Origin of the sequence: Alteribacillus persepolensis (genome assembly GCF_900099605.1) — a bacterium.
GTDB classification, from domain to species: domain Bacteria; phylum Bacillota; class Bacilli; order Bacillales; family Marinococcaceae; genus Alteribacillus; species Alteribacillus persepolensis.
Genome location: NZ_FNDK01000001.1, coordinates 1 through 57,671 on the forward strand (window position 1 = coordinate 1; position 57,671 = coordinate 57,671).

Annotated in this window: 55 protein-coding genes; 38 read left to right on the forward strand and 17 right to left on the reverse strand. The window is 40.8% G+C overall.

Going from position 1 to position 57,671, the window contains the following annotated elements:
* Positions 1 to 476: 476 nt before the first annotated feature.
* The 7 genes from BLT18_RS00005 (at position 477) to BLT18_RS00035 (ending at position 9,130) form a co-directional block, all read left to right on the forward strand.
* Positions 477 to 1,547 (forward strand): maleylacetate reductase, encoded by a 1,071-nt coding sequence (locus BLT18_RS00005; protein ID WP_091270131.1) that lies wholly within the window; start codon positions 477 to 479, stop codon positions 1,545 to 1,547.
* Positions 1,548 to 1,641: 94 nt separating this feature from the next.
* Positions 1,642 to 3,300: a PucR family transcriptional regulator gene (locus BLT18_RS00010; protein ID WP_091270132.1), complete on the forward strand. Its 1,659-nt coding sequence runs from the start codon at positions 1,642 to 1,644 to the stop codon at positions 3,298 to 3,300.
* A 128-nt stretch (positions 3,301 to 3,428) separates the two neighbouring features.
* Complete coding sequence (locus BLT18_RS00015; RefSeq protein ID WP_281242326.1) at positions 3,429 to 4,181, forward strand: MBL fold metallo-hydrolase; 753 nt, start codon at positions 3,429 to 3,431, stop codon at positions 4,179 to 4,181.
* Between the two features lie 145 nt (positions 4,182 to 4,326).
* Positions 4,327 to 5,148: a dioxygenase family protein gene (locus tag BLT18_RS00020; protein WP_091270134.1), complete on the forward strand. Its 822-nt coding sequence runs from the start codon at positions 4,327 to 4,329 to the stop codon at positions 5,146 to 5,148.
* A gap of 23 nt (positions 5,149 to 5,171) precedes the next feature.
* On the forward strand, positions 5,172 to 6,035 hold the full coding sequence (locus BLT18_RS00025; protein WP_175487312.1) for an MBL fold metallo-hydrolase: 864 nt from the start codon (positions 5,172 to 5,174) through the stop codon (positions 6,033 to 6,035).
* Between the two features lie 116 nt (positions 6,036 to 6,151).
* Positions 6,152 to 7,156 (forward strand): TAXI family TRAP transporter solute-binding subunit, encoded by a 1,005-nt coding sequence (locus BLT18_RS00030; protein WP_091270136.1) that lies wholly within the window; start codon positions 6,152 to 6,154, stop codon positions 7,154 to 7,156.
* 48 nt (positions 7,157 to 7,204) lie between these two features.
* Positions 7,205 to 9,130: a TRAP transporter permease gene (locus BLT18_RS00035; RefSeq protein ID WP_091270137.1), complete on the forward strand. Its 1,926-nt coding sequence runs from the start codon at positions 7,205 to 7,207 to the stop codon at positions 9,128 to 9,130.
* Between the two features lie 77 nt (positions 9,131 to 9,207).
* Here the strand turns inward: BLT18_RS00035 and BLT18_RS00040 are convergent, their stop codons facing one another.
* Positions 9,208 to 10,404 carry a chromate transporter gene (locus BLT18_RS00040; protein ID WP_091270138.1) on the reverse strand — a complete coding sequence of 399 codons (1,197 nt, stop codon included), beginning with the start codon at positions 10,402 to 10,404 and terminating at the stop codon, positions 9,208 to 9,210.
* 21 nt (positions 10,405 to 10,425) lie between these two features.
* Entirely contained in the window at positions 10,426 to 10,734 is a 309-nt protein-coding gene (locus BLT18_RS00045; RefSeq protein WP_091270139.1) for a PadR family transcriptional regulator, read from the reverse strand.
* 307 nt (positions 10,735 to 11,041) lie between these two features.
* Here BLT18_RS00045 and BLT18_RS00050 point away from each other — a divergent pair, with 307 nt between their 5' ends.
* Positions 11,042 to 12,565 carry a flotillin family protein gene (locus tag BLT18_RS00050; protein ID WP_091270140.1) on the forward strand — a complete coding sequence of 508 codons (1,524 nt, stop codon included), beginning with the start codon at positions 11,042 to 11,044 and terminating at the stop codon, positions 12,563 to 12,565.
* A gap of 66 nt (positions 12,566 to 12,631) precedes the next feature.
* Here BLT18_RS00050 and BLT18_RS00055 read toward each other — a convergent pair whose 3' ends face one another.
* The gene (locus BLT18_RS00055) at positions 12,632 to 13,123 is read right to left on the reverse strand and encodes a hypothetical protein (protein ID WP_091270141.1); all 492 of its coding nucleotides are present in this window, start codon (positions 13,121 to 13,123) and stop codon (positions 12,632 to 12,634) included.
* A gap of 346 nt (positions 13,124 to 13,469) precedes the next feature.
* Between BLT18_RS00055 and BLT18_RS00060 the strand changes: the two genes are divergently transcribed.
* From BLT18_RS00060 to BLT18_RS00075, 4 genes are all read left to right on the forward strand, one after another.
* Positions 13,470 to 14,864: a VWA domain-containing protein gene (locus tag BLT18_RS00060; protein ID WP_091270142.1), complete on the forward strand. Its 1,395-nt coding sequence runs from the start codon at positions 13,470 to 13,472 to the stop codon at positions 14,862 to 14,864.
* Positions 14,865 to 15,148: 284 nt separating this feature from the next.
* The gene (locus BLT18_RS00065) at positions 15,149 to 15,676 is read left to right on the forward strand and encodes an RNA polymerase sigma factor (RefSeq protein WP_245705137.1); all 528 of its coding nucleotides are present in this window, start codon (positions 15,149 to 15,151) and stop codon (positions 15,674 to 15,676) included.
* Entirely contained in the window at positions 15,673 to 16,905 is a 1,233-nt protein-coding gene (locus BLT18_RS00070) for a hypothetical protein (protein WP_091270143.1), read from the forward strand. Before BLT18_RS00065 ends, BLT18_RS00070 begins: the two co-directional genes overlap by 4 nt.
* Positions 16,906 to 17,152: 247 nt before the next feature.
* Positions 17,153 to 17,908, forward strand: coding sequence for a YheC/YheD family protein (locus BLT18_RS00075; RefSeq protein ID WP_091270144.1), 756 nt, complete (start codon positions 17,153 to 17,155; stop codon positions 17,906 to 17,908).
* 147 nt (positions 17,909 to 18,055) lie between these two features.
* On the opposite strand, the gene BLT18_RS00080 is transcribed toward BLT18_RS00075, so the two are convergent.
* Positions 18,056 to 19,063 (reverse strand): DUF3231 family protein, encoded by a 1,008-nt coding sequence (locus BLT18_RS00080; protein WP_091270145.1) that lies wholly within the window; start codon positions 19,061 to 19,063, stop codon positions 18,056 to 18,058.
* 392 nt (positions 19,064 to 19,455) lie between these two features.
* Here BLT18_RS00080 and BLT18_RS00085 point away from each other — a divergent pair, with 392 nt between their 5' ends.
* On the forward strand, positions 19,456 to 20,676 hold the full coding sequence (locus BLT18_RS00085) for a dicarboxylate/amino acid:cation symporter (RefSeq protein ID WP_091270146.1): 1,221 nt from the start codon (positions 19,456 to 19,458) through the stop codon (positions 20,674 to 20,676).
* A 55-nt stretch (positions 20,677 to 20,731) separates the two neighbouring features.
* Entirely contained in the window at positions 20,732 to 21,037 is a 306-nt protein-coding gene (locus BLT18_RS00090; RefSeq protein WP_091270147.1) for a monooxygenase, read from the forward strand.
* 102 nt (positions 21,038 to 21,139) lie between these two features.
* Here BLT18_RS00090 and splB read toward each other — a convergent pair whose 3' ends face one another.
* Both splB and BLT18_RS00100 read right to left on the reverse strand, forming a co-directional pair.
* On the reverse strand, positions 21,140 to 22,168 hold the full coding sequence (gene splB, locus BLT18_RS00095) for a spore photoproduct lyase (protein WP_091270148.1): 1,029 nt from the start codon (positions 22,166 to 22,168) through the stop codon (positions 21,140 to 21,142).
* A complete protein-coding gene (locus BLT18_RS00100; protein WP_091270149.1) occupies positions 22,161 to 22,418 on the reverse strand; it encodes a transcriptional regulator SplA domain-containing protein in 258 nt (85 codons plus the stop codon). The genes splB and BLT18_RS00100 overlap by 8 nt, the downstream gene beginning before the upstream one ends.
* A 179-nt stretch (positions 22,419 to 22,597) precedes the next feature.
* Between BLT18_RS00100 and BLT18_RS00105 the strand changes: the two genes are divergently transcribed.
* Both BLT18_RS00105 and BLT18_RS00110 read left to right on the forward strand, forming a co-directional pair.
* Positions 22,598 to 23,755 (forward strand): mechanosensitive ion channel family protein, encoded by a 1,158-nt coding sequence (locus tag BLT18_RS00105; protein WP_091270150.1) that lies wholly within the window; start codon positions 22,598 to 22,600, stop codon positions 23,753 to 23,755.
* A 104-nt stretch (positions 23,756 to 23,859) separates the two neighbouring features.
* Positions 23,860 to 24,252, forward strand: coding sequence for an HPr family phosphocarrier protein (locus BLT18_RS00110; RefSeq protein WP_091270151.1), 393 nt, complete (start codon positions 23,860 to 23,862; stop codon positions 24,250 to 24,252).
* 128 nt (positions 24,253 to 24,380) lie between these two features.
* On the opposite strand, the gene BLT18_RS00115 is transcribed toward BLT18_RS00110, so the two are convergent.
* Positions 24,381 to 25,271, reverse strand: coding sequence for a LysR family transcriptional regulator (locus BLT18_RS00115; protein ID WP_091270152.1), 891 nt, complete (start codon positions 25,269 to 25,271; stop codon positions 24,381 to 24,383).
* 120 nt (positions 25,272 to 25,391) lie between these two features.
* Between BLT18_RS00115 and BLT18_RS00120 the strand changes: the two genes are divergently transcribed.
* The 3 genes from BLT18_RS00120 to aceA all read left to right on the forward strand — a co-directional run bounded on the left by BLT18_RS00120 (position 25,392) and on the right by aceA (position 29,032).
* On the forward strand, positions 25,392 to 26,606 hold the full coding sequence (locus BLT18_RS00120) for an MFS transporter (protein ID WP_091270153.1): 1,215 nt from the start codon (positions 25,392 to 25,394) through the stop codon (positions 26,604 to 26,606).
* Positions 26,607 to 26,694: 88 nt separating this feature from the next.
* Positions 26,695 to 27,267, forward strand: a complete 573-nt coding sequence (locus BLT18_RS00125; protein WP_091270154.1) for a DUF4309 domain-containing protein — start codon at positions 26,695 to 26,697, stop codon at positions 27,265 to 27,267.
* A gap of 481 nt (positions 27,268 to 27,748) precedes the next feature.
* Positions 27,749 to 29,032 carry an isocitrate lyase gene (aceA, locus tag BLT18_RS00130; RefSeq protein ID WP_091270155.1) on the forward strand — a complete coding sequence of 428 codons (1,284 nt, stop codon included), beginning with the start codon at positions 27,749 to 27,751 and terminating at the stop codon, positions 29,030 to 29,032.
* 101 nt (positions 29,033 to 29,133) lie between these two features.
* On the opposite strand, the gene BLT18_RS00135 is transcribed toward aceA, so the two are convergent.
* The 3 genes from BLT18_RS00135 to rraA all read right to left on the reverse strand — a co-directional run bounded on the left by BLT18_RS00135 (position 29,134) and on the right by rraA (position 31,757).
* Entirely contained in the window at positions 29,134 to 30,360 is a 1,227-nt protein-coding gene (locus BLT18_RS00135) for an MFS transporter (protein ID WP_091270156.1), read from the reverse strand.
* Positions 30,361 to 30,365: 5 nt separating this feature from the next.
* Positions 30,366 to 30,782, reverse strand: coding sequence for a MarR family winged helix-turn-helix transcriptional regulator (locus BLT18_RS00140; protein WP_091270157.1), 417 nt, complete (start codon positions 30,780 to 30,782; stop codon positions 30,366 to 30,368).
* Between the two features lie 495 nt (positions 30,783 to 31,277).
* A complete protein-coding gene (rraA, locus tag BLT18_RS00145) occupies positions 31,278 to 31,757 on the reverse strand; it encodes a ribonuclease E activity regulator RraA (RefSeq protein ID WP_091270158.1) in 480 nt (159 codons plus the stop codon).
* 148 nt (positions 31,758 to 31,905) lie between these two features.
* Between rraA and dapD the strand changes: the two genes are divergently transcribed.
* The 4 genes from dapD (at position 31,906) to BLT18_RS00165 (ending at position 35,838) form a co-directional block, all read left to right on the forward strand.
* Positions 31,906 to 32,628, forward strand: coding sequence for a 2,3,4,5-tetrahydropyridine-2,6-dicarboxylate N-acetyltransferase (gene dapD / locus BLT18_RS00150; protein ID WP_091270159.1), 723 nt, complete (start codon positions 31,906 to 31,908; stop codon positions 32,626 to 32,628).
* A 600-nt stretch (positions 32,629 to 33,228) separates the two neighbouring features.
* A complete protein-coding gene (locus tag BLT18_RS00155; protein ID WP_091270160.1) occupies positions 33,229 to 34,425 on the forward strand; it encodes an aspartate aminotransferase family protein in 1,197 nt (398 codons plus the stop codon).
* A 7-nt stretch (positions 34,426 to 34,432) separates the two neighbouring features.
* Positions 34,433 to 35,554, forward strand: coding sequence for an N-acetyldiaminopimelate deacetylase (locus BLT18_RS00160; RefSeq protein ID WP_091270161.1), 1,122 nt, complete (start codon positions 34,433 to 34,435; stop codon positions 35,552 to 35,554).
* Between the two features lie 101 nt (positions 35,555 to 35,655).
* Positions 35,656 to 35,838, forward strand: coding sequence for a cold-shock protein (locus BLT18_RS00165; protein ID WP_091270162.1), 183 nt, complete (start codon positions 35,656 to 35,658; stop codon positions 35,836 to 35,838).
* 54 nt (positions 35,839 to 35,892) lie between these two features.
* Here BLT18_RS00165 and BLT18_RS00170 read toward each other — a convergent pair whose 3' ends face one another.
* Complete coding sequence (locus tag BLT18_RS00170; protein ID WP_091270163.1) at positions 35,893 to 36,735, reverse strand: mechanosensitive ion channel family protein; 843 nt, start codon at positions 36,733 to 36,735, stop codon at positions 35,893 to 35,895.
* A 379-nt stretch (positions 36,736 to 37,114) separates the two neighbouring features.
* Here BLT18_RS00170 and BLT18_RS00175 point away from each other — a divergent pair, with 379 nt between their 5' ends.
* The 3 genes from BLT18_RS00175 (at position 37,115) to BLT18_RS00185 (ending at position 39,252) form a co-directional block, all read left to right on the forward strand.
* Positions 37,115 to 37,666 (forward strand): peroxiredoxin, encoded by a 552-nt coding sequence (locus BLT18_RS00175; RefSeq protein ID WP_091270164.1) that lies wholly within the window; start codon positions 37,115 to 37,117, stop codon positions 37,664 to 37,666.
* A 129-nt stretch (positions 37,667 to 37,795) separates the two neighbouring features.
* A complete protein-coding gene (locus BLT18_RS00180; protein WP_281242315.1) occupies positions 37,796 to 38,254 on the forward strand; it encodes a TlpA disulfide reductase family protein in 459 nt (152 codons plus the stop codon).
* Between the two features lie 332 nt (positions 38,255 to 38,586).
* Positions 38,587 to 39,252, forward strand: a complete 666-nt coding sequence (locus tag BLT18_RS00185) for a potassium channel family protein (protein ID WP_091271092.1) — start codon at positions 38,587 to 38,589, stop codon at positions 39,250 to 39,252.
* 83 nt (positions 39,253 to 39,335) lie between these two features.
* Here the strand turns inward: BLT18_RS00185 and rnjA are convergent, their stop codons facing one another.
* A complete protein-coding gene (gene rnjA / locus BLT18_RS00190; RefSeq protein WP_091270165.1) occupies positions 39,336 to 41,003 on the reverse strand; it encodes a ribonuclease J1 in 1,668 nt (555 codons plus the stop codon).
* A gap of 3 nt (positions 41,004 to 41,006) precedes the next feature.
* Complete coding sequence (locus BLT18_RS00195) at positions 41,007 to 41,216, reverse strand: DNA-dependent RNA polymerase subunit epsilon (protein WP_091270166.1); 210 nt, start codon at positions 41,214 to 41,216, stop codon at positions 41,007 to 41,009.
* Positions 41,217 to 41,718: 502 nt separating this feature from the next.
* Between BLT18_RS00195 and BLT18_RS00200 the strand changes: the two genes are divergently transcribed.
* A complete protein-coding gene (locus BLT18_RS00200) occupies positions 41,719 to 42,495 on the forward strand; it encodes a Cof-type HAD-IIB family hydrolase (protein WP_091270167.1) in 777 nt (258 codons plus the stop codon).
* Between the two features lie 42 nt (positions 42,496 to 42,537).
* On the opposite strand, the gene def is transcribed toward BLT18_RS00200, so the two are convergent.
* Together def and BLT18_RS00210 are read right to left on the reverse strand one after the other, a co-directional pair.
* A complete protein-coding gene (gene def, locus BLT18_RS00205; RefSeq protein WP_091270168.1) occupies positions 42,538 to 43,083 on the reverse strand; it encodes a peptide deformylase in 546 nt (181 codons plus the stop codon).
* A 144-nt stretch (positions 43,084 to 43,227) separates the two neighbouring features.
* A complete protein-coding gene (locus BLT18_RS00210; RefSeq protein ID WP_139184698.1) occupies positions 43,228 to 43,395 on the reverse strand; it encodes a YjcZ family sporulation protein in 168 nt (55 codons plus the stop codon).
* Between the two features lie 355 nt (positions 43,396 to 43,750).
* Between BLT18_RS00210 and BLT18_RS00215 the strand changes: the two genes are divergently transcribed.
* From BLT18_RS00215 to lpdA, 5 genes are all read left to right on the forward strand, one after another.
* Complete coding sequence (locus tag BLT18_RS00215) at positions 43,751 to 44,425, forward strand: YkyA family protein (RefSeq protein ID WP_091270169.1); 675 nt, start codon at positions 43,751 to 43,753, stop codon at positions 44,423 to 44,425.
* A 594-nt stretch (positions 44,426 to 45,019) separates the two neighbouring features.
* The gene (pdhA, locus tag BLT18_RS00220; protein ID WP_091271096.1) at positions 45,020 to 46,063 is read left to right on the forward strand and encodes a pyruvate dehydrogenase (acetyl-transferring) E1 component subunit alpha; all 1,044 of its coding nucleotides are present in this window, start codon (positions 45,020 to 45,022) and stop codon (positions 46,061 to 46,063) included.
* A 3-nt stretch (positions 46,064 to 46,066) separates the two neighbouring features.
* The gene (locus tag BLT18_RS00225) at positions 46,067 to 47,044 is read left to right on the forward strand and encodes an alpha-ketoacid dehydrogenase subunit beta (RefSeq protein ID WP_091270170.1); all 978 of its coding nucleotides are present in this window, start codon (positions 46,067 to 46,069) and stop codon (positions 47,042 to 47,044) included.
* An 85-nt stretch (positions 47,045 to 47,129) separates the two neighbouring features.
* Positions 47,130 to 48,434 carry a dihydrolipoamide acetyltransferase family protein gene (locus BLT18_RS00230; RefSeq protein ID WP_091270171.1) on the forward strand — a complete coding sequence of 435 codons (1,305 nt, stop codon included), beginning with the start codon at positions 47,130 to 47,132 and terminating at the stop codon, positions 48,432 to 48,434.
* Positions 48,435 to 48,437: 3 nt separating this feature from the next.
* On the forward strand, positions 48,438 to 49,853 hold the full coding sequence (gene lpdA / locus BLT18_RS00235; RefSeq protein ID WP_091270172.1) for a dihydrolipoyl dehydrogenase: 1,416 nt from the start codon (positions 48,438 to 48,440) through the stop codon (positions 49,851 to 49,853).
* Positions 49,854 to 50,793: 940 nt separating this feature from the next.
* On the opposite strand, the gene BLT18_RS00240 is transcribed toward lpdA, so the two are convergent.
* Entirely contained in the window at positions 50,794 to 52,401 is a 1,608-nt protein-coding gene (locus BLT18_RS00240; RefSeq protein ID WP_091270173.1) for a glycine betaine uptake BCCT transporter, read from the reverse strand.
* A 369-nt stretch (positions 52,402 to 52,770) separates the two neighbouring features.
* Here BLT18_RS00240 and BLT18_RS00245 point away from each other — a divergent pair, with 369 nt between their 5' ends.
* From BLT18_RS00245 to BLT18_RS00265, 5 genes are all read left to right on the forward strand, one after another.
* Positions 52,771 to 53,619 (forward strand): polysaccharide deacetylase family protein, encoded by an 849-nt coding sequence (locus tag BLT18_RS00245; protein ID WP_091270174.1) that lies wholly within the window; start codon positions 52,771 to 52,773, stop codon positions 53,617 to 53,619.
* 18 nt (positions 53,620 to 53,637) lie between these two features.
* On the forward strand, positions 53,638 to 54,066 hold the full coding sequence (locus BLT18_RS00250; protein ID WP_091270175.1) for a hypothetical protein: 429 nt from the start codon (positions 53,638 to 53,640) through the stop codon (positions 54,064 to 54,066).
* 485 nt (positions 54,067 to 54,551) lie between these two features.
* Positions 54,552 to 54,671 carry a GapA-binding peptide SR1P gene (locus BLT18_RS00255; RefSeq protein ID WP_091270176.1) on the forward strand — a complete coding sequence of 40 codons (120 nt, stop codon included), beginning with the start codon at positions 54,552 to 54,554 and terminating at the stop codon, positions 54,669 to 54,671.
* Positions 54,672 to 55,104: 433 nt separating this feature from the next.
* Positions 55,105 to 56,061 (forward strand): NAD(P)H-dependent flavin oxidoreductase, encoded by a 957-nt coding sequence (locus tag BLT18_RS00260; protein ID WP_091270177.1) that lies wholly within the window; start codon positions 55,105 to 55,107, stop codon positions 56,059 to 56,061.
* 12 nt (positions 56,062 to 56,073) lie between these two features.
* Positions 56,074 to 56,349 (forward strand): UPF0223 family protein, encoded by a 276-nt coding sequence (locus tag BLT18_RS00265; protein WP_091270178.1) that lies wholly within the window; start codon positions 56,074 to 56,076, stop codon positions 56,347 to 56,349.
* Positions 56,350 to 56,577: 228 nt separating this feature from the next.
* Here BLT18_RS00265 and BLT18_RS00270 read toward each other — a convergent pair whose 3' ends face one another.
* The gene (locus BLT18_RS00270; RefSeq protein WP_091270179.1) at positions 56,578 to 57,207 is read right to left on the reverse strand and encodes a YktB family protein; all 630 of its coding nucleotides are present in this window, start codon (positions 57,205 to 57,207) and stop codon (positions 56,578 to 56,580) included.
* Positions 57,208 to 57,468: 261 nt separating this feature from the next.
* Between BLT18_RS00270 and BLT18_RS00275 the strand changes: the two genes are divergently transcribed.
* Positions 57,469 to 57,657 (forward strand): hypothetical protein, encoded by a 189-nt coding sequence (locus tag BLT18_RS00275; RefSeq protein WP_091271097.1) that lies wholly within the window; start codon positions 57,469 to 57,471, stop codon positions 57,655 to 57,657.
* Positions 57,658 to 57,671 lie beyond the last annotated feature (14 nt).

The window sequence follows — 57,671 nt, forward strand, 5'->3', positions numbered from 1 at the left end:
GAATCTGGAGAAGCAAGAGCATATGAAGAGTTTGCCGAACAGTGCATGGCAGACTATGACTTAGATGGCTGGGTAAATGACACGTGGATTAATCCCAATGATGTTAACTATTTTATTAATTCGTAAGCAGAATATGTTGTCATGGCTAACTTAAATGAATTGTATACAGTAAGAGTTGCATCAGAATTTTTGCGAGAACTCTCTTATCTGAAATATTGATAAGTTCTAACTTTACGTTTAGAAAAGGAAAAACAGGCAGTGGAAATATGTTTGCTCGTTATTTTTCTGTACGTATACATCTGTTCTTCCGGTATGATAAAGGTACGGCTGTTTTATCGAGCCGCATAAGGTGCTTAATGAAATGCGGCGACCAGTAATAGGTTTTCTCTTTTCGAGAATGTTCAAAAACTATCCAGCTAATTTTTCGAAAACTTCATCTATATAACTTTAGGCTTTTACAAGCAGGGGGATAAAGAATGGAAAATTTTATTTATGAACAGCAAGCAGCAAAAATTGTATTTGGCAGAGGAAAAAGAAAATCTGTAAAAGAAGAAGTAAAACGTTTGGGGGCAAACCGTGCGCTTGTTATTTCGACACAAGGAAGAAAAAAGGAAGCAGAGGAAATAGCAGCTTGTTTAGAAGAGGTTAGTGCAGGTCTGCATGATAAAGCAAGACAGCACGTGCCGAAAGAAAACGTAACGGATGTTGTGCAAGAAATGAAGGACGTGCAAGCTGATACGCTTGTAGCGGTTGGGGGCGGTTCGGCGATTGGATTAGCAAAAGCTGCTGTTTTGCAGCTTAACATGCCGATTGTAGCGGTACCGACCACTTACTCGGGTTCTGAAATGACGGCTGTATGGGGAATCACATCGCATGGAAAAAAACAAACAGGAAAAGATACAGCATGCCAGCCAAAAACAGTTATTTATGATCCAGAATTAACAGTGACAATGCCGCCTTCATTATCTCTTACCAGCGGAGTGAATGCGATGGCCCATTGTGTTGAAGCACTATATGCAAGCAATGAAAATCCAATTACATCACTCATGGCAGAAGAAGGTATACGTGCGCTGCATGAGAGTCTAGGAAACATTGTACGTAATCCACATGATATGGAGGCTCGTTCTTTAGCACTGTATGGAAGCTGGCTGTCAGGTTCTGCTTTAGCTTCTGTGGGCATGGCACTTCACCATAAATTATGCCACGTGTTAGGAGGGACATGCCAGCTGCCGCACGCAGAGACGCACACCGTTGTTTTGCCGCATGCATTAGAATATAACCGGCCTGACGTTCCTAAAGCAATACAGGCGGTAGCAAGAGCGCTGCAAACAGGAGAGCAGCATGTTCCTTCAAAGCTTTTTACGTTTATTAAAGACAATGGAGGTCCGACGTCCTTGGAGGAAATTGGTATGAAAAAGGGTGATATCGACAAAGCGGCTGAACTAGCAACCGAAAAGGCATATGATAATCCGCGGGAAGTCACGAAGGAAGGAATGAAAAAACTTTTGACTCAAGCATTTGCGGGCAAGCAGCCCCTATGTTCATAAGCTGTATACCTGTTGCTCAACTACTGCACTCTTTGTGGTGTTATTGAACAGATGAACTGTCTATTAAGAATCGCTGGGCTAGGAGGTGATACAATTGAATAGTTCCTATGCAGTAAACCAATACACCGGGATGGGAAAAGACGCATTGGAAGCGTTAATAGAGGAAACTATACATGAAATAGGGAGAGAAAGATGTAAGGGGTTTTTAAACCAATACGGTAAAAAATATGGGGGGAAAGTAGGAGCGTCTGTGTCCAGTCAACAGCACTTTACCTCTGTAGAAGAGGCAATTTATTCGTTACCATCCATATGTCAAAGTTTTGCTGCAAGCGAAATTCATACCATTGAAAAAAGCGGATCTACTATTTATTTTACCGGCCAATGGAAATGTGATTGGTTAAACAAGCAAGAAGAACTGTTCGCTTTTCTGTCGGGGTATACCAGTGCATATGTAACAGCGTTGTTAGAAAGACCCATGGAAATCTATTGGAAACCTTTTGCAGAAAAAAGTTATTGTTATTTTAGAGCCGAAACAAAAATAGAAGAAAAACAGCGCCACACACCTGTTATTACGGAATTAAAGAACGCTTACGAAGAACTCACTAATCTTTACTATCATTTGGATGAATCTGAAACGATCGAGAAAAAATTAATCAGTCTATTCTTCGAAGATAAAGACCTTCTAGAAACCCTCACTTTTATGGCCCATACGTTAAAAAAGAGTATCATTATTGATTACCGCAACAAAATCATTGAAAGTGCGTTTATTAAAGAGAAAGATGAACACATCTATTACAACTGGGCAGAACACTTCAGCTATACAGAAGAAAAGCAAAATGATATTGATACGTTTCCAATACGGGCAAACAACATCAACTTAGGAAGACTCGTGGTTATCGGTAATCAAAAGCTTATTTCCAATGAAAAAATCGTTATAACAAGGGCGTTAAATGTTTTAACAATTCAACTATTTCATGAATGGAAAATTACCCATTCTATATGGAAAAACAAACAAGACTTTTTTGAAGAGTTGTTAAATAATCCAGATCATGATACATGCGTAAAGCGGTCTCATCTCTTTCATTTTTCTCCTTATTTAACGAACCGTATTGCAGCAATCAAAATGGATAATCGTCAATATCTTCAGAAGATTATGAAGTACCTAAGCAATCATTATCAAGATATAGATGTATTCTTAATGGAAAACCATATCATTGTTATTTTGTCCGGTGATTACGCAAAGGAAAAAGAAGAAATGATGAAATCAATGCAGCAGTTTCTTTTGGAGCAAATAAAAGTAAAAAATATTTATATAGGTGTTGGACGAGAAGCGAACGATTTAAAAAAATTAGTGAAAAGTTATCAAGATGCTTGTCGTATCAGTGACTTTATACAGTTAACAGATCATTCGAATATGTCTTATTATGAAGATTTAGAAGCAATTATGATGTTTTTGAAAGGAACAGATAATGAAGAACTGATTGAATTTTATAAAAATACAATTGGAGAACTTGTTGAATATGACAGGTTGAACAACTCCAATTTTTTACTTACCTTGAAGGCATATTTGGATAATAACGGAAATTTGCAGCAAACAGCAGATGATTTGCATTTGTCCATCACTGGACTGCGATACCGATTAGACCGTATAGAAAAGCTATGTCAGGCCGGTTTAAAAACGGGAGCGAGTCGCTTTAAGTATCAGCTGGCTATGAGAATACATTATGCGATAAAAATTAATACAGATTCTTAAATAAAATAAAGATAAAGGGGGCGTAACTTATCATAGATTGGAAAGTTATACTGTTAGGAACTGGGTGTCCAAGACCTAGTCTAGAACGCTCATCACCCGCACAAGTCATTGACTGCGGAAGCACTCTGATACTTATTGATTGTGGTGAAGGGACAACAGCTCAGCTGCAGCGCGTGAATATACCGCCGGAGTCAATTACAGATTTATTTATAACACATTTACATTCGGATCATATATTAGGTTATGGCCAGTTTTTATTGGGTGGCTGGGCTTTGGGGCGAAGGAAATTGAGAGTAGTAGGACCAAAAGGAATTAAGCATTATCATAATACAATGGTTGATTTATTTAAAGAAGATATCAATTATCGAATTTCTTTGGGACGTTCTCCTCGTGGAATACTAGAAAACGTAGAATTAATAGAAATCGAAGATGAAAGCGAAATAATGAGAAGACATAAGGAATGGCCAGTCACTGTCACAGCAAAAAAAGTTGTTCACAATGTTCCAACCTACGCATTTCGGTTTGAAGATAGACAATATACAGTCGTCCATTCTGGTGATACGGCACCGACAAATGGAGTTGTAGATTTAGCACAAGAAGCAGATCTTTTGATACAAGATGCTTGTTTAGCGGTCAATGCCGTATATAAAAATACGCCAAATTCTGAGCTGCAGAGAATTTGGGAGGCATTACAAAAAGAACATTGTAGTCCAGCACAAGCAGCTGATATCGCACAGCGTGCCAACGTGAAAACATTAGTATTAACACATTTTCTTCCTAAAATTGATGAAGAGAGAGCAAGACAAGAAGCATCTGCAAGGTTTGGCGGGGAAATTATCATCGGTCAAGATTTGCAAACCATTTCTATCAATCAGGACTAAGAGCTCTCTAGACAGTAGTAAGCAAAGAAAGGCTAATAATATATTGTTACAAACAATACACAATATTTCTGTTTGTTTTTGCTCTAGGTTAATATACAAACTATTGTTATGATTTAAAAAGTAATAGAGAAAGGAGTTACAAAACATGGATGCGAGATTATCAGCGATTGTTTCAAAGCTAGTTTATCAGGTGCAGGAAACCATCGATGAATTTAACATCACCGAAGAAGAATGGATGGAAGCGATTCATTTTATGACAAATGTAGGTAAAAATGACGAGTATCATCTACTGTCAGATGTGTTAGGTTTTTCTGTTAAAGTCAATGAAAAAACACATGCAAATAGTAAGAACAACGTTGCTACCGATCATAGTGTAGAAGGGCCGCTGTATCGTGACAACGCTCCCGTTCACCATTGTGAAGCAAGTATGTTTGAAGGAGAAGAAGAGCCAGGAGACGTGTTGTTTTTAAGCGGCCAAGTAACATACTCTGATGGAACACCAGTGCCTAAAGCTATTGTTGACGTGTGGCAGTCAAACGCAGAAGGAGACTATGAAAATGAAGATCCTAAGCAAGCTGACTACAATTACCGAAGAAAAATTGAAACCGATAATAATGGACATTACAAGTTAAAAACGATGGTACCGGGACCTTACCGCATCAGTAAAAGCGGCTATGTTGGTCAATTACTGCAAAAAATGGGTCGGCATGATTGGAGACCTGCACATATTCATTTTAAAATCAGTGACGATTTTCAAGAACCATTAACAACGATGTTATTTATAGAGAATGATCCATGGATTGATTCAGATGCGATTGGTGCTGTAAAAGATTCACTTATCTTACGAACAAAAAAGATTGATGACCCAAATGAAATGAATCAGTACGAAATGGACAAGCCATTTTATGTGGCAGAGTATAACTTTGTCATTGAAAAAGCCGAGGAGAGGACGAATCAAATAAATTAAAAACGTTTAATGAGGTGATGTATATGACAGAAATAAAAGTAACAATGTTAGGAACAGGCTCACCGCGTCCTGAAATTCACCGGTGCGGGCCTGCTCAGTTGTTAACGGTTGATGATACATCAATTCTTATCGATTGTGGAGAAGGAACAACTCAACAATTAATGAAAGCAGGTGTAAATCCAGAAGACATTCAATATTTGTTTTTTACACATTTGCATACTGACCATACGATGGGATATCAACAGTTTTTGTTTGGCGGATGGGAGCTGGGCCGTCGCAAGTTGACAGTGATAGGTCCTAAGGGGATCAAGAAATATCATGAAACATTACTTAGTATATCAGAAGAAGATATCGACTACCGATTGTCTCTTGGCAGACCGAAAAATGGTTTGTTGGATGTTACTATTATCGAAATTGATGAACCGGGAGAAGTTATGTGTAATCTCCCTATGAATATTGCTGCAAGTGAGATGGAACACAGCATTCTCACATATGCGTATCGATTTGACATCGAAAATCGCTCGGTCGTATTTTCAGGCGACACGGCTCCAAATAATTCAATAATAAAAATTTCAGAAAATGCTGACTTATTAATACAAGATTGTTGTCTTGCGCCCAACAAACGCTACACTAACCAAAAAATTACCGGAGAAAAAAAGGCATTATGGGATAGAATTAATCAAACACACTGCAGTCCTAAGCAAGCCGGAGAAATAGCTGCAAAAGCAAATGTCAAAACGATTGTCTTAACACATTTCTTACCAGAAATGGATGTGAAGAGAACATACGAAGAAACAAAAGCAGAGTTTTCCGGACATGTTATCGTCCCTAACGACTTACGAGAAATTGTTGTAAAAACAACAAAAGCAGCTGACAGTTTGGCGTAAGGAAAAAGAATTGCTGTTATTTACGGTAAGAGGGAGTAGCTAGCTGGTAATGATAAGTACAATGCTTTCATCTGCCAGTAAGCTTCCTTGCTTCAATACAAATAAGAGGTGAAATCATGCGTATCATTTTGAAAACGCTTACTGGAGTGGTGTTTGTTTTTCTTTTAGCTGGATGTGGAGGAGGAGAATCAACCTCCAGTACATCAAAGGCTGATATTGTCCCCATATATACACCGCCTTCCGGTGGTATTAATTACGTCATTAGTGCTGGAGTGGCCGATGTTATAAATCAAGGTAATTCTGATAAAACAAGCAATCAAATTTCTGTAGAAGCGATGCAAGGTGCGACAGATGGTGTGACAAGAATGATTGAACTCTATGAACAAGATCGGCCTTCTATTGGTGCCTATGCATATGAAGCTATCGATAAAATGTATAACGGAGAGTCAGAATTATTGGATGGAGAATATACAGAACTACGTGCCATCGGATATTTATCAGAAACAGCACTTCACATGGTTGTGGCAGGGAACTCCTCTATACAATCAATGGCTGATTTAGAAGGGAAGAGAGTTGGCACAGCGATTCCCGGGGACACCATGTATTACTTTATTCGCGACTTGTTAGAAGACGAATACGGTCTGATTGAAAATGAGGATTATCAAAGCATTCCTTTAAGTTATACGGAGGTACAAGACGGTATTAAAAATGGAAGCATTGATGCAGGATTAATTATGGGAATGCCGCCTGCGCCTGCTGTTTCTGAATTAGCACAAACAGAAGATATTCGGGTGTTGAGTATTGAGCCTGAAAAAATGGAAAGTTTTTTGGAAGGAAAACCATACTATTCGTCGGTAGAAGTAGAAAAAGGGACGTATCCCGGACAGGAAGAGGATGTTTTAATTGGATCGTTTTCATCGCTGTATTTTACACACGATAAAATGAAAGATGAAGAAATATATGCTTTTCTTGAAACAATTTTTGAAAATCAAGAACATTTACAGTCCGTGCATTCAACCTTTGATATTGATGAAGAAAGTGTAACAAAAAATATCGAGTTGCCGTTTCATCCAGGAGCAATTGAATTTTTTGAAGACCAAGGTATTGAATGGGAAGAGTAAATGAAAGAGGAAACATCCTATAAACGGTGTTGAAAGGAGGGGGAATCGTTGAACTCAGTTAAAAAATGGATGATTTTTAGTATTGCTATTGTACTGACTGTGTTTCACCTCTATTCAGGGGGAGTACAAATTTTCCCAGCACTGCAACAGCGGGGCGTTCACTTTGGATTGACACTTGCTTTAATTTTTTTGCTTTACCCAATGGTAAAAAATAATGATAAACAAAATCAACGCTTCTCTATTATTATGGATATAGTACTAGCTTTAGTAACAATTATACTTGGTGTATATATCTATCAAAACTTTATAAATTTAACTACTTTTTTAAATCAGCCTACGCAATTAATGGTTATAGCTGGTGCACTCATGATTATCCTTACCCTTGAAGCAACACGTCGAATCATCGGCTGGGCACTGCCGATCATATCCTTATTGTTTTTAGCCTATGCTTTATGGGGGAGTAACTTGCCATTGTTATTTGCGCATTCTGGCTTTACGTTAGACAGGCTTGTAACACAGGTAGGTTTGTCTAGCCAAGGGATACTTGGGACACCTCTTGGGGTATCCGCCACCTACGTTGTATTGTTTATCATGTTTGGCACCTTTCTTGAGCGTTCCGGTACGGGGAAGTTTTTAATAGACTTGGCTTTTTCAGCAGTAGGAAAATTTCGAGGGGGAGCTGCTAAAGTAGCTGTTGTTGCTAGTGCATTTACTGGTTCTGTGAATGGATATGCTGTTTCTAATGTAGCTACAACCGGTGTGTTAACGATACCTTTAATTAAACGAAGCGGCTACTCTTCAAGGTACGCAGCAGCAGTGGAGTCTGCCGCATCAACTGGGAGTATGATTCTTCCACCTGTTATGGGAGCCGTTGCATTCTTGATTGCAGACTACCTGCAAATTGAATTTTATAAAGTTGCGCTAGCTGCTGTAATTCCTGCTATCTTGTATTTTTTAGCCATATTTATTATGGTTGATTTAAGAGCAGCCCGTATTGAAAATACAAAAATGTCATCAGACAAGCCTCTGTATAAGGTCAATCGTTTAACAGACGAGCTGAAGGAAAAAGGCCATCTCATTATTCCATTACTCGTGTTAATCTATTTATTAATCATTCAGCAAGTCAGTCCATCTTATGCGGCGTTTTGGAGCATTATTACTGTTCCGACTGTTTGTTTACTTCGCAAAGAAACACGCATGAGCATAAAAGATATTTTGGGAGCCTTAGAACAGGGCGCAAAAATCTCACTAGTTGTGGCTGCAGCTTGTGCTTGTGCCGGTATCGTAATTGGGGTTATTGAATTAACGGGTATTGGCTTAAGATTTTCCGGCATATTAGTAGAGTTGTCAAATGGAAATTTGTTTGTATTACTATTATTAACGATGATTGCTTCTATTGTTATGGGAATGGGGCTTCCACCGGTTGCATCTTATATCATTTTGGCCGTAATTGCCGCACCTGCGATTACTCAATTGGGTGTTCCTGATATCGCAGCCCATCTGTTCATATTCTATTATGGAACTCTGTCTGCGATTACACCACCAGTGGCAATCGCTGCATATACAGCAGGAGGCATTGCGAAGGCGGATCCCTTAAAAACATCATTGACTGCTGTGAAACTTGCATTGGTGGCGTTTTTGATTCCATTTATGTTTGTCTACGGTCCTTCTCTCATATTAGAAGGCAGCACTTTAAACATAGCAACTGCTTTTATCACAGCAGTTGTCGGAATATTCAGTTTGTCAGTTTCTTTAGAAGGTTATTGGAAAATAAAGGTACATCCTATTTCTCGAATATTGCTAATGACAGGTGCGTTATTGTCAATCAGTGTAGGTATATTATTGGATATCATCGGTATTATCGTCATATCACTTGTCATGCTCTATGAATGGAAAGTTACAAAAGAGAGAGTAGCAAATGTAACAGCTGAACAGGCTCAACCACCACAGCAGACGTCCCATGCCGGTCAATAGATAAACATTAAAAAAGAACCCGATGGAGATCAACATCGGGTTCTTTTCTAAACAGAGCGCTTGCGCTTTTCTTTGTATTAAGAAAAAAAAGAGATAAGCATGCCGCCGGCAGCACCGCTTACGACGACTATCCAAGGCGGAAGCTTCCAGTAAGCAAGCATGGTGAATAACACCGCTGCAAGGGCGAAATCCACTGGCTCAAAGATAGAAGTTGTCCAAATGGGGTGGTAAAAGGCAGAAATTAAAATACCGACAACTGCAGCGTTAATGCCCATTAATGCTCCCTTAATATTAGGATTGGTACGCAGAGCATCCCAAAATGGAAGTGTGCCTAAGATGAGCAAGAAGGCTGGTAAAAAGATAGCAGCTGTCGCAAGCAAGCCTCCTTGCCAGCCATTAATGACTGCACCAATATAGGCTGCAAATGTGAACAGTGGTCCGGGTACCGCTTGAGCTGCACCGTAGCCGGCTAAAAATTCCTGTTCTGTTAACCAGCCGCGCGGCACAAACTCTTGTTCTAACAGGGGCAATACAACATGTCCGCCGCCGAATACAAGCGCGCCGGAGCGGTAGAAACTGTCAAATAGTGCAATCCATTCGATCGACGTGAGATTCCGTATAATAGGCAAGAGGATAAGAATACCAAAAAATAATGCCAAACATACATAACCAAACCGCCGCGAAACAGGAAAGCCTGTAACAAAACTATCTTGTTCTTGTACCGTCTGCTGGCGGTATAACAGAAATCCAACAACAGCTGCTAGCAAAATCACGCCAATATGCGTGTAAGGCGTTTGCCATAACAGCGTCATCACTAGCGTAAACAGGGCAATCGTTCGTCGTTTTATGTCGGGGGTCAGCTTTTGAGCCATGCCAATAATGGCATGAGCAACAACTGCTACTGCTACAATTTTTAATCCGTTTATCCAGCCGGCATCTTCCACATTAAATGTATGAAGCAGCGAAGCAAATAAAATAAGTGCAATCACAGAAGGGAGAGTAAATCCGATGAAAGACGTTATCCCCCCTAGAATCCCGCCGCGCATGACGCCTATCCCAATGCCGACTTGGCTGCTGGCAGGTCCCGGCAAAAACTGACACAGCGCAACGAGGTCAGCATACGTTTTTTCTCCCATCCATTTGCGTCTTCGGATATATTCCTCATGAAAGTAACCAAGGTGTGCTATAGGCCCGCCAAAAGATGTAAATCCAAGTCTTGTAGAAACGATTAATATTTCTACGAGTGTTTTTAATTTGTTTTGCTGATTGTTCATAGATAGATACACCTGCCTTTGTTAATCCTTTATTTCCTTAAACAATTCATAGGCCTGTGCACGAGCTTTATCGAGAATAACGTCTCCTTTTCTAGTTGCACTGTAGTATTTTCGGATTTTGCCATCGACAAGACGTTCTTCTTTTTCCAGCAGTCCGTCTTTTTCCATGTTGTGAAAAATTGGATAAAGCGTGCCAGCACTAATTTCATAGCCGTGCTCTTGAAGCTCTTCAAGCATCCACGCGCCATAAACAGGATGCTCTTTTGCGTGATGAAGAATGTGAATTTGAATAAACCCGAGAAACAATTTGCGAAGGATACGGTCTTCCAGTGAAAATCCCTCCTTATTGATTACGTTTTTCGATATAGAAAATCGATATCGGATTGTATAATATCATATGCTGTTTTGCTGTCCAACGGATTTTACGTTATTTTTAATAATTTTACATTTTCTTAATAAAGGAAGAGTATTAACAAAAAGGCACTGTTACACCTCAGGAATCATTGTCTTGGGAAATGATTCGAAGACGTCATATATTCTGCGATTATGGAATATTATCAAAAAGTGTTTAAAAACTTTACAGTTTAATGGATATCCTTGACAATGAAAAAGTACTTATTTTTAAGGAGGGTATACAATGATGGAAGGGGTATTTGTACTTATCTTACTTGTGCTTGGTATCTTAGCCCTTGTTGCTGCAGTTGTCACGTTTTTCATTTTTCGTTTGCGCTACAAAACGGCCAGCTCGAATGAAGCGTTAATTGTGACAGGGCCGAATTTAGGAGATTCAGAAAAGGAGAAAAATGTCTTTGAAGACCACAACGGCCGTTCGGTAAAAATTATTCGAGGCGGCGGATACAGGCTGCGCATGTTTCAAACAGCAACGCCCATTGATTTAACATCTTTTCAGCTGCAAGTCGATTCTGAAAAGGCATATACAAAAGAAGGTATTCCTGTACGTGTGTCTAGTACGGCTGTGATTAGTATCGGCAGTGAATTAGAAATTATGGCAAACTTTGCTGAGAAGTTTTTAGGGAAAAAACAAAATGAACGAGAATCAGAGCTAAATGATGTGTTAAACGGACACTTGCGTTCGATTATCGCTTCTTTGCCAATTGAGAAAATATATAATGATTTTAAAGAAGTAAATATGCAAGTGAAAAAGATTGCAGAATCGGACTTAAAAGGAATGGGGTTTGAAATTACTTCATTTGCTTTAAACGATGTAGAAGATGTTGATAAAGAAAATGGTTATATTGATGCGCTTGGGCGTCCGCACATTGCAGATGTACAGAAAAAAGCAAATATGGCAGAATCCGATGCGAAAAAAGAGACGAAGATTTACCAAGCTAAAAACGATCAAGAAGCCCAAGAAGAAGAAAACCGCCGTTTGACTGCGGTTGCAGAGTCGAAAAAAGAAAAAGATATCAAAGAAGCAAAATTCCAAACGGAAACAAATCGAGCGGAAGCGAATGCTGAACAAGCAGGCGAGCTCGAACGGCAAAGATTAGCGCAGCAAGTAAAAGAGGAAGAATTGAAAGTACAATACATAGAGAAACAGCGAGCAGTAGAACTAGAAGAAGAAGAGAACAAGCGCCGCCGGGCAGTGGCTGATGCCCAAGCTTATGAAACGACGAAAAAAGCCCAAGCAGAAGCTGATAAAGAACGCATCAAAGGGGAATCAGAAGCCGAAGTTATCCGCCAGCGCGGGATTGCAGAAGCAGAATCAAAGGAACGTATGGCCAAAGCGATGGAACAATACGGCGAAGCTGCTATCGTCGAGATGCTCTTAAATGTGCTGCCGGAATACGCAGAAAAAGTTTCCGCCCCGATATCTCAAATTAAAGACATGAAAGTGATTGATATGGGGGGAAGCGATTCGCAAGGCGGTTCGACCAAAGTGGCTAATAACGTCACATCGACGATGCTGGGAATTCAAGAGTCATTAAAAGAAACAACGGGTATGGATTTGAAAGCATTGCTTGAAAATTACGTTTCCCGTGAAAATGCAAATGGTTTTGGACCGGCGCGTGACCCGTATGATTATGGTGTTGCGGCAGCAAAAGAACATGATGAACAAGAGGTGTCTGCAAATCACGAACAAGTTCCAGATGAACGTGTTGAATCGGAAAAAACCGAAACAAAGAAAAAAGGTGAATAGTTAAAATGCTGTAAGAAAAGCCATAAGGAGGATGTCCTTATGGCTTTTTCTACAAGTACATAGTTGTTATTTGCGCTCTGGATATTGCACCATTCGATTATTTTCAAAGTTTTGAAGAGGCGGGGTGTGGGAAGGAGCAGGGATGAAATCAGCATTTTCATTAAATTCGGACTGTTTTTGTTTGCCAACAGACTTATAACGGATGTGAAACTCTTCTTCATATGCTGGCATATCCTCTGTCAGTGAGTTGGATTCTTGCATGCTGGATATCCATGTTTCTAATTTATACGTGCCGCGGTCGACAATCTCACATAAGTTTTCTAAAGTGTCCACCAATTCGCTTAAACAGTCCAGTCCATTTCGCAAAATGATTCCTTTTTTCTTTGCTCTTTCTACGGAGTGACCCATTTTGTAGGAATGACCGTGGTAACGAAATTCAATGTAGCAACTATTACGGTCCCAATTAAAATTGTAATGTTCAATTTTTAACCGCCTCATCACTTTGGTTAGCTTTCTCTCACTGATTTTTTGATCTTTATATGGCAGCCAGTTAAACATTTGCTTCACCTTCCCTCTGATATTTTTACAAACAATTGCAAGATATGTTAGGCAAGCAGGCTTTTCTATTAACTTCAACAAAATAAATAAAAACCCTGTTTTTATCGTTTGTGTTTTCTCGACGTTTTTTTACAAAAATAATATTGTGTCTTGCGTGATATGGGAACATAACAAAGTCATAAGTGAAAAGCATGGATAGATTTTGGTTTTATAGTTATTTAGTTTTAAGTGTAATCAAAAAAATAGTGCGTAAGTATTGAAAATATATTATATATATAGAACACTTGTGAAATTATTGCTACACTTACATACGATTAATGGAAACAAATGAAAAGAGGGGAAGATCATGCAAAAAAAGTGCTGTGCTTATGTTTTTATCTGCTTTGTTATGTTGCTGGCTGCTTGTTCTTCCGGTGGCGAAGATGCAGCCGTGCCTGAAGAGCAAGGAGAAACCGAGGGACAGGAAGAAAAGGAAAACACAGACGGGGATGAAGAATTCAGCCCGAGTGAACTTGATTACTATGATATTGGAGAAACAGCCCGTCCTTTAACAGAGTTTGAACAGGAGCTGCTTCGAAAACCCGGTCCCTACAGCGGGGATGATTATGATCAAGAAGCAGTGAACGCTGCAATCGATGAGCTTCCAGATGATTTAACGGCTGAAGAATATGCCCATGAGCTTATTTATTTAGTAGGGGAAGATTACCATGAAGAAGTGAAGACATTTGCTAACTTTGATTCGCAAGTAGATGTGGATATACAACGTCCGGATGGAACCGTAGAAGAGCGGGAACCCTTAACTGCTCACTATGCAATTTTAATGGATGCCAGTGGCAGTATGTATAATTACAACGGTGATAAGACGAGATGGGATTCGGCAAAAGAGGCAGTAACGGAATTTGCACAAGAAGTGCCAGAACAAGCAACAATTTCTCTGAGGGTATATGGACATAAAGGGACAGGAAGCGATGCGGACAAAGAAGTGTCATGCAGCACGACAGAAAACATTTACAATGATACGTATCAAGCAGAAGGTTTTCAATCCGCTTTATCAGAGTTGCAGCCCTCCGGATGGACGCCGATTGCGCGCGCGTTAGAAGAAAGCAGGGAAGACATCCCGGATGCAGCAGATGAAGTTGTTGTCTATGTAGTCAGTGACGGGATTGAAACATGCGATGGGAACCCAGTAGAAGCAGCAGAAACATTGGTAGACGAATATGGGGACGCTATGGTGAATATTATTGGTTTTGATGTGGATGATGAGGAAGGACAAAAGCTGTTGCAGGATGTAGCGGATGCAGGAAACGGTGAGTTCGTGTACGTGGATTCTGAACAAAAATTAAAAGAATATATGAGAGAGCAGTACGATGAAATAAAAAAAGCATGGCGTGAATGGAAAGAACAAGGGAAAACAGAAGCATACGCACAAAAAGAAGAGAAAAAGGAACTGGCATATGACATGAAAGAGCGTGTGAAAGAGAAAAGCAGGCGGGAAAAAGAGCGGTTAAAGGATGCACAGGATTATTTAGAAGACCGCTTTGAGGATTTTGGTCATCCGGCTAATGACACGTTCTCCATTGTTGTTGACCACGCGAATGAAATCTGGAGTTATGGCGTTGATACAGGCAATGAATTGTGGCAGGAAAGTGTGAACAGCGGGAATGAAAAGTGGCAAGAGTACGTTGATGAAGGAAATGAACAAATAAGAGATGCTATTGATCAAAAAAATAATCAGGAATAAAAAGCGCTGAATCCAGCGCTTTTTTTATATATACATTTGCTATGTTCACTGACCAGCGCCAGTACCTGATCGTTTGCGGTTCCGTCTGTCCAGTATGTGTATGAAAGCCTTTTGTACTTTTTAGAAGGGCAGGAATAGCGGGAGCGAAAAACGGATAAAGCAAGGTGAAGGGTTTAAGATACGGATACAGCAAGCTGCCAAATTTTTCTGCTGCGTTTTTGGGACGTATAGTAAGAATCGTTCGTTACATGTATAGAAACAGCAACAGAAGGGGGGAAAACATCGTGCATCACACGATTATGCGTGCTCAATCGGGAAATAAAGAAGCTTTCTGTGAGCTCGTTTCTACCTATTATCAGACGGTGCAGCGGTTTGCGTTTCAAATTGGCGTAACATCAGAAGAAGTAGAAGATGTTACACAAGAAGTATTTTTAAAAGTATATCGCTCTTTAGACAGTTATGAAGGTGGGACGTTTACGACATGGCTATATGCCATTACCTTAAACACAGCAAGAGATATGATGAGAAAACAGCAGCGCCAGCGCCGGAAAATGGAAAAATTAAAACAAAAGCACAACTCTAAAACGTATTCGACGTTAGACGTTAGTGAAGAAGCAATGGAATTGCATGAGCTTATTCAAGAGCTTGATGTGAAATACCGCGTTCCTCTTGTTCTTCATTACTTTCACCATTTAACCTACCGCGAAATTAGTGAAGTAACCAACACATCAGAATCGGGAATCAAAACACAAGTGATGAGAGCAAAAAAACAGCTGAAAGCAAAATTAGAAAAGGAGGGTGGGCAAGCATGAGCAAGTCATTAGAAGAACGGTTAAAAGAATTAGAAAAAGGCTATGAAAACATGCCGGATTTTGTCTCTAGCGATAACATTATCAAGCGCGTAGAGAAGGCAAATAAACGCTCCCCTTGGAAAAGAATATATGTGACGGCAGGCAGTGTGCTAGCAGCGGGCATAGCCGCGGTTCTTGTGATGAGTCAGCCCGGTATCGCCCCAGGTGATGGTAATAACAAAGGGGTTCCGGGAGAGGCGCCTGAAGAAGACCAAAAAGAAAACTCAACAGAAGACAGTGTGCCTGAGTTGTCTGAAAGGCAAGCAGCGGCGTTTTTGAATGAATGGGAAACCTCGTTTTTGTCTTTAGTCGATGAAGCGGATAGTGATCAAAAAATAGATTCGTACGAAACGACAGGCGAAGTCCAACAATATTTTGAGGAAACGATGTCTCAAGAATTAGCGGCCTGGATGACCGATGCGTATTTTACAAATCGAGATGACGGGGTGTACGTCATTGCTAAAGACGGGCCGACTTGGTTTGAAGAAAGCCAGCCGTTTGAGATGGAAAAAGAATCAGATACGCGCTTTTTGGTGACGCAAGAACGAAATAATGAACTGCTTGGCCATGTCAACATGATTTATCATCTTGTTTATCAAGACGGCCAGTGGGTTGTTCATGAAATAGAATCGGAAGAGGCAAATAGCTCTAATCGCGGTGCCAATGTTATTCCAGATGAGTTGAGCGGACCACAGCAAGCTGCGCTGAATCAAGCAGACACGATTTTACAACAATTGCTGAGTCAAGATGCGGAACGCTTAGCAAGCCGCGTGCATCCAGATAAAGGACTTCTTTTTTCGCCCTATGTTCATATTGAGGAAGAACGTGCGGTCGTGTTAGAGAAGAACCAGGTAGCAAACTTCTTTACTGATGATAATGTCTATGAATGGGGAGTATATGATGGCAGCGGTCATTCGATAGAGGCAACACCAGCTGCATATTATGAGGAGTTTATCTATCATCCTGATTTATCATCGCCTGATGAAATTGTTGTAGGAGAAACAAAACAACGCGGCAATATGCAAAGCAATATCCGTGAGGTGTTCCCGGAAGCTGCCGTTGTAGAATACCACGTGGAAAGTGAAGAAGAAGGCGGAATGGATTGGAAAAGTGTAAATATTGTGTTAGAACAAGACGAACAGGGAAGCTGGTTTGTCACAGCTATTGTAACTAATGAATGGACCATTTAAATATGAAAAAGCGTGGCCTTTTCCGGCCATGCTTTTTTGTTGTGCTTCCGAAATCGTTCACTTGGCGGGAAGCAGAACGGATGAGGGTTTTGCTGTAGAGACTAGGCAGCAAGCCAAGTTTTTTTCATTTCAGCGGACTGTTGCATGTTAGACGTAATGAAGGAACACATATTGTATGCAAGCTGCACAAAGGTGTAATCTGCTTAGCCATCAAAGACGTACCATAACGGGAAGGAGGTGATAGAAAGTGGGAAAATACTATCGTCCTTTTCATTTCGGCGGAAAATTAGGTATGCACAAAACATTATCGAAAAATAAATTATTAAAAAAATATGTACCGGAAACAAAAAATTTCACGTATCGTAATGTTAAAGAAATGATGAAAAAATATCGAATCGTCTATGTTAAACCGCAAAAGAGTTCGAAAGGGAGAGGAATTTACCGAATAAGACGTGTGAAAACAAAATATGAATGCCGTTCTAATAAAAGCAAAAAGGTCTTTAAGAAATTAGCAAGCGTATACAACTATATAACCAAACACTCAAAGAAGAAAAAGCGAATTATCCAGCAAGCTATTACGCTCGATCGAGTAAAGGGACGCCCTTATGATATTCGCGCGCTGGTACAGAGAAAAGTTAAAGGGAAATGGAAATGTACTGGAATCAGCAGCAGAATCGGCAAAAAGAATAGCATTGTGACCAATTTAAACCGCGGCGGGAGCATTTGCTTGATGCCGGATCTTTTTAAACAAAAAGGTCTTTCAGTGTCAGCTCAAAAACAGCGCATGCAGGAAATGAAAGATACGGCTCTTCATACTGCACGTTTTTTAAGTGAAAAAAATGAAAACATTCATGTATTGGGAATTGACTATGGTTATGATAAAGCTGGAAAGCTGTGGATATTAGAAGTTAACTCGCGTCCGCAATTTTCTATGTTAAAAAAAGTTGATCCCGCTATGTATAAAAGGATGAAACGTTTGGCAAAAAGTTATAAAGCGGCTTAATTCTTTATTTATAGTGAATAAATACAGCAGGAAACGCATGCCACAGCATGCGTTTCTTATATCGTTTAAGGTGCATCATAACTGTTTCAAAAATACTTTAAATGACAGCGAAGAACAGAGTCAGTCAACTGTTTAAAAGGCACTTTCTCAATTTTTGTCTATGATATGTTTTCTTTCTTCCATCTGCGGCGGTTCTTCCATCCAGCCGTTTCGGATCATAATTTTAGCACCTTCTTGTGCGTATTCAAACACATCTTTCATGGATACAGTGGTTTTTGCGGCGACATCGGTTCGTAAACTAAAAGCTGTGCCCAGCGAATTCCCGCCCAGTGAAAAACTGCAAAAAAGACTGATGCAATACATGATAAGCTTATCGGAAAACGGAGCAGCAGTGGAGCGTGTCACATTGCCGCCAGCAGGAGTTGGTGCTTGAACACTATCTTTTAAAAGTATTGCACTGAATTCCGTAATAAAGCTTTTGGATAATTCCATTCCTCTTTTACAATATTTTGATACTTCTGTAGAGTGAGCAGATTGTGCGAAACCAGTTATCATCTGCATACCGGTAACATTAGTTTCAATGGCATGAAAAATATGCGCTACTTCAACCGTATTTAATGTGCGTTTGTCGTTAAAAGGGTTCAATCCGCTTAAATACTTTACGTCTTTAACAAATTCTACCGACTGCGGCATTGAAACGTAAGGCGGACGAGCCAGCATTCCTTTACGAATCAAGTATTGCGTACATTCGTTATAATATTTTTGTATAATGGCGGTCAAATCTTTGTATAACGAAACGACGTCTTCACGTGAACTCATGGTAATATTTAATGTATGCATCCCCATGCCGATTTCTGTCATCAGTCGGAAAAACATAATATCAAAGCCATTCTCGTATAATTTCGGAACCCCTGTATTCACGTCTTGTGACGTAAAGCCGACGGGAACAGCCGCTCCTTCTTCTTGAAAAAGAATCGCTGTTTTTTCACTGAAGGAATGAACAACATTATATAGATTTTCCATTATCGTTTTTGCTTCCTTGTCATCCGCTTGTTTAATAAAGTACTCAAGCATCCGCAAAACCATCGTTTCTTGCTGATACGTCAGCCAAAGTGTACCCAATTCAGATGATGTAAGGGAAGGTTTATCCGGCATTTGTGTACAGCCTCCTTGTGTCTTGCCTGCTTTATATGATTGTAGTTTTCCAAAAGAAAGAAATTTTATGTTGTGCGATCCGATTTTTTTTCATAAGGAATTTGCTGCATGCCGCTGTTCCTTGCGTCCCTGGTGGCTGCGTACCGTAAAAATGGTCTTTACTTTCTGAAATGTATGGAAAGCTGTTTCATATGACTGCCGGGCACTTTCTTCTTTTGCAGACATCATCGGTCACTTTGCAGCCCGCTATCACATATAAACATTTCCGTCTGTTAGCGGAACGATATTTTCTTGTAATCAAACCTGTCTGCAAAGCAGCATACATAGGGAAAAGTTAAAGTGTGTTATCATGTTTTACAGGTTGGAAATATTAACGGAAAGGAGGGGTTCTATTGGACTGGCTCAAGCAGTACATACAAACACCATTAATTAAAAAAATCACCGCTGCTCTTATTCTTGGTGCGGCGGTTGGGTTAATTTTTGGAGAGCGAGCAGCAGTGCTAGAACCAGTAGGAGATTTGTTGCTGCGGCTGCTGCAATTTATTATCCTGCCGCTTATTTTGTTTACATTAATAGTTGGAGTAAATCAAACGAGCATCAGCCGTTTAGGACGCATGGGCGGGAAAGTATTTATTTATTATGTCATCACTTCAGCTCTAGCTATTATGGTAGGCATAGTTGTGGCGCGTTTGTTAAATCCGGGAACACAGATGTCATTGACGGGTGACGAAAGCATGGAAGTGCCTGAAAATCCGGGCATTGTAGACGTTCTGTTAAGTATTGTTCCGGAAAATATTGCCGCGGCGTTTACGAATATGAATCTGCTTGGTATTATTTTTACGGCCATCGTCTTTGGAATGGCGATTTCTTATTTGCGTGACAGCGCAGAAAAAACGGAAATAGGTGAAAAATTGTACCGCGCTGCTGATGCATTGAATGAAGTGGTGCTTGTCGTGATGAAAGGCGTACTGCAATTCGTTCCTGTTGGTATTTTTGCAATTATTGCTAATGTAGTTGGCAGTCAAGGAACGAATACATTGCTGTCTTTAGGGAATTTTATTTTAGTGTTATACGCAGCTTTATTTGTACAGCTGCTCGTTTATGTAGCCATATTACTTCTTATAAAAAAGAGCCCGATGCAGTTTTTCCGGGAAGCACGGACACCAATGATTACGGCATTTGTGACGCAAAGCAGCTCAGGGACACTGCCGCTTACGTTACATGCGGCCAATAACCTAGGCTTAAATAAAAGCTTATATGGGTTTAGTCTTCCGTTTGGTGCAACGATTAATATGGACGGTGCGGCTATACGGATTGCTGTTTCAGCTGTGTTTGCCGCCAATGTGATTGGCGAACCGCTCAGTTTTGGAGCGCTTTTGCAAGTAGTCATTATCGGAACGCTTGCTTCTGTCGGAACAGCTGGTGTACCGGGCGCAGGCATCGTGATGATTGCCACCGTATTCACTCAGTTAGGGCTGCCGATGGAAGCGGTAGCTTTATTAGCGGCAGTGGATGTATTAATTGGAATGGGAGCAACATGTTTAAATGTTACCGGAGACTTAATAGGAACAACAGCTATTAATAAGACAGAAACAAATAACGATGAATCATAAAACAATGGAAAATATGTGTTCAGCCGTTTATCATGAGTGCAAAGGAGGAGACAATATGGCTTATGTACTGCAAGTAGATTTTGACATGGAAGGCCCGTTTGGAGAAGAGATGGCAGAAAGTTTTGAAGGACTGGCACAGAGCATTAATGAAGAAGACGGGTTTATTTGGAAAATCTGGACAGAAGATGAAGAAACTAAGCAAGCAGGTGGAATTTATTTGTTTGACACAAAGGCACATGCTAAAAAGTATTTGGACATGCACACCGCACGGCTGAAAGAGTTTGGGATTGAACCGGTGCGAGCGAAAATTTTTCAAGTGAACGATGCACTGACAAACATCAACCACGGTCCTGTGAAGTAAAGAAAAAGCAGGCCTGGAATTGTTGAAAAACCAGGCTGACTTTGTCATAAGAACAGCGGCTGTTAAAAGGGTGTTCCCTTTTAACAGCCTTTTCTATGTCTGCTACGTAAAGTATTCCAATGATGCTTGCGGAAAAAACTCATTCATGGAAGCCTCTAACGTTTGTTTCATCTCGTTTTGTTCGTCTTTGGAGTAGACATACTTATAAATTCCATACCGTCCCCATTTCATTTTACGCTTTGACTCATCTAGTTCAAGCTTTGTCATTGGATAGTTTTTTTGAATAACACGTTTGGCCGGCTTTGTAAAACGATGCTGAATAAATTCAAACGTTACATTTTTTTTAGCTGCATCAGGAAGGCTGGCTTCTAATTTTTCAAACATATCATGATAGCCTTCTCTCCAGCCTTCGTGCAAATAGATCGGAGCGACGATAAAACCAAGTGGATACCCTGCTTGTGCAACTTTAGCTGCTGCTTCGATTCGGTCTTTTAAGGGAGAGGTTCCTGGTTCAAAATATTTAATAACATAATCGGCATTAATGCTGAAGCGAAAACGCGTTTTGCCGTTGTGTCTGGCATCCAGCAAGTGATCAACGTGGGCAAATTTTGTTACAAAGCGTAGTTTGCCGTATTTGGATTTTCCGAAATATTCAATGGCGTGTTTTAACGTATGGGTCAAATGATCAATACCGACGATGTCTGATGTACAGGAAGCTTCAAAGCGGGTAATGTCAGGGGCACGTTCTGACATGTATTTCTCAGCACTTTCAAAAATATCTTCGAGGTTGACGTATGTGCGGATGTAGGGTTTGCTTCCCATCGTTGTCTGCAAGTAACAATAATGACAATGCCCCATGCAGCCTGTTGCAAAGGGTATCGCATATTCAGCAGAAGGTTTGGATGTGTCAAACTTCAGCGTTTTTCTCAAGCCCAATACAAGCGTAGATTTCGCCATGCGGTAACGCTGAAAATCATTTTCTCCTGGAAGGTTTCTTATATGATTGTGTGAAGTGGTCTCTCGTATTTCAATGCCCATGTTTTCAAACTTGTTGACGAGCTGTTTGCCAAGTGAATAGTCAAGTGCGCGCGGCTCCACATACACTAACTGCGGAACGAATGGTTTAACCAAGAATATCCCCGCCTTCTGCGGAGCCAAAATAGTACTCATAGGCTTGCTCTGCTTCTTCTTCGGTACGATATATTGCTATATCATCTGTTAATGGGTAATACGTTTCGTATAAAAACAAAGCAAGCTCTTTTGGATGGTCCGGGTTGTTGACCACTGCTGCTTCTTGTACATGGAGTACATCTTGAGTATGCGGATTACGATACATCACATATACGACATCACCTGGCTGGTATGATTCTTGAACACTCATGCCCTCACCTACTTCTTTAAAGATTTACACTTAGTATGTTTGAATAAGAGAAAAAGATGTGTAGCAGAGATTTTTTGATGAATCAATCATAAAGCAAATGTCATAGAACTGCCGGTTGATGGAGTTCTTCTGGACTGCATGTTAAGATATGGTAGGAGTGTGAATATGGAGGGAAAACCATGGACTATATAATGGACTACATATACAATGCTTGGGATTGGTTTTTACATTTGCCATGGGTAGATATTGGTATTGCTGTTGTTATCTTTTTACTGTTTTTTGTGTTTCGTAAGCTGTTTACGACATATATTTTTAAAATTATTATGCGGTTTGCCAAAAAATCGCCGACTGATCTTTTTACGAATCTGCTGGTAGCTTTTGAAAAACCAATTCGCTTTTTCATCGGTATATTAGGGATTTATCTTGCGATTTTGTATTTGCCGATACCGCGTGAAGATCTAGGTGTTATACATACGATTTATCGTTCGGTTATTAGTATTTGTATCGGCTGGGGACTCTTCAATTACGTCTCCGCTTCATCGACGATTTATGATCGAATTTCGAGAAAAATAGAAGACGGCGCAGACAGCATGTTAATTCCGTTTTTATCAAAGCTTTTGCGGTTTATTATCGTAGCACTCACGATTACAGTGATTGCGTATGAGTGGAATTATGATATCAATGGTTTTATTGCTGGTTTAGGCTTGGGGGGACTGGCTTTTGCACTGGCTGCCCAAGACACGTTAAGCAACTTCTTCGGCGGTGTGATTATTGTAACAGAACGGCCATTTAAAAATGGTGACTGGATTCAAACACCCACGGTGGAAGGGATTGTAGAAGACATATCTTTTCGCAGTACGAAAGTGCGGACATTTGAAGATTCGCTTGTCACTGTTCCAAATCGTACATTGGCGCATGAAGCTATCACAAACTGGTCGGAGATGGACAAACGTTTAATTAGTTTTACCATCGGAGTAGAGTATAAAACATCGCGGGAAAAATTAGAACGTGTTGTGCAGCGTATTGAAGACATGCTTTATAATGATGAAGACATCGATAAGGAATTAATTATTGTAAGGCTTGATGAATTGGCAGCGTCGTCGTATGATATCTTTTTATACTTTTTCACGAAGACAACCGCTTGGGTCGAGTGGTATAACGTCAAACAGCAAATGATTTTAGAAGTCATACGCATTCTGGAAGAAGAGGATGTTCAAGTGGCATTTCCATCACGTTCTTTGTACATGGAAAAGAATGCAGCACCGTTTAAGGAGGCGCTTGGGGAACGGCCGCTCTCAGATGATGCAGCCAAGTCAAAAATAGATACAGAATCGTAACATTCCTGGCTTGAAAACGGGTAGAAATGGAAGCTTTTCCTATTCTATAATGAGAAAAGTAAAAAAGGCAGTCTACTTATTCTCATATAAAAGGAGAAGATGACATGGAACAACAAGAAACGTTTTCGTTGTTCAAAAGCTTATCCGTACACAAAGTATTAGAGCTGGTTCATTTGTTAGAAATATATAAAAGTGATGTTTTTGTGGAAAAAAAGCAAGTAATGGCAAGTGGCAAAAGTGTCCTTGGGATGATGTCGGTGTTTACGACAATCCGCATTGGTGATGAGATTACGATGTGGGCAAAAGGAGAAGATGCAGCCCAAGTATGCGCGGCTGTCCGTACTTTTCTAGAAGATTATCATACGATGGATACGGAGTTAGGTTTTTGGGAAGAAGAAGGCGTGGAAACAGTAGAAAAAGCGATGACAGGATCATTAAACCAATGGTCGCCCAACATCCGGCACGTTGCTAAGTCATATTTAAAAACAACACGATAAACATAAGAGAGAAGCTGTTTCAACAAAGGTATTTTTATCGTTGAAACAGCTTTTTGTATTAAGAGAAGATATACGTGTTTATTGTATCTCAAATGTTTCAAAGCGATGGAGCGGAAAGTAGCAGTGTGTCATTGGTCACTGGTGCTGGTGTCAGCGTTTTTTGTTAGAAAAGATAAAAACAACCGATTTGCCTTAGAGAGAGGCAAGTCTTTTTTATGGGCAATGCCAAGTGTTATCACAATAGGAGGGTCAAACGGAATAGCTGTTACATCTTCATCTTTGGAAACAACCATATTCAAAAACACTGAAACACCAAAATTTTTCGCAGTTAATGATTTTGCCATCGCAATTTGGTTGGTTTCAAACGCGATAGAAAGGTCTTTTTTTGTGGATGCACCGACTTGTTCAATGATACGGCGGTGATAGTAACCTCCCTTAAATACAATGAGCTTTTCATCTGCCAGCTGTTCAATGGATACAGCCTGATGTGCTGCCAGCGGATGAGAAGGAGAGACGACAAGCATTAATGATTCCTGTAAAAATGGATGAATGTCTAGATTGTTTGATACATCATCCACTACCACGGTGCCCATCTCCAGTCGTCCTTCAAGAATATCTCGTTCGATTTCTGTTGTGCCAGCTTCATAAATGTCAATGTCAATATCAGGATACTTTTCTTGAAACTGTGCTAATTTCTCTGGGAAGTAGTAGGAGCCAGACATCGAAGGAATACCAACTTGTACGGTGCCGCAAATACCTTCTTTCATATCGTGCAGTTCCTTTTTGGCTTGCTGTATTTTTTGTTGAATATCGATGGCGTGCTGTTTTAGCACGCGTCCTTCCATCGTTAAACGCACATGACGTTTTTCACGAATAAACAGCGGCAGTCCCACTTCGTTTTCCAGCTGCTGGATTGCTTTTGTGATGGCTGGCTGAGCAATCCGCAGCTTTCTAGCAGCTTTTGTAAAACTATATGTGTCGCATACTGTTAAAAAATATGTCAACTGTCGCAAATCCATCAAAAGCTTCCTTTCTATAATAAAAAGTTATGGTTTCTATATTTATTATATATTTTATTTATCATAAAGACAGTGCTAGCATAGAAGTCGGACACATCAACAGAGAAAGAAGGCAGGAAGATGATTGATGTAAAGACGAAAGAATTTTGGAAAGCAACAACTGCCTTAGGAGCAGCTTCATTTCTTATTTTTGCTAACATGTATTTTCCACAGCCGCTTCTGCCGCTCTTCACCGAAGAATTTGCAATTTCAGAAGCAGCATCGAGTTTAATCATTTCGGTAGCGCTATTTGTGTTAGGAATTAGTTTTTTCATCTACACAGCACTCTCAGATGCTTTTGGAAGACGAAGCATTATCTTTATAGCAATGGCACTTGGCACCATTGGGACACTTGCTATTAGTGCAGCACCCTCATTTGGGTGGCTGCTTGCAGCTCGGATTTTTCAAGCGGCCGCGCTTGCTGGCATTCCTGTTGCAGCGATGGCGTATATTAGCGAAGAGTACAAAAAGAAAGCGATGGCAGCAGCGATTGGGATTTATATCAGCTGTAACAGTGTCGGCGGCATGGGAGGGCGTGTGTTAAGCGGTGTGCTGACAGACCTTTGGAATTGGCGGATAGCTTTTGTTGTGATGGCTGTCTGCAGTTTCCTTTTGTTTGTATTGGTGTATATCCTTCTGCCGAAATCCCAACAATTTACGGCTCGTCCCTTTCAATTACGGGAAGTGCTGCACGATAACAAAGATCACTTGAAAAATCCTGTCATGCGGTATGCTTATATCATTGGCGGCCTGCATTTCCTTGTGTTTATCGGCATATTCAATTTCATTACCTATTACTTAAGTGGTGACCCATTTTTTGTTTCAACAGCAGTGCTTGGTTTGTTGTTTCTTACCTATGGAGCTGGAACGGTCAGCTCAACGTTAGCCGGAAAGGCCGCGCAAATATGGAAGCAGACATCTGCGGTATTTATCGGTGTCGCCCTCATGGTGTTAGCAGTTGTTTTGACGCTTATACCTTCCTTTCCTGTCATCATTGGTGCGCTGTTAATATTAAGTTTTGGCTTCTTTTTTGCCCATTCAACGTCTAGTGCCTGGGTGACAAGGCACGCTGATAAGGCCAAAGCAAGTGCATCTGGCCTGTATTTAACCTCTTATTATTTAGGAGGAAGCTTAGGAAGCCTGTATTATGGCTGGCTGTGGCCTGCTTTTGGGTGGTTTGGAATGGTAAGCGGCTCTCTGTTGGTACTTGTTATAACTTACTTATGCACAAAGAAACTGGCAGTGATGGAAGAAAGTGAGCTGCACAGCAGTACAATCGTTCGCCAAAGTGTGTAGTTTGTGTAAAAGAAATGTGTAAAACATTCTTGACCGTGGTAATAGATTATTAACAATCTACTTTTAAACCAATGGAGGACGATAACACGTGCGGCGTATAAGGTTCTTTTTCGTTTTCACGATGGCGGTTGTTTTAGGAGCGTGTCAAGAGGAGGCGAATATAACAGAGCAGTCCACACAGCCATCATTTGAAAAAACAGAGGCAGCTGTTGTCCAAAAAGAAGAAAATAGTGGTGTGAAGAGTGCGGTGGCGCCGGGAATGGAAATATCTGCAGTTCTTGATGAATTGCTGCAAACAAACAAGAAAGCTGTGGATGACTCATTCATAGGCAAGCAGAAACAAGAGCTTATAAAAAAATTCGGACAGCCGGATGAAACAGGCTGGTTTCAAGGTGGAGAATACGTGAAATATGACCAAGCAGCATACTTTTTAAAGCCGCAGTCAAACCAAATTCATTCCATGGCAGTAGAGATAAACGAGCATAATCATTTCCAAACAGAGAACAAAGAACAACTATTGGGAAAAGCGAGTGAGGCTTACTGGAACGAGATGAATAATCTATGGACGGAAGTCTATAAATTAAGCGACGGAAAGTTAATATTAGAGAAAAAATCGAAACAAGCAGAACAGCCTGTATATATATGGCTGGAACACGATTAAAAGCACCTCTGGAGCTAATCCAGGGGTGCTTTTGCGTATACGGCTGCAGTATACTGATTTAATTGTTTAAAGCTGTTTCTTGCGGCTGAAGAATGCTTTGTTGTATGTCTGCTGTCTTTTCTCTATTTTTAATAAAACATTCTATCTGTGGAACAGTTTCGTCGAAGACACGATGTTATTGAACAGACGGAAGAAGAAGAGGCTGAACGATAGATTGTTAATTACTTCTGTGTCATAACAGAAAATTCTTTATAAAATGGGCCACCTTGTGATATTCCTGTTAATTCAAGGTTTAGAGATTGAAAATTTACCATTCATTTTAAAAAAATGAATTTTTTCTCAAAAAGATGTTGCATAACAGAACGCTCTGTTATATTATAATAACCAACAGAACGAACTGTTTTAAAACAGATATACATAGGAGCAACCTTCAATAAGTAACAGGGTGCTGCCTCTAAAACACGTAAGGGAGATGAGAAACATGGGGAATTTACAAGCGGAAGCGAAGCAATTGCAAGAAAAGTGGGAAAATGAGGAGCGTTGGATAGGTGTTAAACGTCCTTATTCCGCGGAAGAAGTTATTAAATTAAGAGGATCGCTGCAGATTGAGCATACGCTGGCAAAGCGCGGGGCAGAAAAGTTGTGGAAGCTGCTTCACGAAGAGCAGTATGTGAATGCATTAGGTGCGCTAACAGGAAATCAGGCAGTTCAGCAAGTAAAAGCTGGTTTAAAGGCAATTTACTTAAGTGGGTGGCAAGTAGCAGCGGATGCGAACTTAGCAGGGCAAATGTATCCCGATCAAAGCTTATATCCGGCTAATAGTGTACCGAATGTAGTAAAACGTATTAACCAAGCGCTGCAGCGTGCTGATCAGGTGCAGCATATGGAAGGAAGCGGCGACATTGATTATTTTGCGCCTATTGTAGCCGATGCGGAAGCTGGTTTTGGCGGACAGTTGAACGTGTTTGAACTAATGAAGGGCATGATTGAAGCAGGGGCATCTGGGGTTCACTTTGAAGACCAACTTGCTTCTGAGAAAAAATGCGGCCACTTAGGCGGAAAAGTCCTTGTGCCAACACAAACAGCAGTTCGAAACTTAATCTCTGCAAGACTGGCTGCAGATGTGAGCGGCACAGATACAATTCTTATTGCACGAACAGATGCAGATGCGGCTGATTTAATTACAAGTGACATAGATCCAGCAGACCATGCCTTTATTACAGGGGAACGAACAGATGAAGGGTTTTATCGTACAAAAGCAGGCATAGATCAAGCAATTGCACGTGGGTTAGCGTATGCACCGTATGCCGATCTTATCTGGTGTGAAACATCAAAGCCAGATTTGGAAGAAGCGAAACGTTTTGCAGATGCTATCCATGAGAAGTTTCCAGGGAAAATGCTCGCATATAACTGCTCACCTTCGTTCAATTGGAAAGCAAACTTGGATGAAGAGACCATTGAAAACTACCAAAAAGAACTTAGTAAAATGGGTTATAAGTTCCAGTTTGTTACACTCGCTGGTTTCCACGCCCTAAATCATAGCATGTTTGAATTGGCAAGAGGTTATAAAGAGCGCGGCATGGGTGCGTACTCTGAGCTGCAGCAAGCAGAGTTTGCTAGTGAAGAAAATGGATATACTGCAACGCGTCATCAACGTGAAGTGGGTACAGGATATTTCGATGAAGTATCGCAAATCATTTCCGGCGGAACTTCTTCTACCACAGCAATGGCAGGTTCAACAGAAACAGCCCAGTTTCAAAAATAACAGAAATAATAGAAAAAGGACGTTATCCCCACGTGGATAGCGTCCTTTTTCACATTAGCTGAATTTCTTTTTGAAAGGTTTTTGTACGTTTCCTATTTACTCTATAAGCGGCTGCTTTCTCCCTGGATTGTTTTGGAGCGCTCCATAGCTTTTTGACGGTTTAAATACCAATAAAATGCTGCAGTCATGATTAAAACAAGAATGGCGCTGTAGGAAAACATCGCTTGAAATCCGGTGTGAGACACAACGATACCGAGCAGGTAAGAACCAGCAGCAATTCCAGAGTCGTACAACATGAAAAACGTAGCTGTGGCATGGCCGTTTCGGTGTTTTGGCACATCTTGAACGGTTAATGATAACACACAAGGTAAAATGGTCCCGTAGCCGACGCCAATTAGAGCAGCGGAAAGCAAGAAAATCCAGCCGGTTTCGGCAGTGCTTAATAAAACAAGACCGACCGCAAATGTAAATAAACATGGCAAAATGACAATCATTGGACCGCGTCTGTCAAATAAACGCCCGAGAAAAGGCCGGAAGACGAGCATTGTTACGGCAAACACGAGAAAGAAATAATTAGACAAGTGCGCTAAACCGATGCTTTCTGAGTAAACAGAAAGAAAAGACAGAATACTGGCATAAGCAATGGCGACAAGAGCACTTAACGTCGATATCGGAAGTGCTTTTGTTTCGATAAAATCTCGAAACGATAGCTTTTGTTTGTCTTGCGGTTGTTTTGGTCCATCTATGTCTATAGCTGGTTTTTTGATTGTAAAAACCAATAGTAAACCAATAAGTACAATGAGGTTTAGGCACATAAATAAATAATAAAACGGCAAAAATTGAAGCAGTGTCAGCCCTAAAAATGGTCCGGCAACGACAGCTAAGTTCATAAACATCATAAAATAACCGAGACCTTCACCGCGTCTTTTGGAAGGAAGGATGTCTGCTGCAAAAGCAGAAGTAGCTGTTGTGAGAATTCCAAAAGAAATACCATGGATAAAACGTAAAAGAAGTAGTAATGAGAATTGGGTTATACCCATGTAAGCGAAGGTGGTAATCGCAAATGCAAACAAACTGATCACAAGCATATTTCTTTTTCCGTACCGTTCTAAAAGCTTCCCGGAAAAAGGACGGATAAGAATGGCAGAAAGCAGCATGGCCGTTACAACGAGGCCGCTTTGAACTTCACTGCCGCCTAGTTCATTAACGACAAACAGCGGCAGGGTGGTTAATAAGGTGTAAAAGATGACAAACACAATAAATTGAATGACAGAAAGGTTAATAAAATCTTTTGTCCATATTTTTGCTGAGGTTTCGGGGTTGCTCATCTGTATCACCGCTCCTTTTTGTCACCTAATTTGTTTAACAGATGATAGAGTTGTTGCTGTTCGCTTTCAGATAAAGAAGCGACATAAGATGCTTCATATTGCTGAATAGTCTGTTGTATGTCAGGAAGCTCCTGTTGAGCTCTGTCGGTTAACACAACAATGCGTTCTCGTTTGTCTTTGCCAGGCACGCGTTGTACCCAGCCGCTTTTTTCCATTCTAGCCAGCGTTCGTGTAACGGTGGGGGCTTCTACGTCCAGGTACTGCCAAATTTGGGTTTGGGACATCGGCCCTTTTTGGCTTAGTGTGTATAAAATGGTCCATTGTGAATTGTACAGTTGATGCTGTTCAAGCACTTTGTTTAGCTCTTTGGATAAATGACGCACTTTTTGATGTAATAAATGAAATAGAAAATGGGTTTCCATGATTCATCCTCCAGAATATTTACCTAGGTAAATAATTAACACAACTATAAGTATACGGGTGCTAGAACCCTTTGTAAATGGGTGTTTATCATGTTAGGGTTTACAAAAGAAAAGAGTGTGTTTTCTGACGAAGAGAGTGAGCGTTTGCAAATGGGAAGAAGAGATGTATGTGCAAAGGGTGCTGTTTTATCATCTGTGCTGGGAAAGTTTAGGTGAGGGAGCAATACATACACGCAAAGAAACTTCCTAACGCGGAATCTATGGAAATGATTCGAGCGGCGATAAACGTTTCAGAAAGGTGTATGGAAAAAGAAAATCGTGTGACATCAGAGCGGCCAAAGGGTGTTTGAGGTGAGCAAATCAAAAAGAGAAGGAGCTTTACCCCTTCTCAGAAAGCCTTGGAAATCCTGCAGAAAACGACGTGCATATCAAAGTTTTTATGAACATAGATAAAAGGATGTTCTGCCTTTCATCTATGTTTGGTCGTTGTTGCGGCTATTCGTCGAGTTTTTTCTCGGCAAGGAGAATGCCGTCTTCATCAGCATACACCCACTCACCCGGTTTCCAAGCAGCGTTAGCAAACAGAAGCGGTATATCGTTTTGACCTTCTCCTTTTTTTACTGATTTAAAAGGGTTGGTGCCTAATGCAAAAATACCGACTGGCATCTCATTAATTTCGCCGGAGTCACGAATGCAGCCGTTGATAATGACACCAGCAAGGTTTCTCTTCTCAGCGATAGCTGCTAAATTATCTCCCATGAGTGCACATCTTTTCGAACCGCCGCCATCTACAACAAGAACGCTTCCTTCTGGAATTGTTTCAAGTGCTTTTTTCACAAGGACATTGTCTTCAAATACACGAACTGTGTGAATCGGTCCGGAAAAAGATTTCTTTTGGCCGAACACGTAAAAAACATTATCAGCCAATCGAACACTGTCTTTATGTACGTCACAAATATCTGCTGTTACACCCATTTGTATACAATGCCTCCTTCAATAAAGTCTCACATAAACTGTTCGACATTTTCCTCTGTATTTCCTGCTCGAAATGGGATAGAATGGTTTCTTTCTTTCTTTTCCTGTGATAATCTATTGAAGAGAATGGATAAGGAGGATATTGAATATGAAGCAGATGGATGCAAATGAAATTATTAAATTTATTTCTGAAAGTGAAAAATCCACTCCAGTTAAAGTACATATAAAAGGAGATCAGTTAGAAAATATTGGCTTTGGCAATGAAACCAAGTCATTTATCACTGGAAATACTGGTGTCTTGTTTGGCGAATGGAAAGATATTAAGCTTGCCATTGAAGAAAACAAAGACAAAATTGATGATTATGTTATCGAAAATGATCGGCGCAATTCGGCGATTCCATTGCTTGACTTAAAAGATATTCCAGCACGTATTGAACCAGGTGCGATTATTCGCGACCAAGTTGAAATTGGAAAAAATGCTGTTATTATGATGGGCGCGTCAATTAACATCGGTTCTGTTGTCGGTGAGAATACTATGATCGATATGAACGTGGTGATGGGAGGCCGCGCGACTGTCGGCAACAACTGCCACATTGGTGCAGGATCTGTACTTGCTGGTGTTATTGAGCCGCCGTCCGCACAGCCGGTTATTGTAGAAGACGGCGTTGTTGTTGGTGCAAATTGTGTTATTTTAGAAGGTGTAACGGTTGGAGAAGGTGCTGTTGTTGCAGCAGGAGCGATTGTAACAGAAGATGTACCGCCAAATACAGTTGTAGCAGGTACACCGGCACGAGTCATTAAAGAAATTGATGAGCAGACAAAAGGAAAAACAGAAATGAAGCAAGAACTTCGCCGTTTAAATGAGGAATAAACACAAGACCCAACACCATACAATGTAGTTAGATAAAAGAAGGAAGGCTGCCTGGCGTTTGTAGTTGGGCAGTCTTCCTTTCTACCTTGCGTGGATTGGAAAGGATAAATGTTGATTCTACACTGTTTGCAAGGGTTGTCATCATCTCCGCTTTTTTAGTTGGACGGCTCTTTTGAATTGTTTGGCGCAGGTAACGCTTTAGACTGACAGGGGGAAATCTATCCTGATGGATTTTCAGCTGCTTTTCCTGCAGGTTCTTTCCCCTGACCCGTCACCAGCTAGATAACAGGTAAGAAAACCTCGGATTGTCGCCGAATCTCTATGGCGGAAGCCGCTGCTTTTCTTATCCTTTCATCCTTTTACCAAAGGTAACCTTTCCTGACGTGCAAACAAACACATCATATATGCATCTCAATATTTATACAAAAACCTTTAATGCAGGTAACTCATCGACATCATTAACATGTTTTAAAAGTCCGTATACGTGCAATGAAGTAGCCGCCTGCTCCTGTTGGCTCAGTGCTAGCCAAGTTTTCCTTAAAAGAAGGGTTTAAGGCACATAAGGTAAATAAAACTATCAGGATGGAAGGAAGGACGAAAATGAACTGGATGGAGCTCGACCAGGAATATATTATGCCGACGTACAACCGTTTGCCGATTACAGTAGATAAAGCAGAAGGCAACTATTTAATAGATGAGAGCGGAAAGAGGTACTTGGATCTTTTTGGCGGTTTGGCTGTGAATGTGTTAGGCCACTCTCACCCTCATTTGATGGAAACGCTGCATCAGCAGTCCAGTAAATTTTTACATGTATCAAACTTTTTTCTCAACAAACCGGCTATCACACTGGCTCATCGTTTGATTGAGCATTCGGTAAAAGGAAAAGTATATTTTGGGAATTCAGGAGCTGAAGCAGCAGAGGGTGCTGTAAAGTTGATTCATAAGTGGAGCAAGCAGCAAAGCGAGGAGAAAAGTGGTGTGGCAGTGTTAAAGAACAGCTTTCACGGCCGCACGCTCGGGGTTATCCGCATGACCCGCCAGCCTGGTATTTATCAAGATTTCCCAGCAGCTGATTTTCCAGTATACGAGGCAGAAGCAGAAGACATTGCTTCTTTAGAGAACATCTTCAACGAGAAACAGCCAGCTGCACTATTGATGGAGCCGGTGCTTGGATCAGGCGGTATTATGCCTTTGTCATCAGATTTTTTACAAAAGGCAGAAGCGCTTTGCCGTCGTTATAACGTACTCTTTTGTATGGATGAAATTCAAACAGGGATGGGACGTACTGGTGAATTATTTGCGTACCAGCGTGCACAAGTGACACCGGATATTATTTTGTTTGCCAAAGGAATTGGCGGCGGCTTGCCGCTTGGTGGCTTTATTGCTCGATCTGGTTTGGATGGTATGTTTCAGCCGGGGGACCACGGCACTACATTCGGGCCGTCGCCGTTAAGCGCAGCTCTTGGTAATGCGGTGCTTGATGTTTTAATGGAGCAAGGTGGTTTAGAAGAAGGAAGAGAAAATGCAGAGTACTTATGGAAACAGTTAGAGTCTTTGCAGCAAGAAACAGGCGCTATACAAGACATTCGCGGTGCCGGAATGATGCTTGGCATTGTGCTGGATGCTGACGCAAAGGAAGTGAAAAATATTCAGCAGCGCTTATTGCAGCGCGGTTTCATGATAAATATTACGCAAGGAACCATTATTCGCCTGCTTCCCCCGTTAACGTTAAACAAAGAGGAAACGGATGCCTTTGTGGCTGCGCTGAAAGGCGAGATAGCCAGGGAGGAGGTGTAGTGGACGAATGAATGAACAACAGCTTATCAACATTCGAAGAGACTTGCACCAAATACCAGAGCTCGGCTTTGAAGAGTTCAAAACGCAGCAGTACTTAAAGGATACGATTGCTGACATGCCGCAAGACTTTTTGAGCATAGAAGAATGGGAAACGGGCTTACTGGTTTGGGTGGATGGTTATGAAGGAGAAAAAACGATTGGCTATCGGACGGATATTGACGGGCTGCCGATTGACGAGCAGACGACATACTCTTTTGCATCCAGGCATGAAGGGAGTATGCATGCTTGCGGGCATGATTTTCACATGACGATTGCACTTGGTATTTTAGATCATTTTGCTGCGAGTCAGCCAAAAGATAATTTGTTATTTATTTTTCAGCCAGCAGAAGAAGGTCCTGGCGGGGCAAAGCCGATGCTTGCAGCAGAGGCGTTTCAACGAGTGAAACCAGATGAAATATATGCTCTTCACATTGCGCCAGAATATCCAGTCGGAACCATTGCTACTCGCCCGGGTCTTTTGTTTGCCAACACATCAGAGCTTTTTATTGACTTTTATGGAAAAGGAGGTCACGCTGCTCGTCCTCATACAGCCAACGATATGGTAGTGGCTGCCAGTCATTTTGTCACCCAATTGCAGACCATTGTTGCTAGAAATGTGAATCCGCTTGATTCAGCTGTAGTAACAGTTGGAAAAATTACAGGAGGAACAAAACAAAATATTATTGCCGGTAAGGCACGGTTAGAAGGAACGATACGGACGTTATCGATGGAGAGTATGACACAGGTGAAAGAACGTATCCGTCATTTAACAGCAGGTGTGGAAACCGGTTTTGAGTGTAAAGCAGAAATTGATTGGGGAGCGAACTACTGCCAAGTGTACAACGATGAAGAGCTGACCCGGTCATTTATGGAATTCAGTGAACAACGGGATGATATTATGCTTGTTGAGTGTCGGGAAGCAATGACAGGAGAAGATTTTGGCTATTTTTTAGATGAAATACCGGGGGTTATGTTCTGGCTTGGTGTTGATACACCATATGGACTGCACGATGCGCGTATTGAACCAGATGAGCGAGCCATTTTTACAGCAGTTTCACACATGGTTGATTATCTTTCAAAAAATCAATAATATTCCTTTATACCACGATAAGGTTGCAGGCGCAAGTAGTTATTAGAAATTCTTGTTGCATTTATGGTATAATAGGGATGTAACAAGAAAGGGATGGATATATGGCTTATTTTAATCAAAGAAAAGAAGCGCCGCCCGAAGTGGAGACAAATGTATGGTCATGTACAAATGAAGGCTGTTCAGGATGGATGAGAGAGAATTTTACGTTTGATAATGAACCGCGCTGCCCTCTCTGTGACTCGGACATGAAAAAAGATATTAAAACTCTGCCGCAGATCAATTAAGAAAAAGAGCCGTTTTGCAAAACGGCTCTTTTTCTTATCGTGTCATCATATGTCTTACGCTTGCTGCTTTTTTTCGATATAAACTTGATGAGGATATGGTATTTCAATACCATTTTGCTCAAGGGCTTCTTTGCAAGCTTGACGAAGTTTGCGTTCTACTCCCCATTGCTCCATGTTGTCTGTTTTTCCTAAAATACGGATGACGACGTCAGATTGACCAAAGGCTTGAACCCCTAATACATCTGGACCTTCTTTCATAGCAGGCTCTTCTTTAGCAAATGTGTCACATACGGATTGAAGCACTTGAATGGCTTTATCGACATTGTCATTATACGAAATACGCATGTCAATCATTGCGCGCATGTTGCCGCGGGAATGGTTGTTCACCGTACTGATTTCACGGTTAGGGATAAAATGTAATGTTCCATCAAACCCACGAACTTGCGTCGTGCGAAGACCGACTTCTTCGACAACCCCATCGACACCCGCTACGGTGACATAATCCTCAACATCAATTTGTTTTTCCAGCAGAATGAAAAAACCAGTAACCACATCGCTGACAAGACCTTGTGCCCCAAAACCGATTGCCAGTCCAACGATACCAGCTCCGGCGATGAGCGGAGCAATATCGAGGCCGAAAATGCCAATAATGATTGTAATAAAAATAAAGATTAGGACGTAAGAGAAAACATTCGTACTAAGCTTCAACAATGTCTGCATTCTTCCTGGATGCATGTTTTTCTGTTCTTTTAGTTTGGTAAAGCCGCGATTAATAAGGTTTTTACCAATAGCTCGGACAATGAAAAAGCCGATCATAACAAAAAGGATTTGTAAAATAATGAGGATGGCTCCTCCGATAAACGTCCCCCAAAATGCGTTTTCCATGACTTGTCCCATAGTAGCACACTCCTTTGCGAAAATGTCATAAGTTAGTTTACTATTCCCGTCATGCAAGTGACAAAACATGACAATATCCCGTATAACTAGGCAAGTATATCATAAGAAAACAAGGGGAAAAATATACGAGCATATTATTTTACTTACTTGCTGTTATTCGTTATTCTTGAAGATGAGAAATGACGTTCTTGTATTCTCAATGTACAAAATAAAAAAGTGGTTTTTAATTTGTACATACGGGTAACGCTATATGTGTTCATGAAAATATGAGTTTTATTTAAATTAATTATCATTTAATATTGACTTTAATTTAAGGCTCATATTATAATGACAATTGGACAGGCTATATTGAACAAATTACTTAAAGGAGTGGAAGTAAATGAGCGAAAAGCGCATGGTAGCAAAACAAGCCCCACGTTTTGAAATGGATGCAGTAATGCCAAATAAAGAATTCGGTAAGGTAAGCTTAGAAGACATTATGAAAGAGGATAAGTGGACAGTTCTTTTCTTCTATCCAATGGACTTCACTTTCGTATGCCCAACGGAAATCACTTCTATGAGTGACCGTTACGATGAATTTGAAGATTTAGATGCAGAAGTTATCGGTGTTTCCACTGATACAATCCATACTCACAAAGCTTGGATTAATACTGATCGTGACGAAAACGGACTTGGCGATCTTAATTATCCGCTAGCAGCTGACACAAATCATAAAGTTTCTGAAGAATACGGTGTTCTCATTGAAGATGAAGGTGTTGCTCTACGCGGTCTTTTCATCATCGATCCTGAAGGTGAATTGAAGTATTCTGTTGTAAACCATAACGACATCGGCCGTGACGTAGACGAAACACTTCGTGTACTTCAAGCGCTTCAAACTGGCGGACTTTGCCCAGCAAACTGGAAGCCAGGCCAAGAAACATTGAACGTTTAATCTTCGATGGAGAATGTATGAAAGAAAGAAGGTCTAGCAGCAATGTTAGACCTTTTTCTTGACTTAAGTTCTCTGCGAATCGAATATAGATGATGCATCACATACGAATAATAAAGGAGGATGATTAGTATGGCATTGAAATTACGGTCAGAAATGCCAGAAATTACTGGCGAAACGACTTGGTATAATGGAGAAGTATCAAAAGAAGATCTCATTGGTGAAAAGCCAACGTTAATTCACTTTTGGTCCGTAAGCTGCGGTCTCTGCAAAGAGGCTATGCCAAATGTCAATGAATTTCGTGATGAGTACAAAGACGATTTAAACGTTGTTGCTGTGCATATGCCGCGTTCAGAAAAAGATCTTGATTTAGATCAAATTAAAGAAGTAGCAGACGAGCATGGCATTACCCAGCCGATTTTCGTTGATAACGAGCATAAGCTGACAGATGCATTTCAAAATGAATATGTACCGGCTTATTATGTTTTCGATAAAGATGGTACTCTTCGCCACTTCCAGGCTGGCGGCGGCGGAATGAAAATGCTTACCAAACGTGTGAACCGCGTACTGGGCCGTAATGAAAAGAAATAGAATTATTTCATGGTAAAGCTGCAGGGGAAGAAACCTGCAGCTTTTTTGCGTGAACGAGAAAGCGCAGATTATAGTCTGAGTGCAGGGATGCTGCTATCTGCATAGGATGATTGGTATCAGCTCATTTTTTCTTATGAGGAAAAAGGAACGGCCTTCTAGGTGTTGTGGCGGTGTGCTCTTTTGCTGCTTCATTTCTGGCAGGTCAATCAAAGTATCACTTGTTCATACATAAACCGTCATCGACGAGAGAGATTATTTTTGCAATAAAAGGTCCCTTTCAGGTAAAATATGTTCAGATTAAAGGCATTATAGAGACGACGGAGGAGAAATTCATGAAAAAGCAATTTGCTGTCATTGGTTTGGGGCGCTTTGGTGGAAGTATTTGTAAATCGCTCGTTTCGGAAGGAATGGATGTTTTAGCGATTGATCAGGATGAAGATAAAGTGAATGAATTTGCACCGATTGTAACAGAAGCCGTTATTGCCGACAGCACAGATGAAAAAGCGTTACGAAGTCTTGGCGTACGCAACTTTGACCACGTTATCGTTGCGATTGGTGACAATATTTTAGCGAGCATTTTAACGACGCTTATTTTAGAAGAAATGAACGTGAAGCATATTACAGTCAAGGCACAAAATGATTATCATGAAAAGGTGTTATCGCGTCTTGGTGCAGATGAAATTGTTCATCCAGAGCGTGATATTGGAATACGAATTGCTCATAACGTTGTGTCCAAAAATGTGTTAGACTACCTCGAGCTTTCTGAGGAGTATAGTATTGTGGAGCTTGCCGCGGGACATACCATTAATGGTGAAACCATCGTGGATTTAGACTTACGGGCGAGATACGGATGTAATATTTTGGCTATAAAAAGAGGAGAAGATATACACGTTTCCCCGCGTCCGACTGAAATCATAAAAGACGGGGATGTATTAATTGTTATTGGAGCGGATGATGATATTAATCGATTAGAAAATCACTGGATTGATGCAACATAATAAATGCTGGGAACAACGAGACACAGCAGGCAGCGTTTGATTCTATAAAAAACCGATTGGGAACAAAGTCCCAACCGGTTTTTTTATACTTCCATAATAATAGGAAGTATCATTGGTTTGCGTTTTGTTTTTTCGTATAAATAAGGCGAGAGCTGGTCAATAATCTCATTTTTAATTTCAGACCACTGGCTCGTTTTTCGTTTCATGACTTGATCAAGATGTTTCGTCAGTCTAGCTTGTGCATCGTTAATTAAGTCACTTGACTCTCTCATGTACACGAACCCGCGTGAGATAATATCTGGTCCGGCTGATACTTTGAAGTTTTTCATATCAATGCTGACGACAACAACAACCAGCCCTTCTTCAGATAGAATACGGCGGTCACGGAGTACAATATTGCCGATATCACCAATACCATTTCCGTCAACATACACAGAGCCAGACGGGATTTTGCCGACAACCGATGCACTTTTTCTTGTTAATGCTAAAACTTCGCCATTCTCCATAATGAAAGAGTTCTCAAGCGGGATACCGCAATCTTTACCAAGAACGGTATGCATCTTCAGCATGCGGTATTCACCATGTATCGGCATAAAATATTTCGGATTCATCAAGCGAAGCATCAACTTTTGTTCTTCTTGCCCGCCGTGTCCGGATGTATGAATGTTGTTTAACGAACCATGAATCACTTTCGCGCCTGCACGGAAAAGCTGGTTAATAATTTTGTTTACAGACAGTGTATTTCCAGGTATCGGTGAACTGGAGAATACAACAGTATCACCAGGAATGATTTGAATCTGGCGATGTGTGCCGTGGGCAATTCTAGACAGAGCAGCCATTGGTTCGCCCTGGCTTCCGGTACATAGAATGGCTGCCTGGTCATCAGGGATACGATTTAATTGGGATGGTTCCACAAATGTCCCTTTTGGGGCTTTAATATATCCCAATTCTTGTCCAATAGTAATGGCAGACTCCATGCTGCGCCCAAATACAGCGATTTTTCTTCCATCACGCACAGCAGCTTCTACTGCCTGCTGCAGTCGATAAATATTGGAAGCAAACGTAGCAAAAATCAATCGTCCTTTTGCCTGGCGGATAATGTGATCAATACTTTTGCCTACTTTTCGTTCTGACATAGTAAAGCCAGGGACTTCACTATTTGTACTGTCTGATAAAAGACAAAGAACCCCTTGCTCACCAATTTCAGCCATTTTAGCTAGGTTTGCAGGTTCTCCAACAGGAGTGAAATCAAACTTGAAATCGCCTGTGTGGACAATATTTCCTTCTGGTGTATTGACAACAACGCCAAGAGAATCAGGAATACTGTGGGTAGTACGAAAGAACGATACTTTTGTTTTTTTAAAGCGAATTTCTTGATCTTCTCTTACAACGTTTAATTTTGCACGGCGCAGCAGTCCATGTTCTTCTAATTTCCCCTTTAACAGGCCAATGGCGAGTTTGCCTCCATAAATAGGAACATTTAGCTCTCTTAATAAATAAGGAATACCGCCAATATGGTCTTCATGGCCATGTGTGACAAACAAGCCTTTTACTTTGTCTTTGTTACGAACAAGGTACGTATAATCAGGAATAACATAGTCAATTCCGAGTAATTCGTCTTCAGGAAACATAATTCCGGCATCTATGAGTATAATCTCATCTTGATATTGTATGGCGTACGTATTTTTACCGATTTCGCCTAAACCTCCAAGGGCGAAAACCGCAACTTGATTTTTTTTGATTTGTTTCATTTCTTATAAATTCTCCACTTTAAAATCTTCGCGTTGTTGTTCAAATTGCAGGAGGCTTTCTGAAACCGGTTGTACATATTCGATATTGAAATTTTTATCCGCCAATTTACGCCGTACTTCACGTTCCGTTTCTGCTTCAATAAACATAGCATCTGTATTTTCTCTAACTGGGACTTCTTGAAAGTTTTTCTGGTAAAAAACTTTGTAGATCATTTCATTATCTCTCCTCTTTCTATTTTTCTATATTCTTCTATATACATAAAGAAACATCACCTGCTTTTTTGCGATGTCAACAGGTGCAGTTACTTGTATAAGCGTTCACGATATAAATGTTCTATCACCTATTATAAATCAAGCATACGATATTTGCATCTTTGCCACAAACAAGTGAAAAAAGAAGAATTTGCTAACCCGATAAGACTCAGTTAACAAATTGTAATGGATTTGCCCTGTTTTTTCAATAGCATCATTTGTTTAAGCCGGTAAATGCCGGTGTCTAGGCAAAAGCTCCCGACATCGCTTTAACAATTTCTTTCGCCACCTCTTCCACATTGTATAACTCCTTTCCGATCGTTTTTTCTTATTTTGCCTAATTGCTGCTCATTCTCATCACTGAAATATTTGGAAAAAAATGAAGCGAAACCTCTGATGCATGTGTGTTAAAATGGAGGCGGTTTGTCAGCTAGATAGAAATAATGGATAGGGTGAGGAGAGAATGAAAAAGCCATCAATTGTATTTTTTGATATTGACGGTACATTGTACACACGGGATATGACACTGCCTGCTTCAACAAAAGCAGCGATTCAAATGCTGCAAGACAATGGCACATATGTTGCCATTGCAACTGGTCGTGCTCCCTTTATGTTTGAGCCGCTGCGCCGCGAATTAAACATCACTACGTTTGTAAGCTTTAACGGTTCATATGTCGTGGCTGACGGAGAAGTCATTGAAAAGCATCCACTTGAAACAGAAAAAATAGAAACACTTCAGTTGGCTGCCGGGGTAAATAACCATCCAATGGTTTTTTTAGACCATGAACAGGCTGTAGCAAATACAGCAAATCATGCGCACGTTGCTGAAAGCCTTGGCGATTTAAAAATGCCGTACCCACCTGTGAATGGCAGCTTCTATAAGCAAAAAGATATATATCAAGCTTTGTTATTCTGTGGACAAGAAGAAGAGGATGAGTACAAACGTACACATTATGTTTTTGATTATGTGAGATGGCACAGACGAGCATTAGATGTTCTTCCTAAAGGAGGATCCAAAGCGGAAGGTCTGCGTGCAGTTACCCATCACTTAGGATATACGATGGAAGATGCTGCTGCTTTTGGCGATGCATTAAACGACCGGGAAATGTTAGCAGAAGCAGGAATTGGTATTGCAATGGGCAATGCGCTTGATGAAGTGAAAGAAACGGCTGATATCGTCACCGCACCGGTAAATGAAGACGGTATCGAAAAGGGATTAGAGCGGATTGGTTTACTGTAAATGAAACGATAACAAGCGAGCCGCACCAACGACTCGCTTGTTTTACAATGTAGGGAGTTCTTTTTTATAAGGATCTTCGTATCCTTCAATTCGGTCATAAAACATAATACCATTTAAATGGTCTAGCTCATGCTGAAAAACAATCGCTGGGAGGCCGCGCAGCCGAAGGCGTACGCTTTCGTTTTCTAACGTCTCTGCTTCAATAGTAATTCGCTTATACCGCGGGACAATCCCCGGTACTTCCCGATCAACAGACAAACAGCCTTCCCCGCCTTCTAAATGGGTGGTTTCTACAGAATGCCTGACAATTTTCGGGTTGAAAAAACCGTAACTGTATAAGTCGTCTTTTTCATCTGTAAGATGCATAGCAAACATACGTTTTGTAATGCCAAGTTGTGGAGCTGCTAGACCAACCCCGGAGCGCAGCTTATATTTTTCGGCCAGCTCTGGATCTTGGCTGTTTTGCAGAAACTCCAGCATTTTTTCTAATGTTTCCTTATCTTCCTGACTTGGGGGCATTTGGACTTCTTCAGCGGTTTGTCGCAGTGCGGGATGCCCCTCACGGACTATATCCTTCATCGTAATCATGTGTTTGTATCCCTCCGGCATGTTGCAACGATAATAGAAAGTGAAATGATTTCATTTTCGTGAAATAAGTATATCAAAAATAAGGTGCATGCAAAAGAAAAAGAAAGGCCCGTCTAAAAAGGACCTTTCAACAACTCGTATTGATTAGTCTTTACAGTCGTGTCTGCCGTGACCCCCGTGATGACCACCGTGAGTTAACTTTGATGCTCCGACAATGATGAGAAGGATAAACAATACAACGATTAACGCGAACCCTTTGCCGCGTCCGTATCCATATCCATACCCATTATAGCCGTTGTAGCCGCCGACCATGCTGCCTGGCCCTTGATTTGTATGGGCTCCGCCGACCATTCCAGGTCCTGCGTTCGTTTGTGCACCACCGACCATGCCTGGACCGTAATTGCAATAATGATTTCCCCACATAGCTTTTACCCTCCTTTAAACGAATGCCTTGATGGGGCATTTCCCTACTACATTATGTCAAAATCATAAAAATGGCTGGGCCATTACCTAGTAAATGAGATGTTATGAAAAAAACAAATCCGCATATGATAATACTGTTTCATTTTATGTTGATTATTGATTTCAAGGGACGCTTCCGATATGATTATGGGGACAGTCGTGGGAATGAAAGACGTTTGTTGATTGAAAGGGGAGGGGGAATTTTATGGTGTTACATAGAAAAAAGACAGTAACATTTATCGTTTTTTCCGTGTTACTGATGTTGGGGGCTTGTGGACAAAGTCCAGAAGAGCAAGTGTACACACATTTAGAAGAAGCGGCTGCACTAGAAGAAACGTTTGAGAAACAACAAGAACCTTTAATGGAATTAGAAGAAAAAGAACATCAATTATATGAAGAAATGCTCTCTTTGACGACGGAGGAAATGGACCAAATTGAAGAGCTGGCCGATGAAGCCATTGGTTATGCAAACGAACGAAAAGAGTTGTTAGAAAAGGAAAAAGAGAGTATTGAAAAAGCATTTGAAGAGTATAAGCAAGGGGAAGAATTACTGGAAAACATTGAAGGAGCAGACACGGAAAAAGAAGCCGTCCAAAATGCAATGAACAATCGGTATGAAGCATATCAAGAACTATACGAAAGCTATCAAGACGCTATAATGAAAGATATTGAGCTGTATGAAGCTTTTACAGATGATGAATTAGAAATGGAAGAACTGCAAACGCATATCGATGAGGTGAACCAAGCATATCAAGATGTCATAGAAAAAAGAAATACCTTTAATGAATACACAGATAACTACAATGAAGCAAAGGAAAGTCTGTACAAAGCCGCTGGATTAGATATTGAATCCGGTGAAATGACCGAAGAAACAGAATAGTTTTATATAAAAGGAACTGTCAGGCAGCGATCAATTCGTTCTTGGCAGTTTTTTCTGTTTTAATTTGTGTTATAAGAATAAAAACACGGTGAATCCGTTTGCATTCGTGAAAGCTGTTTATATCAAAATGTAAAATGATATATAACAGATGTGTATAAATGTGAACGGTATTTTATTTGAAAAGTACGGAAGAAGCTTATAAACAAAAAGGATTGACGAATCTTTGCCATGTGGTATATTCTTATCAATAGACAAAGGTTGTTACAGTTTTTTATAATAAAAAAGTGAAACAGGTACTATCAATATTGTTTATGAATGATAGATACGTGGGAAAAGTAATAGGACAACAAAAGATTGGACATCATCATAACGTGATGATTTTCAATGTTTTGGTTACCTTAAGGTTTGTATAGGTAAATCAACACAAACTTTTGCTGGACAACAAGAGCCGGGTAATATGTTTACATACTGGTTCTCTACACAATAAGCAATGCTTTCTTTATACAAGCCAAAATTTTTTAACCACGGAAAGAAAGGAAGAGGTGAACATTTGTGGCTACAAAAACATTGGAGCAAGTAGAAGGTCACTTTGAAATGTTTCAGATTTTAAACGAAGAAGGGGAAATTGTTAATCAAGATGCCCTGCCTGATTTATCAGATGAAAAGCTGCAAGAACTAATGAAACGTATGGTATATACCCGGATTTGGGACCAGCGTGCGATTTCTCTAAACCGTCAAGGACGTTTAGGTTTCTATGCTCCTGTGGCCGGCCAAGAAGCATCAATGCTAGGCTCACAGTTTGCGTTAGAAAAAGAAGACTTTATTTTGCCCGGATACCGTGACGTTCCGCAAATTGTATGGCATGGTCTTCCGCTTTATCAGGCATTTCTTTATTCACGCGGCCATTTCCATGGCGGACAATTCCCAGAAGATGTCCATGCTTTAATGCCGCAAATCATTATTGGAGCGCAAATTGTACAGACAGCAGGAGTGGCGCTGGGATTAAAACGTAAAGGAAAAGACAATGTAGCAATTACTTATACTGGGGATGGCGGTGCATCACAAGGTGACTTTTATGAAGGAATGAACTTTGCTGGTGCTTATAATGCGCCTGCTATCTTCGTTGTTCAAAACAACCAATTTGCGATTTCTGTTCCGGTAGAAGAACAGTCAGCTGCGAAGACAATTGCGCAAAAAGCAGTAGCAGCTGGTATTCAAGGTGTACAAGTTGATGGAATGGACGTATTAGCTGTGTACGCTGCCACACAAGAAGCGCGAGACAATGCGCTTGATGGAAACGGACCAACGTTAATTGAAACAATGTGCTACCGTTATGGTCCGCATACGATGGCAGGGGATGATCCAACCCGCTACCGCACATCGGACCTTGACGATGAATGGGAGAAAAAAGATCCGCTCGTACGTTTCCGCAAGTACTTGGAAAGCAAGGACTTATGGTCAGAAGAGCAAGAAAATGAAGTAGTGGAGCAGGCTAAAGAAGACGTGAAAGCGGCAATCAAACAAGCGGATGATACACCGAAACAAAAAGTATCTGATTTGATTGAAATTATGCATGAAAAGCTGCCTGTAAACTTACAGCAGCAATTAGAAGAATATAGAGAGAAGGAGTCGAAGTAAGCTATGGCGCAAATGACAATGATTCAAGCAATAACCGATGCAATGCGTACGGAGCTGAAAAACGACGAGAATGTTCTTGTTTTCGGTGAAGACGTAGGTCAAAATGGCGGGGTTTTCCGTGCGACAGACGGTTTACAAAAAGAATTTGGGGAAGAAAGAGTATTTGACACACCACTTGCTGAATCTGGTATCAGCGGTTTAGCAATTGGGCTTGGGTTAACAGGGTTTCGCCCTGTCATGGAAATTCAATTCTTTGGTTTTGTGTTTGAAACAATGGATGGCATTGCTGGCCAAATGGCGCGTATGCGTTATCGTTCCGGCGGCCACTATCATTCACCTATTACTGTTCGCTCTCCTTTTGGCGGCGGCGTAAAAACACCAGAGCTGCATGCGGACAATTTAGAAGGCCTGATGGCACAGGCTCCAGGGCTGAAAGTGGTTATCCCTTCTACACCGTATGATGCAAAAGGGCTGCTGTTATCAGCTATCCGCGATAACGACCCTGTTATTTTCTTAGAACACATGAAGTTATATCGTTCGTTTAGAGAAGAAGTTCCTGAAGAAGAGTATACCATTGAGATCGGTAAAGCTGATGTAAAGCGTGAAGGGAACGATTTGACCATTGTGACATATGGTGCGATGGTTCACACATCTTTAAGAGCAGCTGATGAGCTTGCAGAAGAAGGTGTTGAAGCAGAAGTTATTGACCTTCGTACAGTAAGCCCACTTGATATGGATACTGTTATTGAATCTGTGAAGAAAACAAACCGCGCACTTGTCGTTCAAGAAGCGCAAAAACAAGCAGGTATCGGAGCAAATGTTGTAGCTGAAATTAATGATTACGCCATTTTACACTTAGAAGCACCGGTTCTTCGTGTTACAGCTCCAGATACGGTATATCCGTTCGCTGCTGCTGAAGATGTATGGCTCCCTAATGAAAAAGATGTAGTTGAACGTGCTAAAACAGTTCTCAACTTTTAATGATAATTAGGCTGAAAAAGAAACAAATGCAATGTTTCTTTTTCAGTCTCTTCTACGGATAGACATAATAAAGGAGGCAAAATAAGTGGCTTTCGAATTTAAACTCCCAGATATAGGTGAAGGCATTCATGAAGGTGAAATTGTAAAATGGTTTGTTAAAGCTGGTGACACGATTAAAGAAGACGACACACTTTGTGAAGTACAAAACGACAAAGCAGTGGTAGAAATTCCTTCTCCTGTTGAAGGGACCGTAAAAGAAGTAAAAGTCGACGAAGGAACAACTGCGGTTGTAGGTGATGTTATCTTAACAATCGATGATGGCAGTGAAGACACTCCAGAAGAAGATCAGTCCAGCAGTGAAGCGGATGACAAAAAAGAAGCAGCAGAAGAGACACCTGAACAGCCATCCGAAGATAACAAAAAAGAAGCACCAGCAGCAGAAGATCAAGCAAAAACAGACGATCAAGCAGAAGACGATAAACGTGTGATTGCCATGCCTTCTGTACGTAAATATGCACGTGACAAAGGTGTTAAGATTCAAGCTGTCCAGGGAAGCGGCAAAAATGGACGCATTTTAAAAGAAGACATTGATGCTTATCTTGATGGAGGTCAAGATGCCGCACCAGAGGAGGCAGAGCAAACAGAAGAAGCTGGTACTGATACAAAAGCGCCGGCACAAGATACAGCAGCTCTTGAAGAGCGCGTTCCAATGAAAGGAATACGCAAAGTTATTGCAAAATCCATGGTTAACTCCAAGCATACTGCTCCACATGTTACACACATGGATGAAGTGGACGTAACAAACCTTGTAGCAAATCGTAAGAAGTTCAAACCAGTGGCAGCAGAAAAAGACATTAAACTCACATACTTGCCGTATGTTGTAAAATCCTTGACGTCAGCGTTGCGTGAATTCCCTGCATTAAATGCATCGATTGATGATGAAAAAGAAGAAATTGTATACAAAAAGTATTATAATGTAGGTATTGCTGCTGATACAGAGCAAGGACTAGTAGTGCCAGTAGTAAAAGAAGCGGATCGTAAGTCTATCTTTATGCTTGCAGATGAAATCAATGAACTTGCTGGTAAAGCACGAGATGGCAAGCTGTCTTCTGAAGAAATGAAAGGTGGAACATGCACAATCTCAAACGTCGGTTCTGCGCAAGGACAATGGTTTACACCGGTTATTAATCATCCGGAAGTAGCAATCTTAGGTATTGGCCGGATTGAAGAAAAAGCAGTTGTTCGAAATGGAGAAGTTGTCATTGCACCGATGCTTGCTTTATCCTTAAGTTATGACCATCGCCTGATTGATGGTGTGACAGCACAAAATGCGTTAAACCACGTGAAACGCTTGTTAAACGATCCAGAATTACTAATTATGGAGGGGTAAGAAATGGTTGTAGGAGATTTTGCAGAAGAAGTAGATACGCTGATAATAGGGTCTGGTCCAGGGGGTTACGTAGCAGCGATTCGCGCAGCACAACTCGGCCAAAAAGTGACCATTGTTGAAAAAGGCGACATTGGCGGTGTTTGTTTGAATGTCGGCTGTATACCTTCCAAAGCTCTCATTCAAGCAGGTCACAAATTCCATGAAGCAAAATCCGGCGGAGATGACATGGGAATTACGGCTGAAAAGGTAAATGTAGACTTTTCCAAAGTACAAGAGTGGAAAGCAGGCATTGTAAACAAGTTGACTGGCGGTGTACAAGGTCTTCTGAAAGCAAACAATGTTAATATTGTACAAGGGGAAGCTTACTTTTCTGATGAAAACTCCGTGAAGGTTTCTACAGATGAATACAATTCACAAACATATAAATTTAAAAATTGTATTGTTGCTACTGGTTCTCGTCCAGTGGAGCTGCCTAACTTTAAATACAGCAGCCGTGTTATTAATTCCACAGGTGCGCTTCAACTGGATGACATTCCTGAGAAGCTCGTTGTTATCGGCGGAGGATATATTGGTGTAGAACTTGCTGGTGCTTATGCTAATCTAGGCGCTGAAGTAACAGTTCTTGAAGGGGAAAAGCGCATTTTAGGCGGATTTGAAAAGCAAATGGCACAACTTGTACAACGCCGCCTCAAGAAAAAAGGCGTGAAATTTGAAACACAAGCATTTGCTCAATCTGTGGAAGAATCCGATAATGGCGTGAACATTAAAGCAGAAGTGAAAGGAAAAGAGAAATCCTTTGATGCAGACTATGTGCTCGTTTCCGTTGGGCGCAAGCCAAACACGGATGAGCTCGGCCTAGAGCAAATTGGTGTAGAAATTGGCGACAACGGTCTTATTAAGACAGACAAGCAGTGCCGTACTGGCAACAAAAGTATTTATGCTATCGGCGATATTATTGAAGGTCCTCAGCTTGCTCATAAAGCTTCCTACGAAGGGAAAATTGCTGCAGAAGCAATTTCTGGCGAATCATCTGAAATTGACTACCTTGGCATTCCAATGGTTGTCTTTGCAGAGCCAGAGCTTGCAAGCGTCGGTTATACAGAAAGTGAAGCAAAAGAAGCAGGATATGATGTTGTTGGCGCGAAATTCCCATTCCAAGCAAATGGCAGAGCGCTGTCTCTTAACGATTCCGAAGGTTTCATGAAGCTGGTAACAAGAAAAGAAGACGGCTTAGTAATTGGTGCACAAATTGCGGGGCCAAATGCATCAGACATGATTGCAGAAGCTGGACTTGCGATCGAAGCAGGTATGACCGCAGAAGATTTAGCGATGACTATCCATGCACACCCTACATTAGGGGAAATTACAATGGAAACAGCAGAAGTTGCGCTTGGTACACCTGTTCATATTGCAAAATAATTATGTATGTATATATGGGGCTGTCCCAGAAGGTAGTAGATGATAACCTTTTGGGCAGCCCTTTTTTCATCTTTTTATAATGTTTGCTGGGATGAATCATGCCTGTGTCTATGCTTTTCCAACAGAGTTCCAAATAGAAAGCATCACGCTCGCAGGTTCTCTTTCTTCATTGAACGAACCAGAACAGTACAACTATCTACAGTAACCCACAACTCCTAAAAAATATATAGTCTACCTCTAAAAGCAAGCAGCTAGACAATGACACAAATCTAGATTTACCGTTGTTCTTCACGATTATCTGAAGCCAGGGACATTCATGATAAAATGCACATACACGCAGCTCTTGTCCTTTTCTTGTTTCTGGACCATTTAAGTGTAAAGGATATCGGAGCTTGCGTGTTTTTTTATTCCCAATGTTTCTAAACCCCCAACAAATATTGTAGAGCCTTTTTTCGGTTCTATAAGGTTTGTTGCTTGGATGAACGTAGACCCTCTCGTATGAATGGCTCTTCCGGTTCGTTTGCCGCGGGCAAGGCTTCAGCTAACCAACGGAAAATCACCGTCGATGGATCTTCAGCTCTTGCTTCGAAGCACAGGACCGTGCTGGTGCCGGCGTTAGCCACACGATGTGGCTGGTCTTAGCCGACGCCCCGCAGGCGTCTCACCTGATCGTCTTTCAACGATGGGAATAAAAAGTACTCCAACATTCTTTTTCATGCCAAACACACAAAAAAATCGCCTCATTCGCTATAATGTAGTTAATGGCTTTTACGCAGCATTTTTTCTCCAAATAACGCTAGAGTTAACGTGGGGAATAAAGCTTCCTGGAACGGACATATTCCTAGGTGGTATGGACAGGCTGTTTACCTTGTCCTTTTTTCATGAAAGGTAAAAAAGCCTAGCTGTCGTCCACAGCTAGACTTTGTTAATAAACGATGCACTATTGTTTGTTCTTTGAGGCTTTGACTTGCTTTTTTAGTTCCGCTTTTTCCTGCTTTAAACGTTCTTTTTCTTCACGCAGGCGATTACGCTCTGCTTGAATAGTTGATTTATCTGTTTGCAGTACCTGCCGTTCGCTTTTTAATGCTTTAAAAATAGAAACGACCATAAACAGCATGACAAATGTAAACGGCAGAGCAGCAATAATCATTGCCATCTCAAGCCCTGCTAGTCCGCCGAAATACAAGAGAACAGCAGCTGCAGATGACTGGATTGCCCCCCAAACCATTTTTACAGAAGTAGGGGGGTTCAAGCTGCCATTTGTCGTTTGCATCCCGAGGACAAATGTAGCAGAGTCCGCGGAAGTAATGAAAAACGAAATAATAAGCAAAATTGCTAGTGCAATGATAATACCTGATAGTGGGAATTGATCCAACAAGGAAAAGAGCGCAATTTCTTCGCCTTGTTCACCCATAATATTGTAAAGAGCACCGCCAAGTGCGTTGTCGGTAGACATTCCCGTTGCTCCAAAAACAGAGAACCAAAGCCCGCCAAACAGTGTTGGCACAGCTAATACACCAAGAACAAACTCACGAATCGTGCGTCCGCGAGAAACACGGGCAATAAATGTACCGACAAATGGCGACCAGGCAATCCACCATGCCCAATAGAAGATTGTCCAGCTTTCGAGCCAGCCTCGATCTCCAATGAAAGTGGCGGTACTAAAACTCATGCTGGGCAGGTTTTGAATGTAGCTTCCAAGTGTGGTTGTAAATACATCTAAAATATAAACAGTTGGGCCCACTGCTAGAACAAAGAGCATTAAGCCGATGGCAAGTATAATATTGGTCATACTGAGAATTCGAATACCACGGTTAATGCCAGTACCAGCAGAAATTAAGTACAGAACCGTAATAATAGCAATGACAACAAGTTGTGTACCAAGATTGTTAGTGATGAAATCGAATAAATAACTAAGACCGCCTGAAACCTGTGCAGCACCAAGGCCAAGAGATGTTGCCACACCAAAAATTGTTGCAAATACAACTAGTACGTTAACCAATGTGCCGAGTGGTCCATCCACTTTATCACCCAAAACAGGGCGAAGAGCTGCACTTACAACGCCAGGCGCATCATGGCGGAATTTGAAATACGCAAGTGCCAGGGCAACGATGGAATAAATAGCCCAAGGGTGAATCCCCCAGTGGAAAAAGGAGTAACGAAGAGCTGCTGCAGCGGCTGCATCACTTTCAGGCTCTCCAGCTGGCGGGCCATAGTAGTGATAAAGCGGCTCGGCCACCCCCCAAAACACAAGACCGATTCCCATACCAGCAGTAAAGAGAAATGCAAACCATGTAAAATAATTGTACTCCGGTTTTTCATCCGGCTTCCCCAATTTAATTCGTCCATAAGGGCTGAAAATCAAGTATATGGCAAAAATAACAAATGCTGTTGCAGAGAGAAGGTAAAACCAGCCAAGTTTTTCCGATATATAACCTTGTATGTTTCCTAAAACCGTTTCAACGTGACTTGGCGCAGCAATACCCCAGATGATAAAGAGCAGTGCAATAACAAAAGAGATGTAAAAAACCGGTGTTAACTTTCTCATCTCAGGTAATACCACCTTTCGTGTAAAATTAACATTCTTTTTGACCAGTTATGTCCTATACATTTTTCTGCATTTCTCTTTGCTGAAAGTCATATACCCTATTATTTGTGAAAGGACGCAGAATGATACGAAAAAAACCACAAAGGACATTATAACATGAAGATAATGGGAATCAATAGAAATCTATCAACAAGGGTATATACCCAGATCCGGTTCATTCTAATCAAAAAAGTAATAGAAATGTCCTAATTTTGTCTAAGAATATCAAACGAAAGCAGGAAGATGATACGATACCTATAATTATATAGTTGGTTCCCTTTTCCTTTATAAAGACATTATTTCACAGGGACAGGAAACGGAGGAGGAATTATGAAATTTTTTTTAGTTTTTACTGTGACTGTCATGATGATGTTCGCGGCCGCTTGTACAGCAGATAATACCGGTGTTGAACCAAATGATTCTAATGAATCGGCGAATGTATCTGATGAGCAGGCGGGTTCAAAAACAACGGAGACAGATAAAGAGAAAGAAAACGAAGAAGAACCAGGACGTCCTGAAAAAGAGGAAGCCATCACAGATGAAGAACTGCGTTACACCGTTCGTGAAAGTGACTGGACCGTCCAGCCTGTCGAAGAAGGCAAAGAAAATCAGAATGTACTCATTACTATTGATGACGCTCCTGATACGTATAGTTTGCAAATGGCGCATACGTTAAAGGAAAAAGGTGTTCCAGCAATCTTTTTTGTGAACGGTCATTTTTTGCAAGATGAAGAAGGGAAAAACCATCTAAAAGAAATTTACGATATGGGGTTTGCAATTGGCAATCATACGATGAATCATGTGTCGTTAAATAACGTGTCAGCCGAAGAAACGAGACAGGAAATTGAACAATTAAATGATTTGGTTGAAAACATTACGGGAGAAAAGCCTGTGTTCTTCCGAGCACCGTTTGGTATAAATACGGATGAATCCAAAGCGGTATTAGAAGAAAATGAAATGATTTGGATGAACTGGACGTACGGATATGATTGGGAAGAAGAATATATGGAAGCTGATGCTTTAACAAATATTATGGTAAATACAGATTTATTAGTGCATGGAGCAAACTTGCTAATGCACGACAGGGAATGGACAAAAGAAGCTTTACCTCATATCATTGATGGATTTAAAGAAAAAGGGTACGGATTTATTCACCCCGATCAGATAGATATCAACTAACAACATAGGGGAGATAGAATGAACAAATCGGAGCTGCTCGATGAAATGCGGTTAGAAGTGGGGCGTGCTCAAGATCAAGCAATGACATTAGATGAATTCTATCAAAACGTCCTGCAAACGTTTGAGCACACATGGAGCTTTTGTGACAGAACGTTTATTTTGGATTATCAGTGGGAGTATTTTAACGTCATTGGACTGCAAGAACCAAAAATACGCTATGATGTAAAGGATACACAAGCTATGTATTGCGCCATACATGGCAAGACAGCGTCATACTCAACAATCCACAGTAACTTTTTATGCACACCTTTTTATCACAACGCATTGCTAAAAGGAATTCTCGTGTTGAAAGTGAATACGGAATCGTATGTTTTTCAAAAAGAAGATGTTGTGTTTTTGGAAGAAGTTAGCCGTTTTTTAGGTACAGCCACGCTTGATTTTGTCTAGGCAGCACCAGCTGATCGAAAAAGTCGGCTTTTTTACATGAATAGGACAGTACAACATTTTAGGATGAATTAATCATCAATGGAGTATTCGAGATGGAAGACATTTGTATACGTGCGGCCAAAACAGCCGCTTGCATCTGAAGGCTTGGCAGCAGCCAAGTTTTTTTTATATTTTCAAAACACTTACCTTTGTGAAAGGGTGAGAAAACAGCGGCATTTCCCATAGGGACACAAAGACAAGCCAGGCTTTTTCATTTTCAGGGGTTTTGCTGTTCATGTTGTCAAACGTTCCGTGAGTATAGGTTTTCCTTATAAAATGGCGGCAAATGTAATAGGGTTGTTTCATTCCAAATCATAGCTTATTAGCATATTAATACTTTTAATAATTAAAATGTGTTATACAATTTAGGGTTGACTTTTTAATTATGACATCATATTATATAATTACAATAAAACGATAAAACGCTTTCAAAGGAGAGGATTCCGGTGGGGATTATCGTATGCCAAACATGCAATCGCACAATTGATCACTTCGACGGAGAGAAGGTAACCACTCTTTATTCAACCGCTTGCAAAAAGTGCGACCGTTCTCATGCTGAAAAATAAATAGAAAATAATGATATAATCGGGCATTGCCGCTTTGCAAAGCAGCAATGCTCTTTTTATATTTTAGGAAAGCTTACCTTTGTGAAAGGATAGGGAAACACAGAAGTCCGGAAAAAGGGAAGTTCGGCTAAGGTGAAGCGCTGCCAGCAGTAAGTGAGCCGCAGGACCTGTCAACCAGAAGTTAGGACATAATGAACGTCAACAAAATGTATAGGATCTTTTTTATTGGATCGTTACTTGGTGCACCACAAATGAAAAAAGACTAGAAAACAAGGACCATATTAATTTCTAATTAAAAATCAGTATTCGCTGTACTTTTTCAGCAGCTTCCTGAGAGCATGGAAACAAGTTAAATTTTTCTAGTGTAAAAAGCATTTCTTGGAAGGAAACGGAAATATCATACAGAATTACACGTAAAGGGAGGGAAACGATAATGAAATGGAAAACAAGACTAACCGAAGCGTTACATATTCAATATCCTATTATTCAAGGAGGACTTGCTTATTTAGCGTATTCGGATTTGGCCGCTGCTGTTTCAAATGCAGGCGGTCTTGGCCAGCTGACAGCTATGTCACTGCCTGGAGAAGATGCATTAAAAGAAGAAATAAAAAAAGTGAAAGCAAAAACAGACAAGCCATTTGCGGTAAATTTTGCGATTGGACAGCACGACAGAAAGTTTGAACATATGGTGGAAGCAGCCGTGGAAGAAGGGGTGAAGATTGTGTCGATGACAGGCGGCAATCCGACGCCTGTATTTGAGTTATTAAAAGGGACGGATGTGAAAAAGTTAGTACTGGTTGCAGCCAGACGACAAGCGATCAAAGCAGAGGAACTTGGTGCAGATGCAGTCATGGTAGTTGGTCAAGAAGGGGGCGGACATATCGGAAAGGATGATACCAGCACTATGGTGTTAGTGCCACAAGTCGTTGACAGCGTCTCCATTCCCGTTGTGGCATCTGGCGGTATTGGTGATGGACGGTCTATGATGGCTGCTATGGCACTTGGAGCAGATGGAATTGAAATGGGCACACGTTTTATTGCAACAAAAGAATGTGTGCATGCACATGCGAACTACAAGCAAGCATTGCTCCGCAGTACAGAAAATGATACGGTAGTCATCAAACGCTCCATCGGTCAGCCGGGGAGGGTGTTAAAAAATGACTGGACGGATAAAATATTAGATATAGAACAACAAAACCCTGATTATGAACATCTTCAAGAATACATCAGCGGTAAAGCGAACCGTGCTTATATTTATGACGGCAAAGAACAAGATGGATTCGCATGGGCAGGCCAAGTGATTGGAAGGATGCGTGACTGCCCGACCGTAAAAGAACTTTTTGGCCGTATGATAACAGAAGCAGAAGAAATACGCAGCCAATGGTCTTAGGAGGAATAAGGAATGGAAGAACAATTGCATATGCCTATTTCTACGGATTGGAGCAAAGATGAAGTGATTGATGCAGTGAATTTTTTCCAAACGATAGAACGTGCTCATCATAAGTCAGTAGCTAGAGAAGATATCTTGGCATTGTACAATCGTTTTAAAGAAATTGCTCCATCGAAAAGTGAAGAAAAGCAGTTGTTTCGCCAATTTGATGAAAGAGCTGGCGTTTCTTGCTGGAAGACGATTCAAAAAGCAAAAGCGGCAGAATCTGGTGAAAAAATAAAAATGTAAAAAGTAAAATGATCACAGATAAAAGTTTCTTACATCGCAACGTAAAGTCTAAATCATTGCATTTTTAACGTGGGAAGCATATCTCTCGAGTGGTCTTGCGAAAGAGAATATATCAAAAACCCTCTATTTTTAACAGCGGGACATTAAAAATAGAGGGGGCACCAAATGAGGATACCCAATGTCGGGTATCTTTTTATCGTTATCATATCAGCAGTTGTAATAAAAAGGTTACGATATTTCGTTTACGCGTGACAGCCTGTAAAAAGGAAGCAGCGTTTCGAAAGTTTGTTTTGCTTCGTTTAAAAATGCATCTCCATCTTGTAAAAGCGGATTATCTTTTTTAATATGCTTTCCGATTAAAAATTCGCCTTTTTGGACGTCACGGAAACGGATGAGTCCTTCTCTTAATTTCCTTTCATCTTCGACAGAGAAAGCGTCTTTTTTTGTGTGGTCTAATGAAATAACGTAGGCAGAAGGCAAGCTGGATATGTCTCCGATGTGATCTAGTAAAGCAGCAGCCGCCTGTTGTTTGTTTGGCATTTCATAAATGTGAGCAAGCCATATAAAGACGTGATCATCGAATAAGCCTACTTGAAAGTGAGGATATTTTTTGTAACCTCGTTTATTGTCTGCGATTGCCAGCCATGTATCGTTAGGCGGATTTTTGGTTCTTCTGGCATGCTTTGCGATATGTAAATACATTTCTTCCCCAAGCTCCATAGAAAGCTCTTCGGCCAAAAAGGTGCCAATTTCCTTGAATTTTGGCTGGATACGTTTTTGTATCGCTTGCATGCGTTCATCTAGACCATCAATGTAAAATGTGTCAAAGTCGTGAGGCTGAAAGCCGGAAAAAGACATGTCACATTCTCCTCTCCATCCAAATCATGTTTATGTTCCATCATATCCTTTTCACAAAAATAAAATCAATACAAATGCATCATAAACGTAAAATTTAGTTCTTCTTGTCCGCCTAAATTGCATAGGAAAAAGTAGCGTTTGAAAAATAAAAATCATATGGTATACTATCAGAAACATAAAATCAGAATATTTCGTCAACAAGAAAATGCCGACTGTCCGCTTGTCGTGGGTACATTGAAATCACAAAGGGGTGTGGCGGCCATGGGACAAGTGATGCAAACCTTTAAACGAAAAGACGCAGAAAAGAGAATATCCGTTTTACGAATCGAAATTGACTATGAACTCGTTAGTTTGCATGATGCGATGCTTGCTCAAGATGCAGAAGCAATGAAGCAGACAAAAGCGCGTCTTGAAAAACTGCGTCAAGAATTCATCCGCTTAGAAGCATAATACAATGACGATAG

Excerpts from the sequence above, each read along its gene's own strand:
- BLT18_RS00025 (WP_175487312.1), top strand. The coding sequence starts at position 5,172 with ATGACAGAAATAAAAGTAACAATGTTAGGAACAGGCTCACCGCGTCCT.
- BLT18_RS00115 (WP_091270152.1), bottom strand. The coding sequence starts at position 25,271 with ATGGATTTGCGACAGTTGACATATTTTTTAACAGTATGCGACACATAT.
- lpdA (WP_091270172.1), top strand. The coding sequence starts at position 48,438 with ATGGTTGTAGGAGATTTTGCAGAAGAAGTAGATACGCTGATAATAGGG.
- BLT18_RS00100 (WP_091270149.1), bottom strand. The coding sequence starts at position 22,418 with ATGAGTGTTCAAGAATCATACCAGCCAGGTGATGTCGTATATGTGATG.
- BLT18_RS00040 (WP_091270138.1), bottom strand. The coding sequence starts at position 10,404 with ATGAACAATCAGCAAAACAAATTAAAAACACTCGTAGAAATATTAATC.
- BLT18_RS00090 (WP_091270147.1), top strand. The coding sequence starts at position 20,732 with ATGGCTTATGTACTGCAAGTAGATTTTGACATGGAAGGCCCGTTTGGA.
- BLT18_RS00215 (WP_091270169.1), top strand. The coding sequence starts at position 43,751 with ATGGTGTTACATAGAAAAAAGACAGTAACATTTATCGTTTTTTCCGTG.
- BLT18_RS00135 (WP_091270156.1), bottom strand. The coding sequence starts at position 30,360 with ATGAGCAACCCCGAAACCTCAGCAAAAATATGGACAAAAGATTTTATT.
- BLT18_RS00155 (WP_091270160.1), top strand. The coding sequence starts at position 33,229 with ATGAACTGGATGGAGCTCGACCAGGAATATATTATGCCGACGTACAAC.
- BLT18_RS00240 (WP_091270173.1), bottom strand. The coding sequence starts at position 52,401 with ATGAGAAAGTTAACACCGGTTTTTTACATCTCTTTTGTTATTGCACTG.
- BLT18_RS00055 (WP_091270141.1), bottom strand. The coding sequence starts at position 13,123 with ATGTTTAACTGGCTGCCATATAAAGATCAAAAAATCAGTGAGAGAAAG.
- BLT18_RS00110 (WP_091270151.1), top strand. The coding sequence starts at position 23,860 with ATGGAACAACAAGAAACGTTTTCGTTGTTCAAAAGCTTATCCGTACAC.
- BLT18_RS00250 (WP_091270175.1), top strand. The coding sequence starts at position 53,638 with ATGAACAAATCGGAGCTGCTCGATGAAATGCGGTTAGAAGTGGGGCGT.
- BLT18_RS00210 (WP_139184698.1), bottom strand. The coding sequence starts at position 43,395 with ATGGTCGGCGGCTACAACGGCTATAATGGGTATGGATATGGATACGGA.
- BLT18_RS00050 (WP_091270140.1), top strand. The coding sequence starts at position 11,042 with ATGATGGAAGGGGTATTTGTACTTATCTTACTTGTGCTTGGTATCTTA.
- BLT18_RS00080 (WP_091270145.1), bottom strand. The coding sequence starts at position 19,063 with ATGCCGGATAAACCTTCCCTTACATCATCTGAATTGGGTACACTTTGG.
- BLT18_RS00120 (WP_091270153.1), top strand. The coding sequence starts at position 25,392 with ATGATTGATGTAAAGACGAAAGAATTTTGGAAAGCAACAACTGCCTTA.
- BLT18_RS00030 (WP_091270136.1), top strand. The coding sequence starts at position 6,152 with ATGCGTATCATTTTGAAAACGCTTACTGGAGTGGTGTTTGTTTTTCTT.
- BLT18_RS00245 (WP_091270174.1), top strand. The coding sequence starts at position 52,771 with ATGAAATTTTTTTTAGTTTTTACTGTGACTGTCATGATGATGTTCGCG.
- BLT18_RS00260 (WP_091270177.1), top strand. The coding sequence starts at position 55,105 with ATGAAATGGAAAACAAGACTAACCGAAGCGTTACATATTCAATATCCT.
- BLT18_RS00160 (WP_091270161.1), top strand. The coding sequence starts at position 34,433 with ATGAATGAACAACAGCTTATCAACATTCGAAGAGACTTGCACCAAATA.
- dapD (WP_091270159.1), top strand. The coding sequence starts at position 31,906 with ATGAAGCAGATGGATGCAAATGAAATTATTAAATTTATTTCTGAAAGT.
- rnjA (WP_091270165.1), bottom strand. The coding sequence starts at position 41,003 with ATGAAACAAATCAAAAAAAATCAAGTTGCGGTTTTCGCCCTTGGAGGT.
- BLT18_RS00225 (WP_091270170.1), top strand. The coding sequence starts at position 46,067 with ATGGCGCAAATGACAATGATTCAAGCAATAACCGATGCAATGCGTACG.
- BLT18_RS00195 (WP_091270166.1), bottom strand. The coding sequence starts at position 41,216 with ATGATCTACAAAGTTTTTTACCAGAAAAACTTTCAAGAAGTCCCAGTT.
- pdhA (WP_091271096.1), top strand. The coding sequence starts at position 45,020 with ATGTTTCAGATTTTAAACGAAGAAGGGGAAATTGTTAATCAAGATGCC.
- BLT18_RS00140 (WP_091270157.1), bottom strand. The coding sequence starts at position 30,782 with ATGGAAACCCATTTTCTATTTCATTTATTACATCAAAAAGTGCGTCAT.
- BLT18_RS00265 (WP_091270178.1), top strand. The coding sequence starts at position 56,074 with ATGGAAGAACAATTGCATATGCCTATTTCTACGGATTGGAGCAAAGAT.
- BLT18_RS00060 (WP_091270142.1), top strand. The coding sequence starts at position 13,470 with ATGCAAAAAAAGTGCTGTGCTTATGTTTTTATCTGCTTTGTTATGTTG.
- BLT18_RS00070 (WP_091270143.1), top strand. The coding sequence starts at position 15,673 with ATGAGCAAGTCATTAGAAGAACGGTTAAAAGAATTAGAAAAAGGCTAT.
- aceA (WP_091270155.1), top strand. The coding sequence starts at position 27,749 with ATGGGGAATTTACAAGCGGAAGCGAAGCAATTGCAAGAAAAGTGGGAA.
- BLT18_RS00200 (WP_091270167.1), top strand. The coding sequence starts at position 41,719 with ATGAAAAAGCCATCAATTGTATTTTTTGATATTGACGGTACATTGTAC.
- BLT18_RS00105 (WP_091270150.1), top strand. The coding sequence starts at position 22,598 with ATGGACTATATAATGGACTACATATACAATGCTTGGGATTGGTTTTTA.
- BLT18_RS00020 (WP_091270134.1), top strand. The coding sequence starts at position 4,327 with ATGGATGCGAGATTATCAGCGATTGTTTCAAAGCTAGTTTATCAGGTG.
- rraA (WP_091270158.1), bottom strand. The coding sequence starts at position 31,757 with ATGGGTGTAACAGCAGATATTTGTGACGTACATAAAGACAGTGTTCGA.
- def (WP_091270168.1), bottom strand. The coding sequence starts at position 43,083 with ATGATTACGATGAAGGATATAGTCCGTGAGGGGCATCCCGCACTGCGA.
- BLT18_RS00185 (WP_091271092.1), top strand. The coding sequence starts at position 38,587 with ATGAAAAAGCAATTTGCTGTCATTGGTTTGGGGCGCTTTGGTGGAAGT.
- BLT18_RS00165 (WP_091270162.1), top strand. The coding sequence starts at position 35,656 with ATGGCTTATTTTAATCAAAGAAAAGAAGCGCCGCCCGAAGTGGAGACA.
- BLT18_RS00270 (WP_091270179.1), bottom strand. The coding sequence starts at position 57,207 with ATGTCTTTTTCCGGCTTTCAGCCTCACGACTTTGACACATTTTACATT.
- BLT18_RS00005 (WP_091270131.1), top strand. The coding sequence starts at position 477 with ATGGAAAATTTTATTTATGAACAGCAAGCAGCAAAAATTGTATTTGGC.
- BLT18_RS00170 (WP_091270163.1), bottom strand. The coding sequence starts at position 36,735 with ATGGGACAAGTCATGGAAAACGCATTTTGGGGGACGTTTATCGGAGGA.
- BLT18_RS00175 (WP_091270164.1), top strand. The coding sequence starts at position 37,115 with ATGAGCGAAAAGCGCATGGTAGCAAAACAAGCCCCACGTTTTGAAATG.
- BLT18_RS00180 (WP_281242315.1), top strand. The coding sequence starts at position 37,796 with ATGGCATTGAAATTACGGTCAGAAATGCCAGAAATTACTGGCGAAACG.
- BLT18_RS00275 (WP_091271097.1), top strand. The coding sequence starts at position 57,469 with ATGGGACAAGTGATGCAAACCTTTAAACGAAAAGACGCAGAAAAGAGA.